Annotated in this window: 58 protein-coding genes and 1 pseudogene; 35 read left to right on the top strand and 24 right to left on the bottom strand. The window is 57.1% G+C overall.

Features of this window, described 5'->3' with window-relative positions; genetic code table 11:
• Positions 1 to 478 precede the first annotated feature (478 nt).
• From MPRO_RS19425 to MPRO_RS19465, 10 genes and pseudogenes are all read right to left on the bottom strand, one after another.
• Entirely contained in the window at positions 479 to 1,000 is a 522-nt protein-coding gene (locus MPRO_RS19425; RefSeq protein ID WP_216821334.1) for a hypothetical protein, read from the bottom strand.
• Positions 1,001 to 1,150: 150 nt separating this feature from the next.
• Entirely contained in the window at positions 1,151 to 4,156 is a 3,006-nt protein-coding gene (locus MPRO_RS19430; protein ID WP_067296981.1) for a Tn3 family transposase, read from the bottom strand.
• Positions 4,157 to 4,455: 299 nt separating this feature from the next.
• Positions 4,456 to 4,605, bottom strand: a complete 150-nt coding sequence (locus MPRO_RS25225) for a cbb3-type cytochrome oxidase subunit 3 (RefSeq protein WP_082708986.1) — start codon at positions 4,603 to 4,605, stop codon at positions 4,456 to 4,458.
• Between the two features lie 155 nt (positions 4,606 to 4,760).
• A pseudogene (locus tag MPRO_RS19435) lies at positions 4,761 to 5,365 on the bottom strand (cbb3-type cytochrome c oxidase subunit I); the annotation flags it as partial.
• A gap of 86 nt (positions 5,366 to 5,451) precedes the next feature.
• Positions 5,452 to 6,546, bottom strand: a complete 1,095-nt coding sequence (locus MPRO_RS19440; RefSeq protein ID WP_158651883.1) for a M23 family metallopeptidase — start codon at positions 6,544 to 6,546, stop codon at positions 5,452 to 5,454.
• 262 nt (positions 6,547 to 6,808) lie between these two features.
• The gene (locus MPRO_RS19445; protein WP_067296987.1) at positions 6,809 to 7,453 is read right to left on the bottom strand and encodes a DsbA family protein; all 645 of its coding nucleotides are present in this window, start codon (positions 7,451 to 7,453) and stop codon (positions 6,809 to 6,811) included.
• Positions 7,450 to 7,890 (bottom strand): disulfide bond formation protein B, encoded by a 441-nt coding sequence (locus MPRO_RS19450; protein ID WP_067296990.1) that lies wholly within the window; start codon positions 7,888 to 7,890, stop codon positions 7,450 to 7,452. Before MPRO_RS19450 ends, MPRO_RS19445 begins: the two co-directional genes overlap by 4 nt.
• A complete protein-coding gene (lspA, locus tag MPRO_RS19455; RefSeq protein ID WP_067296994.1) occupies positions 7,890 to 8,372 on the bottom strand; it encodes a signal peptidase II in 483 nt (160 codons plus the stop codon). The genes MPRO_RS19450 and lspA overlap by 1 nt, the downstream gene beginning before the upstream one ends.
• A gap of 19 nt (positions 8,373 to 8,391) precedes the next feature.
• A complete protein-coding gene (locus tag MPRO_RS19460) occupies positions 8,392 to 8,610 on the bottom strand; it encodes a TFIIB-type zinc ribbon-containing protein (RefSeq protein WP_067296999.1) in 219 nt (72 codons plus the stop codon).
• A 115-nt stretch (positions 8,611 to 8,725) separates the two neighbouring features.
• Positions 8,726 to 11,029 carry a heavy metal translocating P-type ATPase gene (locus MPRO_RS19465; protein WP_067297002.1) on the bottom strand — a complete coding sequence of 768 codons (2,304 nt, stop codon included), beginning with the start codon at positions 11,027 to 11,029 and terminating at the stop codon, positions 8,726 to 8,728.
• A 107-nt stretch (positions 11,030 to 11,136) separates the two neighbouring features.
• Here MPRO_RS19465 and MPRO_RS19470 point away from each other — a divergent pair, with 107 nt between their 5' ends.
• The 5 genes from MPRO_RS19470 (at position 11,137) to MPRO_RS19490 (ending at position 15,267) form a co-directional block, all read left to right on the top strand.
• Complete coding sequence (locus MPRO_RS19470) at positions 11,137 to 11,586, top strand: MerR family transcriptional regulator (RefSeq protein ID WP_067297007.1); 450 nt, start codon at positions 11,137 to 11,139, stop codon at positions 11,584 to 11,586.
• An 87-nt stretch (positions 11,587 to 11,673) separates the two neighbouring features.
• Positions 11,674 to 13,092 carry a M16 family metallopeptidase gene (locus MPRO_RS19475; protein ID WP_158651884.1) on the top strand — a complete coding sequence of 473 codons (1,419 nt, stop codon included), beginning with the start codon at positions 11,674 to 11,676 and terminating at the stop codon, positions 13,090 to 13,092.
• A 228-nt stretch (positions 13,093 to 13,320) separates the two neighbouring features.
• On the top strand, positions 13,321 to 14,184 hold the full coding sequence (locus MPRO_RS19480; RefSeq protein ID WP_067297014.1) for a cytochrome c oxidase assembly protein: 864 nt from the start codon (positions 13,321 to 13,323) through the stop codon (positions 14,182 to 14,184).
• 68 nt (positions 14,185 to 14,252) lie between these two features.
• A complete protein-coding gene (locus MPRO_RS19485) occupies positions 14,253 to 14,681 on the top strand; it encodes a copper chaperone PCu(A)C (protein WP_067297017.1) in 429 nt (142 codons plus the stop codon).
• A 4-nt stretch (positions 14,682 to 14,685) separates the two neighbouring features.
• Positions 14,686 to 15,267, top strand: coding sequence for an SCO family protein (locus tag MPRO_RS19490; RefSeq protein ID WP_067297021.1), 582 nt, complete (start codon positions 14,686 to 14,688; stop codon positions 15,265 to 15,267).
• A gap of 525 nt (positions 15,268 to 15,792) precedes the next feature.
• On the opposite strand, the gene MPRO_RS25975 is transcribed toward MPRO_RS19490, so the two are convergent.
• Positions 15,793 to 16,185, bottom strand: a complete 393-nt coding sequence (locus MPRO_RS25975; RefSeq protein WP_158651885.1) for a hypothetical protein — start codon at positions 16,183 to 16,185, stop codon at positions 15,793 to 15,795.
• Positions 16,186 to 17,021: 836 nt separating this feature from the next.
• On the opposite strand from MPRO_RS25975, the gene MPRO_RS19495 reads away from it, so the two are divergent.
• The 9 genes from MPRO_RS19495 (at position 17,022) to MPRO_RS19535 (ending at position 24,217) form a co-directional block, all read left to right on the top strand.
• Positions 17,022 to 17,456, top strand: coding sequence for a DUF411 domain-containing protein (locus MPRO_RS19495; protein ID WP_067297153.1), 435 nt, complete (start codon positions 17,022 to 17,024; stop codon positions 17,454 to 17,456).
• A gap of 79 nt (positions 17,457 to 17,535) precedes the next feature.
• The gene (locus MPRO_RS19500) at positions 17,536 to 18,240 is read left to right on the top strand and encodes a DsbA family protein (RefSeq protein WP_082708988.1); all 705 of its coding nucleotides are present in this window, start codon (positions 17,536 to 17,538) and stop codon (positions 18,238 to 18,240) included.
• 95 nt (positions 18,241 to 18,335) lie between these two features.
• Positions 18,336 to 19,061, top strand: coding sequence for a cytochrome c biogenesis CcdA family protein (locus MPRO_RS19505; protein ID WP_067297024.1), 726 nt, complete (start codon positions 18,336 to 18,338; stop codon positions 19,059 to 19,061).
• Positions 19,062 to 19,101: 40 nt separating this feature from the next.
• Entirely contained in the window at positions 19,102 to 19,632 is a 531-nt protein-coding gene (locus tag MPRO_RS19510) for a DsbE family thiol:disulfide interchange protein (RefSeq protein ID WP_067297158.1), read from the top strand.
• A gap of 373 nt (positions 19,633 to 20,005) precedes the next feature.
• Positions 20,006 to 20,803 carry a prolipoprotein diacylglyceryl transferase gene (gene lgt, locus MPRO_RS19515; protein ID WP_067297028.1) on the top strand — a complete coding sequence of 266 codons (798 nt, stop codon included), beginning with the start codon at positions 20,006 to 20,008 and terminating at the stop codon, positions 20,801 to 20,803.
• Positions 20,804 to 21,274: 471 nt separating this feature from the next.
• A complete protein-coding gene (locus MPRO_RS19520; RefSeq protein WP_067297032.1) occupies positions 21,275 to 22,624 on the top strand; it encodes a DegQ family serine endoprotease in 1,350 nt (449 codons plus the stop codon).
• A 395-nt stretch (positions 22,625 to 23,019) separates the two neighbouring features.
• Positions 23,020 to 23,574, top strand: coding sequence for a recombinase family protein (locus tag MPRO_RS19525; protein ID WP_067297036.1), 555 nt, complete (start codon positions 23,020 to 23,022; stop codon positions 23,572 to 23,574).
• A gap of 75 nt (positions 23,575 to 23,649) precedes the next feature.
• The gene (gene relB, locus MPRO_RS19530) at positions 23,650 to 23,940 is read left to right on the top strand and encodes a type II toxin-antitoxin system RelB family antitoxin (RefSeq protein WP_245635146.1); all 291 of its coding nucleotides are present in this window, start codon (positions 23,650 to 23,652) and stop codon (positions 23,938 to 23,940) included.
• The gene (locus tag MPRO_RS19535; RefSeq protein WP_067297039.1) at positions 23,933 to 24,217 is read left to right on the top strand and encodes a type II toxin-antitoxin system RelE/ParE family toxin; all 285 of its coding nucleotides are present in this window, start codon (positions 23,933 to 23,935) and stop codon (positions 24,215 to 24,217) included. Before relB ends, MPRO_RS19535 begins: the two co-directional genes overlap by 8 nt.
• Positions 24,218 to 24,261: 44 nt before the next feature.
• Here the strand turns inward: MPRO_RS19535 and MPRO_RS19540 are convergent, their stop codons facing one another.
• The 4 genes from MPRO_RS19540 to MPRO_RS19550 form a co-directional block, all read right to left on the bottom strand.
• Positions 24,262 to 24,723, bottom strand: a complete 462-nt coding sequence (locus MPRO_RS19540; protein WP_216821335.1) for a hypothetical protein — start codon at positions 24,721 to 24,723, stop codon at positions 24,262 to 24,264.
• 9 nt (positions 24,724 to 24,732) lie between these two features.
• The gene (locus MPRO_RS19545; protein WP_067297043.1) at positions 24,733 to 25,056 is read right to left on the bottom strand and encodes a hypothetical protein; all 324 of its coding nucleotides are present in this window, start codon (positions 25,054 to 25,056) and stop codon (positions 24,733 to 24,735) included.
• Between the two features lie 105 nt (positions 25,057 to 25,161).
• On the bottom strand, positions 25,162 to 25,299 hold the full coding sequence (locus tag MPRO_RS26105; RefSeq protein WP_173645528.1) for a hypothetical protein: 138 nt from the start codon (positions 25,297 to 25,299) through the stop codon (positions 25,162 to 25,164).
• 19 nt (positions 25,300 to 25,318) lie between these two features.
• On the bottom strand, positions 25,319 to 25,576 hold the full coding sequence (locus MPRO_RS19550) for a hypothetical protein (protein ID WP_067297046.1): 258 nt from the start codon (positions 25,574 to 25,576) through the stop codon (positions 25,319 to 25,321).
• Between the two features lie 402 nt (positions 25,577 to 25,978).
• On the opposite strand from MPRO_RS19550, the gene MPRO_RS25980 reads away from it, so the two are divergent.
• From MPRO_RS25980 to MPRO_RS19650, 19 genes are all read left to right on the top strand, one after another.
• Positions 25,979 to 26,461 carry a conjugal transfer protein TraL gene (locus tag MPRO_RS25980; protein ID WP_067297049.1) on the top strand — a complete coding sequence of 161 codons (483 nt, stop codon included), beginning with the start codon at positions 25,979 to 25,981 and terminating at the stop codon, positions 26,459 to 26,461.
• 11 nt (positions 26,462 to 26,472) lie between these two features.
• Complete coding sequence (locus MPRO_RS19560) at positions 26,473 to 27,210, top strand: cell wall hydrolase (protein WP_067297051.1); 738 nt, start codon at positions 26,473 to 26,475, stop codon at positions 27,208 to 27,210.
• Positions 27,210 to 29,183, top strand: a complete 1,974-nt coding sequence (topA, locus tag MPRO_RS19565; protein ID WP_067297054.1) for a type I DNA topoisomerase — start codon at positions 27,210 to 27,212, stop codon at positions 29,181 to 29,183. Before MPRO_RS19560 ends, topA begins: the two co-directional genes overlap by 1 nt.
• 400 nt (positions 29,184 to 29,583) lie before the next feature.
• Positions 29,584 to 29,919 (top strand): TrbC/VirB2 family protein, encoded by a 336-nt coding sequence (locus tag MPRO_RS19575; protein WP_245635147.1) that lies wholly within the window; start codon positions 29,584 to 29,586, stop codon positions 29,917 to 29,919.
• Positions 29,920 to 29,934: 15 nt separating this feature from the next.
• On the top strand, positions 29,935 to 30,252 hold the full coding sequence (locus MPRO_RS19580) for a VirB3 family type IV secretion system protein (protein WP_067297062.1): 318 nt from the start codon (positions 29,935 to 29,937) through the stop codon (positions 30,250 to 30,252).
• Entirely contained in the window at positions 30,249 to 32,708 is a 2,460-nt protein-coding gene (locus MPRO_RS19585) for a VirB4 family type IV secretion/conjugal transfer ATPase (RefSeq protein WP_067297065.1), read from the top strand. The genes MPRO_RS19580 and MPRO_RS19585 overlap by 4 nt, the downstream gene beginning before the upstream one ends.
• Positions 32,705 to 33,325, top strand: coding sequence for a type IV secretion system protein (locus tag MPRO_RS19590; RefSeq protein ID WP_067297068.1), 621 nt, complete (start codon positions 32,705 to 32,707; stop codon positions 33,323 to 33,325). Before MPRO_RS19585 ends, MPRO_RS19590 begins: the two co-directional genes overlap by 4 nt.
• Positions 33,325 to 33,570 (top strand): EexN family lipoprotein, encoded by a 246-nt coding sequence (locus MPRO_RS19595; RefSeq protein WP_245635148.1) that lies wholly within the window; start codon positions 33,325 to 33,327, stop codon positions 33,568 to 33,570. Before MPRO_RS19590 ends, MPRO_RS19595 begins: the two co-directional genes overlap by 1 nt.
• Before the next feature lie 10 nt (positions 33,571 to 33,580).
• Positions 33,581 to 34,585, top strand: a complete 1,005-nt coding sequence (locus MPRO_RS19600) for a TrbL/VirB6 family protein (RefSeq protein WP_067297071.1) — start codon at positions 33,581 to 33,583, stop codon at positions 34,583 to 34,585.
• A 164-nt stretch (positions 34,586 to 34,749) separates the two neighbouring features.
• Positions 34,750 to 34,965 carry a hypothetical protein gene (locus MPRO_RS19605; protein ID WP_067297073.1) on the top strand — a complete coding sequence of 72 codons (216 nt, stop codon included), beginning with the start codon at positions 34,750 to 34,752 and terminating at the stop codon, positions 34,963 to 34,965.
• Positions 34,962 to 35,702 (top strand): VirB8 family type IV secretion system protein, encoded by a 741-nt coding sequence (locus tag MPRO_RS19610; RefSeq protein ID WP_067297076.1) that lies wholly within the window; start codon positions 34,962 to 34,964, stop codon positions 35,700 to 35,702. The genes MPRO_RS19605 and MPRO_RS19610 overlap by 4 nt, the downstream gene beginning before the upstream one ends.
• A 1-nt stretch (position 35,703) precedes the next feature.
• The gene (gene virB9, locus MPRO_RS19615; RefSeq protein WP_173645529.1) at positions 35,704 to 36,531 is read left to right on the top strand and encodes a P-type conjugative transfer protein VirB9; all 828 of its coding nucleotides are present in this window, start codon (positions 35,704 to 35,706) and stop codon (positions 36,529 to 36,531) included.
• A 2-nt stretch (positions 36,532 to 36,533) separates the two neighbouring features.
• Entirely contained in the window at positions 36,534 to 37,724 is a 1,191-nt protein-coding gene (gene virB10, locus MPRO_RS19620) for a type IV secretion system protein VirB10 (protein WP_245635149.1), read from the top strand.
• Positions 37,705 to 38,736 (top strand): P-type DNA transfer ATPase VirB11, encoded by a 1,032-nt coding sequence (gene virB11 / locus MPRO_RS19625; RefSeq protein WP_067297082.1) that lies wholly within the window; start codon positions 37,705 to 37,707, stop codon positions 38,734 to 38,736. Before virB10 ends, virB11 begins: the two co-directional genes overlap by 20 nt.
• A complete protein-coding gene (locus tag MPRO_RS19630; RefSeq protein WP_067297085.1) occupies positions 38,702 to 40,615 on the top strand; it encodes a type IV secretory system conjugative DNA transfer family protein in 1,914 nt (637 codons plus the stop codon). Before virB11 ends, MPRO_RS19630 begins: the two co-directional genes overlap by 35 nt.
• 12 nt (positions 40,616 to 40,627) lie before the next feature.
• Entirely contained in the window at positions 40,628 to 43,363 is a 2,736-nt protein-coding gene (locus MPRO_RS19635) for an LPD7 domain-containing protein (RefSeq protein ID WP_067297088.1), read from the top strand.
• Positions 43,353 to 43,508, top strand: coding sequence for a conjugal transfer protein TraD (locus MPRO_RS19640; RefSeq protein WP_245635150.1), 156 nt, complete (start codon positions 43,353 to 43,355; stop codon positions 43,506 to 43,508). The genes MPRO_RS19635 and MPRO_RS19640 overlap by 11 nt, the downstream gene beginning before the upstream one ends.
• Before the next feature lie 3 nt (positions 43,509 to 43,511).
• A complete protein-coding gene (locus MPRO_RS25230) occupies positions 43,512 to 45,035 on the top strand; it encodes an ArdC family protein (protein ID WP_082708991.1) in 1,524 nt (507 codons plus the stop codon).
• Positions 45,036 to 45,095: 60 nt separating this feature from the next.
• Positions 45,096 to 45,299 carry a hypothetical protein gene (locus tag MPRO_RS19650; protein ID WP_067297091.1) on the top strand — a complete coding sequence of 68 codons (204 nt, stop codon included), beginning with the start codon at positions 45,096 to 45,098 and terminating at the stop codon, positions 45,297 to 45,299.
• 99 nt (positions 45,300 to 45,398) lie between these two features.
• On the opposite strand, the gene MPRO_RS19655 is transcribed toward MPRO_RS19650, so the two are convergent.
• The 4 genes from MPRO_RS19655 to MPRO_RS19670 form a co-directional block, all read right to left on the bottom strand.
• Positions 45,399 to 45,941 carry a hypothetical protein gene (locus MPRO_RS19655; RefSeq protein ID WP_067297095.1) on the bottom strand — a complete coding sequence of 181 codons (543 nt, stop codon included), beginning with the start codon at positions 45,939 to 45,941 and terminating at the stop codon, positions 45,399 to 45,401.
• 69 nt (positions 45,942 to 46,010) lie between these two features.
• Positions 46,011 to 47,009, bottom strand: coding sequence for a relaxase/mobilization nuclease domain-containing protein (locus tag MPRO_RS19660; RefSeq protein WP_245635151.1), 999 nt, complete (start codon positions 47,007 to 47,009; stop codon positions 46,011 to 46,013).
• Complete coding sequence (locus MPRO_RS19665) at positions 46,999 to 47,520, bottom strand: MobC domain-containing protein (RefSeq protein ID WP_067297098.1); 522 nt, start codon at positions 47,518 to 47,520, stop codon at positions 46,999 to 47,001. Before MPRO_RS19665 ends, MPRO_RS19660 begins: the two co-directional genes overlap by 11 nt.
• A gap of 4 nt (positions 47,521 to 47,524) precedes the next feature.
• A complete protein-coding gene (locus MPRO_RS19670) occupies positions 47,525 to 48,022 on the bottom strand; it encodes a hypothetical protein (protein ID WP_067297101.1) in 498 nt (165 codons plus the stop codon).
• Between the two features lie 326 nt (positions 48,023 to 48,348).
• On the opposite strand from MPRO_RS19670, the gene MPRO_RS19675 reads away from it, so the two are divergent.
• On the top strand, positions 48,349 to 49,062 hold the full coding sequence (locus MPRO_RS19675; RefSeq protein ID WP_067297103.1) for a SprT-like domain-containing protein: 714 nt from the start codon (positions 48,349 to 48,351) through the stop codon (positions 49,060 to 49,062).
• A 153-nt stretch (positions 49,063 to 49,215) separates the two neighbouring features.
• Here the strand turns inward: MPRO_RS19675 and MPRO_RS19680 are convergent, their stop codons facing one another.
• The 5 genes from MPRO_RS19680 to MPRO_RS19705 all read right to left on the bottom strand — a co-directional run bounded on the left by MPRO_RS19680 (position 49,216) and on the right by MPRO_RS19705 (position 53,836).
• On the bottom strand, positions 49,216 to 49,608 hold the full coding sequence (locus tag MPRO_RS19680; RefSeq protein WP_369406748.1) for a restriction endonuclease: 393 nt from the start codon (positions 49,606 to 49,608) through the stop codon (positions 49,216 to 49,218).
• 222 nt (positions 49,609 to 49,830) lie between these two features.
• Positions 49,831 to 50,958 carry a ParB/RepB/Spo0J family partition protein gene (locus MPRO_RS19685; RefSeq protein WP_067297109.1) on the bottom strand — a complete coding sequence of 376 codons (1,128 nt, stop codon included), beginning with the start codon at positions 50,956 to 50,958 and terminating at the stop codon, positions 49,831 to 49,833.
• Entirely contained in the window at positions 50,958 to 51,716 is a 759-nt protein-coding gene (locus MPRO_RS19690) for a ParA family protein (protein ID WP_245635152.1), read from the bottom strand. The genes MPRO_RS19685 and MPRO_RS19690 overlap by 1 nt, the downstream gene beginning before the upstream one ends.
• A 590-nt stretch (positions 51,717 to 52,306) precedes the next feature.
• Positions 52,307 to 53,299 (bottom strand): DNA-binding protein, encoded by a 993-nt coding sequence (locus MPRO_RS19700; protein WP_067297115.1) that lies wholly within the window; start codon positions 53,297 to 53,299, stop codon positions 52,307 to 52,309.
• A 111-nt stretch (positions 53,300 to 53,410) separates the two neighbouring features.
• A complete protein-coding gene (locus tag MPRO_RS19705) occupies positions 53,411 to 53,836 on the bottom strand; it encodes an antirestriction protein (protein WP_067297117.1) in 426 nt (141 codons plus the stop codon).
• A 977-nt stretch (positions 53,837 to 54,813) separates the two neighbouring features.
• On the opposite strand from MPRO_RS19705, the gene MPRO_RS19710 reads away from it, so the two are divergent.
• Positions 54,814 to 55,572 carry a replication initiation protein gene (locus tag MPRO_RS19710; protein ID WP_067297120.1) on the top strand — a complete coding sequence of 253 codons (759 nt, stop codon included), beginning with the start codon at positions 54,814 to 54,816 and terminating at the stop codon, positions 55,570 to 55,572.
• The last annotated feature ends 494 nt before the right edge of the window (positions 55,573 to 56,066 follow it).

The raw sequence follows: 56,066 nt of genomic DNA on the forward strand, positions 1-56,066 counted from the left end.
GTCTTAAGGAAGCCAAGGCGGCTACTGAATCAGCGTATGAGTTTTACAAAGAGGCTGGAGGCGCTAAGTGCGGTGAGTATTTTGAAGAACGGCTACAGAGGCTTGATCAACTGATCGCTCAGTCCGCTTGAAATGCTGCCGGCGACGGCGGGCGGTACTCCGTCCGGAACAAGGTTTTTGCCTAGGCCATAATCCCTGTTACGTTAAATCCCGCCGCCCAGCCCAGCCCAGCCCAGGCAGGGTGGGTGGGTGGGTGGGTGGGTGGGTGGGGGCCAGGTCAGCGTTCTAACCCTGCCTACTCGTTATATCTAACCCAAGTAGTGCTATCGGCTACTGATATTCCGTGCAGCTGTCTTCTGAAAACGACATCCGGGGTGAATCGGTAGCCGATACGGCGCACCTTGCGGGGTGCAGTAAATCGACTGTGAAAAGAGTATGGGCGGCACACAAGGCTGCGGAGGCATCGAAAGGGGAGTAATCAGCGTTCCAGGTCGTTGTCCTGGTCCCGACTCTCTAAAATGCGTGGAGCGGTGTTCTCGCGGCCATGCTCCAGGTTGTCGGCTATTCGGTCGCGGACGTTCTCCAGGAAGCGGGCGCGACTGTCAGGATCGGGGATCTGCTCCAGGGCAAATTTACCGGCAACAGCTTGGACGGCCGCCGCCTCCTCGATGGCCTTATCGTTGGGGTACTGCTCCAATAGATCCTTGCTCGAAAACTGCTTGAAGGCTTCGGCCTTCTCCTGGTGAGGACCGCGTTTCACGCCTGGGCTTTCTGCCGCCGCTTCGCCAGCTGTTCTTTCATCCACTGTCCAGCCTGCCGACTCTCTTGCCGCAGTGATTCGATCTCGGATTGCGTCAACCGTTGGTGCTGCTCTGAGGTGTCCAGCTTCGCCTTGGGTGAGCTGTTCGATTGGGTAGCCAAATTCATTCCTCCAATAGTCGTTCATCGCCTGGCCGTGCTTGCGCTCAATGTCAGCCAGCATTTTAGATTTTATCGCCATGTCCAGGGCGCCGGGGTGAGCTGTCATAACAGCAGCACATAACACTTGGCCGCCTCTGTTCTCGATGTAACCGCGCAAGCTGGCAATGGTCCCGCCCATGGTTAGAGTGTCGTCTACGGGGTTTGAAGTCCAGCGGAACGAAAACGTACGCTAAGGCCATTCGTCCAGGTCCGATAGCTGCTTCAACGGTCTGAGCTGCCCATTCAGCACCTGTTCTGCCAGGGTGAATGAGTAGTGGCCCAGCATATTCACGTGTTTATGGCTGAGTGGCGACAATCTGGCCTCGTCCTCTTCTTTCGCGTCCTTGCCCTGTCGTCTCAGGTGATCCAGGGCGGCCTGCATGTAAATCGTGTTCCACAGCACCAGAGCGTTGGTCACCAAGCCCAACGTGCCAAGTTGATCTTCCTGACCCTCCCGGTACCGTTTCCGGATTTCACCACGCTGGCCGTGGCAGATGGCCCGTGCGACTGCGTGACGGCTTTCCCCGCGATTCAACTGGGTCAGAATCCGACGGCGGTAGTCTTCATCATCCACGTAGTTCAGCAGGTAAAGGGTCTTATTGATTCGGCCCGCTTCAATGATGGCTTGTGCCAGGCTGGAAGGCCGATCACTTTTCAGTAGCGAGCGGATCAGCTCGGAGGCCTGCACGGTACCCAGTTTGAGCGAACCGGCAATGCGCATCATGTCATCCCAGTGCTGTTCGATCTTGTGGGTACTGACGCAACTGCGGGCCAGCTCATCTAATGCGCCATAGTTGGCGGCCTTGTCCACGCGCCAGAATACAGATTCACCGGCGTCAGCCAGGCGCGGTGAAAACTGGTACCCCAGCAGCCAGAACAAGCCAAACACCATGTCGCTGGCTCCGGCGGTATCGGTCATGATCTCCACCGGGTTGAGGCCGGTTTGCTGCTCCAGCAGACCCTCCAGCACAAAGATGGAATCACGCAGTGTTCCAGGGACGACAATGCCATGAAAGCCGGAGAACTGGTCCGAGACAAAGTTGTACCAGGTAATGCCGCGGCTGGGACCAAAGTACTTCCGGTTCGGCCCAGCATTGATGGTGCGGACGGGTGTGACAAACCGCATACCGTCGGCGGAAGCCACCTCGCCGCCGCCCCACTTCCCGGCCAGGGATAGAGTGGATTGGTAGTCGACCAATTTGACGTTGGCCTTCACTAGAGTTTCAGCCCGCAGGTAATTTTGCTTGACCCAGTTCAAGCGGTGTCGGGTTAATGCGGGCACCTGGTGCTTGATCAGCGGTTCCAAACCGATGTTGCAGGCCTCCGCCAATAACACCGCGCAGATGCTGACAGTCAGGTCCTCGGCACGGGCATTGGATTCGCTGACATGGGTAAATTCGTCGGCGAAGCTGGTATGAGCGTCTATTTCAAGCAACAGCTCCGTGAGATCCACGCTGGGCAGCAAGGCTTCGACCTGCTGAGAGAGCTGCGTCAGGCTGGGCGGTTCATCCAGCTTATCAAAGTTCGTGATGGTCAATGTGGGCCGCTTGCCGGACAGATCCAATTCAACGGCCTTGTTGTCATCGAAGTTGGCGGCCACCCGGCTGTAGCTGGCATCCAGTTGCCGCACCAGAGCATCAATCGCTTCTTGGGGGTTCAGTGGATGACCGAGTGACCGGCAGACCTGAATACGGTTGGCCTGCCATTCCTGGCCCTGCAACAGCTTGGCCCTTGGGTCACCCCAGCGATCGCTGTTCTCTACATAGACATCGCGGCGGCGCAGGCTGTCTTGCAGTTTATCAAGAAAGCACAGTGTGTAGCCTCGCTTGGTGACTCGTCCCTCTTTGTCAAACACCAGGCGTTTCCAGGGATTGGAAACAATGTCCAGTGGCGCCTCTTCCAGTAGCTGCTTGCGCGATTCCAGCAGACCGGCCAGATATTGATGAGCGTCCAGGGTCGCCTTGCCCGCCGGAGCTGCTTTGAACTCGATATCACACAGTAATTTCGGCAAGAAGCGTCTGACCCTGCCATACTGCTCCACCATTTCATCTTGAAAGTTATCGTCGTAGGGGCGAGCCAGTTCATGGACGGTGGCAATGGATGCCGCCAGTTTTTCACGCGGTATTCTGGCAAAGATGGCCGACCTCAGCAGTTCATCCTGCGTACTTTCGTTGAGGATCAGGGCACAAACCTCCGCCAGGGCCAGCGCGGATTTATCCAGATCCTTCAGTGTCCGTAACCGCTTTTTCTGGCCCAGCTTTTTGGCCTCACTTGCAATATAGGTAATCAGTAAATCCAGCACGTCCAGGGCTTCATCGAGGGCGATGGTCTCATATGCTCTGGCGAAGGCCGCCAGGATGGCCGTGCGCTTTCTCTCCGGCATGCGAGCTATCTTGTGCATAGAAATCATTCCAGCGTGACGGGCGATGTTTTTAAAGCGCACGGGCGGGATGCCGGTAAAATCCAGCTCATGCATGCCGAAGGCCTTCAACTCCTGATAACGGCCAACCGCCTCATTGAAGGCGGGACCACTGATCGTCACTGGCCCCTTGCGGCAGCGGTCAAAGTGGGAAGTTCGTGTTCCCTCCGGAACCTGAAGCAACGTCTCAAGCTTTGCGGTCTGCTCCGATGTCGGCAACGCCGACAGCCGTTGCCACAAGCGACTGGTAGCCCGCTCGCGCACTTCGGAAATCAAGCGCGTCAGTGTTGTGGCTCCAGGTAGCAGGATCTTATGTTGTATCAGCCAACCGGTGGCCAGATCGAAAAGCAGGCTGGGCCGTTCGTTGCTGATCCAACTGCGTGTGTAGAGCAAGCGGTTCAGCCGGAAGGACCACGGCCACGTGAACTCCCGGTACTGATACTGGGTACGGATCTGGGCCGTGTGCTCCCGCCGCGTGGTCTCACGCTGTGCATAGGTGGACAGGATTGATATATCGGTGATGCCAAGCTGTCGCGCGACAAACCATTGGGCATTGGCCGGCACTCGTGATAGATCGGCGAGGAAGGTTCCCAGGAATCGAACGCTGCCCAACTGTAAGGCGACACCGAAACGGTTCTGATCACCACGCCTTTGAAGGATGAAAGCAAGGTCGGCTTCATCCAGATGAAAGTAGCGGGCCAGCTGCACTTCATTCGGTTCGCCAGAAAATTGCCCATAGCTGGCTTTCTGTTCCGAGGTTAAAAAATCGACGGGCATGTATCCCCCCCCAACCAATAAGGGGTCAGCTCACGAAACGGATCGGATGTGACTGTTACCAGCCATAGCCTATCCGATCCGAATTCTGTGTTCTCCCCTTCGTGCAGACACTCATGCCCGAAGGCAGCGCGATCTCGGAGGGCGTCGGAACGGCGGCACCTGGTGGTGGCCCCGGAGTATCGATTCCGGGGCTTAACCAATGCAGGAAACTCTTTTGGGCCGGTATCAGGGACGACTCGTTGAAGCAGTGCCCCGGTCTTCAGTCAGGTACCGTTGCAACGGCAGCGGTAGCTCTACAGTCAATGATTTTTCTCTTCGTCGGCAAAGGGAAGTTTGGCTGCATCCTCAAACTTTTTTTTGTGCCCTGGAAGCAGCACCCAAATGAACAAAGCGATAAAGGTGATGAGCATGATGACAGGCAGATAGGGACCGTACACTTCGTAGTTCATGGTTGATTACCGCTTGTTGGTGTATTGGGAATGGGTTTTCCGAGCGACTGGAGGTAGGCGACCAGCGCATCAATCTCGTATTTGCCGTTCATCTCGTCGGCAGCCATATCGATCTGCTCGTCGGTGTAAGACACGACCATCTTGCTCTTCTTGGTGGCATCGGCGCCGCCCAGCCAGCGAACGAAGTAGCCCAGATAGACGGAGTAGGACTTGAACGCCGAGACCGGAATCGCCAGGCTGTTGACGATGTGCAGCACGCCGACGGTGATGATGAAGACCATGGAAAACCAGTTGCCCACATAGATGTGGTAGGTCTTGCGGATCTTCACGGTGCCGAGGAAGACGATACCGTAACTGACCCAGACCAGCGCGAGCAGGATATCGATCGGCCACTCGAGTTCGGCATATTCCTTGGAGGTGGTCAGGCCCATCGGCAGCGTGACGATGACCGCCTGCCCCAGAAGGTGAAGGCCGACAGGGTGTCGGAGAACAGCCGTACCTGACAGATACGTTGCACGATGTAATAGGACGTCGCGAACAGGGCACATCCGCCGAAGGCGAAGATGACCGCATTGGTGTGCAACGGACGGATGCGCCCGTAGGTCAACCAAGGCGTATCGAAGTTCAGTGCCGGCCAGACCAGCTGGGCGGCGATCAGCACACCAACGGCCATGCCGACGGTGCCCCATACCACCGTCATGATGGCGAACTGGCGGACCACCCGGTAGTTGTAGGTGGGATGTTCGGCTGCATTATTCATGTCAGTCCCCCTTTGACGAGATTGATGAGTCCAAACGTGTGCAGGTGTTTATCGCACGCTTGCTGGGCGCTGTATTGTCGAGTCGGTCATCCGGTCTCGTTTTCGGCGAGCAGCGTCGGGAACAGAAAGCGATAATCCTGCAGCTTGTCACGGTCATCGCTGGTCGGTTCCCGGTCCTGGAAGGCGACGGCTTTGGGACGGGCGCTTAGCGGGTCGACCGGTCGACCCTCGAGGCGGACTTCGTAGTGGAGGTTGGGGCCTGTCGCCGTACCGCTGGCACCCACCTCGCCGATAACAGCGCCCGTGACAACCTGGCGTCCGGTGGCAAGATCGGTGGCAAACTGCGACAAGTGAGCATAACGCGTGACGGTGCCATTGCCGTGGTCGACGTCGATGACACGCCCGTAGCCGCGTAGCCGCCCCTTAAAGGCAATGCGTCCAGAAGCTGTGGCCCTAACGGGCGTGCCGCGCGGTGCCGCGTAGTCGACCCCCGTGTGCATGCGCATATTGCCGAACACCGGATGCCAGCGCTTGCCGAACACCGATGACAGCCGTGCGCCGGTCACGGGTTTGGTCAGGCGCCGAACCGGTTTGCCGTCCTGATAAATGAGCGCCGCAGTCGCTTCGTCGGCATCGAGCATGATCTCCAGTACCCGGTCGGACAGCTCGAGTTGGACATATCGCAACACCTGATCACCCACGCGCACGCCGTCTGTATTCTGCTGTTCGCGCCACAGCAGTGCGATCGACTCACCGCCACGCAGCTCCCTGTCAAAATCGACGAGACTGCCAAACATTTCCGGCAGGTCGACAGCAAAACGTTGCGGAGCCTCCAGCTTCACCAGGGTGTCGTAGAGCGATCCGACAATGTGCCCGCCAGCCGTTCTGTCATAAGTTTCCAGTTCCGGTACCAGCCGGCGCGCGGTAACGGTATCGCTGAAGTCAATCTCGATTGTCGCACCCTCCTCGACCCTCATCTCGATGCGCTCGAGGTGCCGGCTGGGGAGGGGGCGCCAATAAAACGTCAGTGTTTGCCCGGGGCGCAGTCTCGTCACGTCATACTGCGTGGTGATGGCGAGTATGGCCTCTTGTCGGAGCGCCGGGGACAGTCCCGCCTGATCGAGTAGACGGTCGAGGGTATCGCCGGCGCGAACGGTGAGGCTGCTGGTCGCCAGAGACACGTGGGCTTTCGAGGCTAAGTCCCCTGGCGCTGCCGGTTGAGAGGCCTGTACCCCTTTTGTTGCCAATGAGGCTGCAAACAGCAGTGGTAGCAGACGCATTGCGCAGGGTTTCGTCCTGATTTTCACCATGTTGTTGCCATGTCGTCTGAAACTTGATTCTTTCGATTGAGCCACCCGGTACCCAAGTACCGGGTGAATGAGGTGATGCTTGGATGCACCTAGCCGAAGGCCAATGACGGATGAATGGCCGCTTGTACGGCCATCAGGACTTTTCGATCTCGTTCTGGACCAGCTCGAGCAGCCCCTGGGGGCCGAAGTCGACAAGGGGCTGGCCATTGACAAAGAAGGTCGGGGTCTTGCTGATGCCGAGCGCCTGCAGATCCGCGGTGTCCTGATTGAGGGCGTCCAGAATAGCGGGGCTGTTCAGATCGCCTTTGGCTTTTTCGATATCGAGACCGGCGCTGGCGGCTGCGTCCCATGCCTTGGCCAGGTCCGGTCCTTCATGCTTGGCCCAGGTAGGCTGGGCATCCAGTAACGCTTCCAGGACTGGCTCGAATACATTCTGCAGGCGCGCCGCCTCAATGATCTTGACCGCTTCATCCGAGCCTTTATGCAAAGCGGCATAGCGCAGCACCACGCGGACCTGACCGGGGAAGCGCCACATGATCTGCTTGACCAAAGGGTAAAAGGCACGACAGGCCTCGCAGGAGGGGTCGAAGAACTCGACAATGGTCACAGGCGCCCCCGCTGGCCCCAGTGTCGGAGAGTGCGGACGTACGAGCAAGTCGCCAGCGGCGGCTGCCGTCGCCAATTTTGACTGCTGTTGGTTGTTCAGGATATAGGTGCCGCCAGCGAAAGCGGCGACTGCAAGCGCCGCGGTACCGGCGACAAGGGTGCGTCTTTTCATAAAGGTGTCTTGTGTCTAATGTTGAATAACAGGAAAAAGATGACTGCGAACGCCACAACCGACAAAACGGGCAAGGGCAGTCCGCCCAGAACGGTCATATCCGCGCTGCTGCAGGAGGGGCCCTGCCCGCAGGGCTGAATGGTTTCGGGGATGACCTCGAAAAACAGCAGGTTGTGCCAGAGTGCGATGAGGCCGCCAATGCCGGCCAGCGGCAGGGCGTAGCGGTGCACCGAGGAGTCATCCCTCTGGCAGGCAATGCCCAGTATCGGCACCAATGGGAACATGGCAATGCGCTGATACCAGCACAGTTGGCAGGGCGCCTGCCCCATGACCTCGCCGATGAAGAGCGCGCCGAATGTCGCGACAAGCGCCACTAGCCAGGCGGTGAAGAGCACATTCCAGGTATCGCGCAAGAAGGGTAGCCTGTAAGCGATCATCAGACTTGACCCTCCCGCACCTGGCAACTTGTTTTTCGAATACAGCTTAGGAACATCAGCACGAACCCCACAAAGATGAAAACGTCGGCGCCATTGAATGCAGGCCAGTGCCAGCCGGCCCAATGAAAATCGAGGAAGTCGGTTACGGCGCCCTGTCGCCAACGATCGACGATGTTGCCCAGCGCGCCACCGGCAATAACGGCGATGCCGAGACGTTCGGTCAAGACAGGGGTTCGCTGAGCCCAGGCAAGCAGTCCGATGACGATCAGCAGGTTAGCTACAATCAGGACCTGAGGCTGTGCTGCCAGGGTCTCACTGAAGAGCCCGAAGCTGACACCCGTATTGAAGCCAAGCGTTAGGTTAAAGAACGGCAGGACCTCTATCAGCCGCGGGGGTTGCATCACATGCTCGAGGATGAGCCACTTCGTCAACTGATCGACGATAAAGGCAATGCCTGCTGGAAAGATGATGTGGGCAATCACTAGACGCTATTTTCCTTGCTTAGTCGAACAATTCCTCGAACCATGACTTGCGGCGATGGCCGTGATGGGCTTTTCCAGCACTGCGCACCGACTCCTGCGTCGTGCTTCGTTCGATGATCTTGTCAAGTTCGCCCCGGTCGAGCCAGACGCCCCGGCACTGGGGGCAGTAGTCTATCTCGATGTGCTGACGTTCCGTCATGACCAGTTCGACTTTACATACCGGGCAAAGCATAGCCATCGTCCTGTTCCTCGCTCATTGTGTACCCACGGTGCTTCACGGAGAAGACGGCCGTCGTCGTCTCTTGAAATCTCTTCGAACGAAGGGAGACAGCCGGACTTCCCAATAGTTTCATTCACCGCATCTCATGGGACGCCAGGCGCTGGGCCGCATCTTTCGTGCGCGACTTTCTCGGCATCGATGGCGGCAGCTCTGTCGGGTTGAAGCGCAGCAGCCGAAGCGCATTTAACGTGACTAGGACGGTCGCCCCTGTATCGGCGAGCACAGCGATCCAAAGGCCGGTGAACCCGAGTACCGTTGTGATCAGAAAAACGGCCTTGAGGCCGAGGGCCAGCGTCACGTTCTGACGGATATTGGTCATGGTGGTGCGGGCCAGCCGGATCTTGATGGCCACATCGCCGACGTCATTGCGCAGCAGCGCACCGTCCGCCGTCTCCAGCGCCACGTCGGTACCCGAGCCCATGGCGATGCCGACATGCGCCGCCGCCAGGGCGGGGGCATCGTTGATGCCGTCGCCCACCATCATGATGGGCCCCTGGGCCGCCAGTTCCCGCACCGCCGCGACCTTGTCGTCCGGCATCAGGCTGGCGCGGTATTCCAGTCCCAACTGGTCCGCGATGGCCGCGGCGGTGCGCGGATTGTCACCGGTCAGCATCAGCGGTTGAACACCGATTGACTTGAGCTCGGTGATCGCGGCGGCGGCGTCCGGTCGAGGCTCGTCCCGCAGGGCGATGAGCCCGAGCGGCGCACCTTGGCGGAAGACGACCACCACCGTTTTGCCGGCATTCTCCAGCGCGGCGATCGCGGACTCGGCCGCTGTATTCATGGCGCCCTGCTGGGTCGCGAATCGGGGCGAGCCCACGCCGACCCGTTCGCCCTCAATCTCGGCCTCCATGCCAAGGCCCGCCAGCGCCCGGGCGCCGGTCGCGGCCGGGACCGGGATGCCCTCTGTTTCGACATGCGCGAGCAGCGCCTCAGCCAGCGGATGGCTGGAGCCCACCTCGACACCCGCGGCCAGGCGCAGCACCTCCGCGTCCCCGGCGGCGAGGGCGACGACATCGGTGACCGCGGGGCGGCCCTGCGTCAGGGTTCCGGTCTTGTCGAAGGCAACCCAGCGGGTTTTCGCGGCCGCTTCGATGACGGCGCCCCCCTTCATCAGCAGTCCGCGCCGGGTACCGGCGTACAGCGCCGAGGCAATGGAGGCCGGTACCGAGATCACCAGCGCACAGGGGCAACCGATCAGCAGCAGGGCCAGGGCGCGGTAGGTCCAAGTGTCCCAGGGCTGGCCATAGAGGAGCGGTGGCACGAGCGCGACCAGAACCGCTACGCCAACGATCGCCGGCATGTAGTAGCGACTGAAACGGTCGATAAACCGTTCGGTTGGCGCCCGGCTGGCTTCCGCTTCCTCGACCAGGCGGATAATCCGGGCAATGGTGTTGTCGGCGGCCGCCCGGGTGACGCGTATTCGCAGTGCGCCCTCGGTATTGATCGAGGCGGCGAAAACCGCGTCCCCGGTTTCCTTGGTCACCGGTACCGACTCGCCGGTGACCGGGCTTTCGTCGATGCCCGAGGTGCCTTCGATGATCTCGCCGTCGGCGGGGATGCGATCACCCGGTCGTACCAGCACCACCTGGCCTACCTTCAGGCTGTCGGCATTCACCTTGACGATGCCACCGTCGCTTTCCAGACGAGCGGTTTTCGGCACCAGTGCCGTCAGCGCCCGGATACCGGCGCGTGCGCGGTTGGCTGCAAGACCTTCCAGCGCTTCACCGACGGCAAAGAGGAACACGACCAGCGAGGCCTCTTCCGCCGCGCCAATCAACAACGCTCCGGTGGCAGCGACGGTCATTAACATCTCGATGGTGAAGGGCATGCCGGCACGCAGGGCGGCGACGGCGCGTCGGGCGATCGGCGCGACACCGATCACCGTGGCCAGCGCAAAAGCCCAGAAGGCGATGGCATCGGAAACGGCCAGCTTTGTTGTCCAGGCCAGCGCCAGCAGCAGGCCGGTACCCAGTACGAAGCGCCCCTTCGCTGTCCGGTACCAGCGCTGCTTGCCCTCGGCGGAGGCGTGTCCGTGCTTGTGCGCAGCGGAAGCGCTTGCTGATCCCGACGTCGGCTGGGCATCCGCCGAGCAGCAAGCGTGCTCCTGGCTCGCCGCATCCGGTTGGGCCCGATCGGCCGCGGCTGGGGTCAGGTCGTACCCCAGTTTCCTGACCGAGGCTTCGACCTTATCGCGCGAGGTGCGTGATTCCTCCAGCTGCAGGTTCAACGTTTCCGAGATGATCGATACCCTGACCTCGCCGACCCCTGGCATGCGTTCCAGAGCATTGCGAATCTTGGCCGCACAGCCGGCACAGTCCATACCGCTGACGATCCAGCAGAGTTCCGTGGTTGAGATCGTCTTGGTGTCATTCATTCGATGTGCCCTCCCAGCATGTAGGCGGCGGTCATTCCGACGCGCCCTTGTCACAGCCTTTCGGTTCATCCTAATATCTATAGCGACTATAGGTTCAAGGGCTTTTTATGCTTTCAATCGGACAACTCGCCCGGCAAACGGGCGTCAAGGTACCGACCGTCCGTTACTACGAGAAGATCGGCCTGCTGCCGGCGCCGGCACGCAGCGTAGGTAATCAGCGGTTGTACCCCGCGCCCATGGTTGAGCGACTGACCTTTATCCATCACGCTCGCGCGCTGGGGTTTTCGCTCGATGCCATCCGCGATCTGCTCAGCATGGCCGACGATCCGGATCAGTCGTGTGAAGCCGCCGATACGATCGCCCGCGCCCAGCTGATGGCGGTCGAGCGCAGGATCGAGCAACTGCAATCGCTACGGCAGGAGTTGCAGCGCATGGTGGCGCAGTGCCAGAGCGGACGCATCGGCGATTGCCGCGTGATCGAGGTGCTGAGTGATCATTCGCAATGTCTGAACGATCATCTAAAAGTGCAGTCAGGTGACATGATCGACACAAGCTGACGCCTGGGCACAGGCGGGGATTTTCGAGGCTCGCTTGAGCGAACGTAGCCTAGGTCGGGTGAAGAGGAGAGGCCGGTGGTGAAGATAATGACTTCCAGACGTTCAAAGGGCGCCTGCCAACACAGGATGAAGAGCTCGCAGCCTCGTGCGAAAGGGGCGAAAGTGTTGGCCCTGTTAATCGCGCTCTCGGCCAGCGCACTGTCAACGGCCAAGTCGGATCCGGCTATTGAACGGTCGGAGGAGCTGAAATCTCCTGAGCAGCTCTTGGGCGTTGCGGACACTTTTGTACTGAAAAATGGACTCCGAGTTGTGGTCATCCCCCGTTTCGACACTGAAAGCGTCCTTCACATGGTCTGGTACAGGACCGGTGCGGCCGATGACCCGCCGGGTAAATCGGGCCTCGCCCATTTCGTCGAGCACTTGACGTTTGGCAGCATGGAAATGAACGACCGGTATTCGGACTTTCATGCGCTGGAGCGACAGGCGGTTCAGTTGGAGGCTTACACCGCCTACGACCAGACCGTTTACTATCAGGAAGTGCCGCTGGAAGCCTTGCCATTAGCCATGAGCGTTGAGGCCAAGCGCATGCGTGAACTGAGCATTACGGCAAAGGCGATGATCTTCGAACGTAAGGCGATTCGGCAAGAACGCGCTGACGAGCGGTTTGAAGGCGAAGGCGATCAGCACCGGCAGCTTCACTCCGCGCTGTATAGAGGCCATCCGTATAGCCAGTCCGTGCTGGGGAAAACCCAGGAGCTCGCCAGCATTACAGCGGAAGATGCTAAGGCGTACCACCGACAATGGTATACGCCAAACAATGCTGTTTTGATTATCGCTGGACCGGTGCGGACACAGACGCTTCGGCCCGTCATACAAGAGCATTACGTCGGCATTCCGGCCCGCCCTCTTGCTGATCGACGAGCGGCGACTGCGAGCCTGCCGCAACCGCGTCTACCGGTTACCCGCCTGCATCAGAATTGGGGCCAGACGGTCGGCATACGTGAATACCTCGCCCCGAGCTACGTCACGGGGGCGGCCGAGCATACGTACGCGCTTCAAGTATTGGCGGCACTGCTGGGCGGCGATCTGGAAGGTCGCCTGTATCGAAGGGTTGTCCGTGAACTGGGGATTGCCCGAGATATTACAGTGACATATGAGCCTGACAGTGTGGGCTTGGCCCCCTTTACAATTGAGGTGACAGCGTCATCGCGAGAGAAGGTGGAGCAAGCGCTGGCAACCATCGATCTGGAGCTGAATAGTATTCGCTTAAAGGGACCCCTCGAAACAGAGTTGGATCACGCCAAAAGCATGTTGCTGGCGCAAACAGCACAGTTGCAACGGGACCGTGACGCCTGGGCTGAGCGGATCGGAACGGCCCTGACATCAGGGCGTACGCACGAGGACCTGCAGGCCTGGCCAGAGCGTATCAACGAGGTCACGGCAGATGATGTACGCCGGTCTGTACATGCCATTCTTCAGTCGCGCTTGGTCGTAACGGTTCGGTGACCCGGTTGAAGATACGCTGATTCACGGCCGGCACCGGCCGCCGACAGTCTTCTGTCAACTTACGCTCATGCATAGGAGTGGAGAGGGCCACTTTTCCGGCGGTTCGTACGCTACAAGCGAAACCGGCTCTGAACCTGATTCGCGATAGCCGGCCGTTGAGACTAAAGTGGGTACAGGCAGACGGGCCGGGAACAGTCCCAGTCCACTTGTAAAGTGCATGGAGGGCTGATGCAGGCGGTCGACTGGTTGTACTTGCTGTTACCGTACCAATTTTCGCCCGTCATCGCCGGCACAGCCGTCGTGGTACTGACCGTCTACTTCAGGGGCGCCCGCGCGGCGGCAGAGCGGCAGCTGCAGGTCGGTTTCGGTCGTCATCTGGCATTTTTCGCAGGCGTTGCGCTGTGCTACCTCGTGTTGCATACCCGCTTCGATTATTACGCCCAGTACATGTTCTTCATGCATCGGCTGCAGCATCTGGTCTTGCATCACATCGGTGCCTTTCTGATCGCGTTGTCCGCCCCCTGGTCGGTACTCGCGCTTGGCTTGCCGGTCGGCATTCGCGAACGGCTGTTGCGGCCGCTGGTTCGCAACCGGCTGGTTCGGGGGCTCTACCGGGCATTGCAGCATCCCGCCGTTGCACCGACCCTCTTTGTTGGTTTGATTTTCTTCTGGTTGATTCCCGAAGTGCACTTCGATGCCATGCTGAATCTAAAGCTCTACCACCTGATGAATGCCAGCATGTTGATCGACGGCATCTTGTTCTGGTGGCTGATGTTGAATCCGAGCGTCCAGCATGCGTCGGTGCGCATCGGCTATGGTCTGCGCATCCTGATTATGGTGCTGATCACGGTACCGCAGGTGGTACTGGGGGCCTATATTGCGCTGTCGAGACAGGAGTTGTTCGAAATCTATGCGATTTGCGGGCGGGCCTGGCCAATATCGCCTGAAGTTGATCAGCAACTGGGTGGGATCCTGACCTGGATTCCGGCCGCCATGATGAGTGTTCTGGGGGTACTGCTGGTGCTTAGAATGCTGTTGCGAGCTGAACAGACCCGGAGCGAGGCGCCGAACCCGTCAGCCGATATCGCCTGAGGCTGATGTCGATGAGAATCACCCGGCTTGTATTCACTCAAATCCATGGTTAGGGAGGGCGAGACATTATGATCAGAACAGTCACTGCAGGCGCACTGGTGCTGTTGGCGACCTTGACCCAGGCGGGCCATGGAGTGGCCATTCGGGATGCCTGGATCGGCTTTCTGCCGGGCGATCGCCCGATGGGGGGCTTTTTCGTGCTGGACAACCGCAGCGGCCGCGAACAGACCGTCGTGTCGGTGTCGAGCACAGCCTTCGAAGACGTGAGTATGCACAGGACCATCGACCAGGGGGACGCCGTGACCATGAAGCCGGTGGCGTCCTTGAGCATACCTTCGCCAGGACAGGTGGAATTCGCGCCCGGGGGCTACCACTTGATGCTCATGGGGCCGCAGCGGCCGTTGCAAATGGGCGACCAGGTCCCGGTGCAGCTTCGCTTCGAAAGTGGCGAAGTGGCGACCGCCCAGTTCAGTATCAAGCCGCTTTGGCAGGAGTAAGACGATGAAAGCTTTTGTTCTGGCTTGGGCGCTGGTACTGCTGATGGCCGGTTGCAGCGATCAAACCGATTGGCAAACCCGCTACATTGGCGGTCTGATGCCGGAACTGCAATTCACCCTCACCGACGAGAACGGCAAAACGGTCACCGAAGCGCAATATGCCAATAATACCGTCAACTTACTGTTTTTCGGCTATACCAGCTGTCCCGATGTCTGTCCCGTTACCCTCGCCCAGATGAGGCAGGTCTTGGACCGTTTGCCCGAGGGCATGGTGGGCAAGGTCCGGGTACTGTTCGTCAGCGTGGATCCGCAGCGGGACGACCTCGAATCGCTGCGCCGTTACACCGACTTTTTTGGCGACCGCTTCGTTGGGCTGACCGGCAGCCGGGAACAGCTCGATACTCTCACCAGCCGCTACCGCACCACCTACGGCTACGGCGAGCCGGATGCCAAAGGCAACTATGTGGTCACGCATGGCAGCGCCGTATACGGTTTCGATGCTGCTGGCCGAGCGCAGTTGCTGATTCGCAATGACGACAGCCCCGACGCGATCGTCGCCGATATCGTTCAGCTCGTGCAGGGCTGACTGTTGTCTTGCCCGGCAGTAGTGGCCGTATTAGATCTGAATGACAGGGAAGTGGCCGATTCGCCGTCATCCGAAGGTTGACCGTTGTCTTGACGGCATTGGAGCAGCACCGGTCACGGTGCTGCTCCAATGACGATCACGGGCCTACTATCTAAGCCAACCACGTCTCTGTTGCAAAGAAGAGCGGTGGTGGCATTATGGTTTAACCGAGAGCGCCTAAGGCACCGCCAAGGAGGAATGGGGATCGCGATCTTAGGCACAAGGCGTAACCCCGACCCCAGACACAGCGTACAGAACCGCGAGCAGTTTGACCTGTACTTGTCTTCAAGTGGCCCGGACAAGGACCCAACAACCTCCGGCAGTACTGCAATTGCGTCTAATCGCAATGCTTAGTTTCAAAGATGGTTTTACGAATGAAATCGTTCTGAGGATGTACGCTGTCGCCCTGGTTTGACCTCGAGTATTGGACGGCGTGAAGCTGGCCGCGCTGGACTGGGCGGGCCGGATTGCACTACTTGCCGCGTATCATTGAGCCGAGCAGGGATGATGAGGCCTAACGTACGATTTTTTGTTCGATTCGTTTCGTGAACTGGCCCCATACAGGTCTGTGTATCCAGTTTCAGAAGGTGACAGCACCGGTTTATTGGGTTGACCGCCATGTGTGCAGAGAACTTCTGAGCGGTGCCGGTCAGGCGCCCCCAGCAATAGCGCGATCAAAAAGCGGCGGTCGCGAAAAGCGTCCGTCGGATGTATCAAAGGCACCGAGGTAGAGGTGGTGTAGAGGAGCAGGCCCAGAACGGGCCAGAGTAATATCTCCCAATGAGCGGTCCGCTCTGGTGCGGCCCAGCCGATCGCCATTCCGGTCAGGATGGCAATGAGATAGAGCCAGACCTTATGCTGCTCCCGTTTTTCACGCATTGCACGCTTAGTCCGTTGTCATCGGCTTGAGTTGCCGATGATTATTTCTAGCGCGCTGGTACCACTATCGTCATACGAAAGCCCAAGTTCAGCGGGAGCGAGCTTGAAGGTCTCCAGGCCCCATGCTTTAATCCGCCCATGAATACCGCCATCCTGTATCGTCGACTATATGCCTGCTTGGCATTGTGCGCCCTGCTTATCAGTCTTGTCTGGCAGACCCAGGGGGCCGGCATCGATGGTGCTGCGTCCAGGGCGCCGGATACTGCGATGGAGATGGCCAAGACCTGCACCGGGTGCAGCACGCTTACCGTGCTGGACGGGGACTGTGTCGATATGGACTTGTTCTGTGTGCATATTCCACCTGGGGCGATAGGGGGTGGCGAACTGACCCCCTGGCCTGCTGCCACTGTGCAAACTGTACTGCAACACCCCCTTCACAAGGGCCGGTTCCCGAGCCCTGAACCCCGACCTCCACGCGGCCCACGTCAAGCTTGAAGGTTTGCTGGCCAGAGGTTGAGGCCAGCAAGATATTGCGAGCTGCCGTTGTTACCCGGTGAATCCGACGTGGACCGAACAGACTTGCTACCCGACTGATATTCGCGCTTGTCGGTGACAGGCAGACTGGGCTATCTCTTGGCTTTCCCCAGACACCCGATATGCGGGGTGCTATCCGCTGCCTGAACTTGCCGCCAAATTGGGTGATATAGGAATGCCAGCGGGGCATGCCTCGATACATCCAAGTACGCCGGACTTCCAGCTGGAGGGCGGTAGTGCCGCGACCCGATTTAGAGTCGATTGAAATCACTTTTAACCGCAATCGAGACGAGAAATACATCATGAAACGACTGAATGTTCTGGCACTGCTGTTTGGCCTGATACTGCCAGGGCTTAGCTGGGCCGATGAGCCCATCAAAGGCAAGCTGTACAAGAACCCGCAGTGCGGCTGCTGTCAGGGGCATGCCGACTATCTGAGTGAGAAGGGCTTCGAACTCGAGGTCATACCGACGAACGATCTTCAGTCTCTCAGACGTCAACTGGGCGTACCGAAAAAGCTGGAGGGGTGCCATACCATTCTGATCGGTGATTATGTAGTCGAGGGACATGTCTCAGCCGCTTCAATCAAGCGCCTGCTGGCTGAGCGCCCCGATATTAAGGGTATTTCAATGCCGGGTATGCCGGCCGGCTCGCCGGGAATGGGCGGTACCAAGACCGAACCCTTCACGATATACGAGATATCCGAAGGCATGCCGAGAGTTTTCGCCGTCGAGTAAGACAGCGTTTCGTCTCAAGACCACTCCCGGCCCGAGCATTTGTTGCGCCGCTGGCTGGGACTGTACCTAGGAGTACCGAATGAAATCGGAAAATTCACGCATCGTGCAGCCACTGATAGCCACTATGGTGGCGATTGTCATTTCCCTGGTGGCGGGCCTTGCCTTGGCCGATAGCCATGCCACGACCTCGACCTCGACCGCGCCCGCTGCATCGGCCCCGCTCGAGGAGACATTCGAGCAGCGGGTGCGGGACTATATCCTGAGCCATCCTGAAGTGGTGGTCGAAGCCTTTGGTCTGTGGCAGGCACAGCAGCAAGCGCAGAAGCAGGGCCAGATCAAGGCGACCATTGCCGAGCGTCGGGCGGAAATCTTCGAAGACCCGGACGCCCCGGTGGGCGGCAATCCCGAGGGTGACGTGACCCTCGTCGAGTTTTTCGATTACAACTGTCCCTACTGCAAGAAGGTGGCGCCGGTGATGGCCGCACTCGCAGAGGCCGATTCGAAACTGCGCTTCGTCTACAAGGAGTTCCCGATCCTCGGGCCAGCGTCGGACTTCGCCGCCCGGGCCGCACTGGCCGCGCGTGAGCAAGGGAAATACCTCGAGCTGCACCATGCATTGATGACCTCGGACACGCGCCTGACCGAGACCAAGGTACTCGAGTTGGCCCGCGCACTCAATATCACCGGTACCCCGGGCTTTGTCATCGGGTCGGAAGTGCTGGGCGGTGCGGCGGACCGACGCACCTTCGAGACGCTGATCGAGCGGGCGCGGCAAGCCCAATGACGGCAAGGATACTATTGTGAGTGCGTTTGCTTGTCGTGCCCGCCAGCCGGCCTCGGGCCGGAACTGGGCGCTGTACACGCTATTGGAGGCCTGCCGTGCTTGATCCTGCCAATCTCGGTCTGCTGGGCGCCTTCGCCGGCGGGCTGATCTCCTTTCTGTCGCCCTGTACCCTGCCGCTGGTGCCGGGGTATCTGTCGTTCGTCGCCGGCCAGGGCGGTTCGGTGCCGGAACAGCAGCGCTGGCCGCACCTCGTCCTGAGCCTGTTCTTTGTGCTGGGCTTTTCGATCATCTTCATCTCCCTGGGGGCCGGGGCCACCCTGCTGGGCAATCTGTTGCTGGCCTACCGCTACGAGGCGACTCTCATCGGCGGCAGCCTGGTGATACTGTTCGGCATCTTCATGACCGGCCTGCTCAGGATCGGCTGGTTGCAACGAGAGTTTCGGCTGCAGCTGTCGCTGCCGTCCGGCAATCCGACCACGGCCTTCCTGCTGGGCATCTCCTTCGCCCTGGGCTGGACGCCCTGTATCGGCCCGATCCTGGCGGCGATCCTGGCCATGAGTTCGCTCAGCGCCGATCCCCGGATGGCCGTGGCCCTGCTGTCGGTCTATGCCCTCGGGCTGGCGATTCCGTTCCTGTTGGTCTCGCTGTTCATGGAGACCTTCAAGCGGCGCCTGCGCGCGCTGGGACGCTTCAGCCGCTACCTGCACCTGATCGCCGGGCTGATCATGATCCTGATGGGCCTCGCCATGATCACGGGCAAGCTGACGCTGTTCGCCATCTGGATGCTGGAGCTATTCCCAGCCATGGGGGCGATCGGATGAAGGGGTACACATACGGATCAATGGAGGCTGTTACATGGGGATGAGGAAAGTGCTGTTGTTCGTGCCGTTACTGGTAGCGTTCGGCTTGGGTTTTTTTCTTTGGCGCGGGCTTTCGTTGAATCCGCAGGAGTTGCCTTCGGCGCTGGTCGGGCACCCGCTGCCCGCATTCGAATTGCCGTCGTTGCAACAGCCGGACCAGATGCTGACGCAGGATAGCCTGAAAGGACAGGTCAGTTTGCTCAATGTCTGGGCCACCTGGTGTCCGGCTTGCCGCGACGAGCACCCCTTTCTGATGGAGCTGGCCGAGAAGCGGCGGGTTCCGATCATCGGCCTGGATTACAAGGATCAGCGCGACGCGGCGCTGAAATGGCTAACGGACTTGGGTAACCCGTACCAACTGACGCTGTTCGACGGCGACGGCCGGCTGGGTCTGGACCTCGGGGTCTACGGCGCACCGGAGACCTTTCTGATCGACAAGGAGGGCATTATCCGGCTGCGCCACGCCGGCATCGTCAATGAACAGGTGTGGCAGGACAAGTTCCGCCCGCTCTTCGAACAGTATCAGCAATAGACCCAGTGAGTGGAGCGCTTGATCGATTCGCACATGGAAAAGGCTGCAGGCCGGCGTTGCAATTGGAGACTACGATGTCCCGTAATGTCTGCCAAAGGAATGATACAGGTATGTCGCCCCCCGCTGAATGACCGGCGTTACCGGCACCTTTTTCTGGCGCAGATCGTCCCCCTGTTGGGCACCGGCCTCACGACCGTCCGTCGCCCTTGCGTTGCTGACTCACAAATAGACCGAGGTGCTAAGTGGCGCCCTCAGCCGTCAATCGCGCGGATGGGCGCCTGCGCCAACGTGGTCGAGGGCGGGCGACGGCCTTTCTGGCACCGGTGGAGTTGCGACTCTCGCTGGGTAACCTGTTGTGAACGAGGAGTCCCTGATGTGGGTGCATGATATAAATCCGGTGGCCCTGAACCTTGGCGTTATTCAGATTCACTGGTACGGCCTGATGTACTTGGTGGGTTTTGCCGCGGCCTGGGGACTCGGTACCCTCCGTGCCCGCCTGCCTGGCTCGGGTTGGACTGTCCAGCAGATATCCGACCTGGTGTTCTGGGGCGCAGTGGGAGTGGTGGTCGGTGGCCGTGCCGGCTATGTGCTCTTCTATAATTTCGATTATTTTCTCGATAACCCGCTCTGGCTGTTCCAAGTCTGGGAGGGCGGCATGTCCTTCCATGGTGGCCTGGCCGGCGTGCTGCTGGTTCTCTGGCTGTTCGGGCGTCACCACCGTAAGCGGTTCTTCGAAATGGCCGACTTTGTCGCCCCGCTGATCCCCATCGGCCTCGGCGCGGGCCGTCTGGGCAACTTCATCGGCGGCGAGCTCTGGGGCCGGGTGACTGAGCAGCCCTGGGGGGTGATCTTTCCGCGGGCCGGCGATGGGGTGCCGCGGCATCCGTCGCAGCTCTACGAGTTCGCCCTCGAAGGTGTGGTGCTGTTCGTCGTGCTCTGGTGGTTCTCGTCGCACCTCAGGCCGCGCATGGCGGTATCGGGGCTCTTCCTGCTTCTATATGGCGTTTTCCGTTCGCTGGTCGAGCTGGTGCGCGAACCGGACGAACACTTGGGATTCATCGCCTTCGACTGGCTGTCGATGGGGCAGCTGCTGTCGCTACCGATGATACTGGCCGGCGCGGTGCTGCTCGCTCTGGCTTACCGGCGGCGGGTGGATTGCCAGACACCTTGAGCGAACCGTGCCGCTTTTTACAAAGCGGGCAGTGTTGTTGAAGCCAGTCGGATTTTCAACAGCCTGCTGGAGATCTTTTTTGCTGCATCACTGGCGTTTCGTACGGCCCAGGTCTTGCCATTCGAGGTATCTTCATTCTCGTGGGGTTCCAACGATCGCAGCATTCGTTTAAATCAGGATAGCCATGGGTGAGTACGGTGAATTCGTCCAGCAGCCGCCGGAATGAGCTGATGAGGTCCCATCGTTCGATGTACCAGCTGCAGCAGCAGGCGCGCTGGATCGAGGAGATAGGAGATAGAGTGCTGAGGTCATTGCCGAACTATTTCTGATTTCCGCAATCTATTGATGCCCATGGGGTTTTCGATTCGATTTGCCCGTCAGACTTTTTATTATCAATCCTTGTATCAGGATCCGGCCGAGTCTCACCACTTCGGGTACCAAGGACTCGGCCGGCGATTAGGAGAACGTAAAATGAGACGAAAGGCGCGCTTTCTGGCGCTACTGATGCTGACCACGCTGTCCTTCGGCGCGCTTGCCGCCCTGCCGATGATCGATCCCAAGGGTCGAGAACTACCGTCGCTGGCGCCGATACTCGAACAGGTCAATCCGGCGGTGGTCAATATCGCCACCTATGCCCGACAGCCGGAGCAGAACCCGCTGCTCAGTGATCCCTTTTTCCGGCGCTTCTTCAATATTCCGGACGAACAGGCGCGACCGCGATCGGAGCGGCGCCAGGCCAGTGCCGGATCCGGCGTGATACTCGATGCCGATGACGGCACCATTGTCACTAATTTCCACGTTATCAAGGGAGCCGACGAGATCCAGGTGTCCCTGATCGACGGCCGCACCTTCGAGGCGGAGTTGGTGGGGGGCGATCCGGAGGTCGACATCGCGGTGCTGAAAATCGACGCCGACAACCTGCAGGAGGTGAAACTGGCGGACTCCGACACCCTGAGGGTCGGCGACTTCGTAGTTGCGATCGGTAACCCCTTCGGCCTCGGCCAGACCATCACCACCGGCGTCGTCAGCGCCCTGGGGCGCACCGGCCTCGGCATCGAGGGCTATGAGGACTTCATCCAAACCGATGCCTCGATCAACCCCGGCAACTCAGGCGGCGCTCTCGTGAATTTGCGCGGCGAGTTGGTCGGGATTAATACCGCCATCATTGCCCCAGGCGGTGGCAATGTCGGTATCGGCTTCGCGATTCCGATGAATATGGCGCGTGCCAGCGTCGAGCAGATCGTCGAGCACGGCGAGGTGAAGCGCGGTCAGATCGGCGTTGCCATCCAGGATATGAACCCAGCACTGCGCAAGGCCTTCAAGCTCGACAACGGTCTGCGCGGCGTACTGGTGACCGATATACACAAGGGCTCCGAGGCCGAAAAGGCCGGGCTCCAGGCCGGCGACCTCATTACCGCGGTCAATGGCGATCCGACCCCGACCACCGGCGAGCTGCGCAACAGCATCGCCTTTAGCGATATCGGCGAAACCGTGACTTTGTCGCTGCTGCGAGACGGCAAGGAGGTGACGGTCAAGGTCAAGGTCGGGGAGCCCGAACGTCCGGCCGGTAGTGGCATGCATCCGCTGCTCACGGGCGTGAACCTGGCGCCGAATGCGGAAGGCGGTGTCAAGATCGTCGAAATGGCACGCGATTCCCAGGCCGCGATCAGCGGGCTGCGCCCGGGCGATATCCTGCTCAGCGTCAACCGCATAGAAGTGGCGACGGTGGAGGATGTCGAGCAGGCACTGATACAGGAGCAGGATCAGGTGCTGCTGCAGGTACAGCGCGGCCCCGGGGTCTTCTTCGTGGTACTACGCTGAGGCGATGGCCGGCACCTGGTCTCCCAAGGGAGCCGGACGTCGGCCTATTTCGGCGACTCTACTGCCGGATGTAGTCGAGCACGCCGGCATCCAACGGCCGTAGTTGACCGTAATCTTGGGGCAGCCGACCGCTGTGGTGCCTGAAACCGGCTGCGGTGCGACGGATGCCGTAAAGAAAGTGCCGGAGAAATGTTGATGTACAGTATTTTCCATTTCGTGAGCTGACCCCAATAACTGACCCCAATAACTGTAAGAATCGCGAGCGTTCTAACTGTCTATTAATTTATAACTTTGTGGACATCATAAAGTGACCGGCATAAACTGTCTATTAAATCGTTTAGTCATCACTTAATAGACGAAAGGTCTATAAATCGATTTAGGAGACAGATTTCGCCATGAGACTCTTTGGATATGCCCGCGTCTCGACCAGTCAGCAGTCACTGGATGTGCAGGTGAAGGCGCTCAAGGCTGAAGGTGTCCGAGCGAACCGGATTTTTACCGACAAGGAGTCCGGCAGCCATGTGAACCGTGAAGGCCTCCAGATGCTCCGGCTCAAGGTGGAGGAAGGCGATGTCATCCTGGTGAAGAAGCTGGACCGGCTTGGCCGCGACACGGCGGACATGATCCAGCTCATCAAGGAGTTCGACAACATGGGTGTGGCCATTCGGTTCCTGGATGATGGTATCAGTACCGAGGGAACGATGGGCAAGATGGTGGTCACCATCCTGTCAGCCGTGGCCCAGGCCGAGCGTCAGCGCATACTGGAGCGCACCAACGAGGGTCGCCTGGAAGCCAAGGCCAAGGGGATCAAGTTTGGCCGTAAACCCACAGTAAACAGAGCTAAAGTATGGGATTTACGTGGTCAAGGGATGGGCGCTACAGAGATCGCCAAGCAACTCAAAATAGGCCGCTCTACGGTATATAAAATACTGGAATCTGACCAGCCTTAGTGATTTGGGCACAGCTTGACGGTATCTCATTTGAGATACATAATAGGGTCATGCATGACAATCGGAGAATTCATTATGGCTCACACTTCAATGCTACACGTTCGTGTGGATGACGAGCTGAAGGCTGATGCGGCGGAAAAGCTCGCCAGCTTCGGCCTGACGGTATCAGATGCCGTCCGCATCCTTCTGACTCGCATAACCAAAGAGGGAGGGTTGCCCGTTGGGCTAACGGCTGATCCGGAAGCCCATGACGCCTGGTTTCGCGCAAAAGTTCAAGAAGCACTGGCCGACACTCGACCAACCGTATCCCATCAGCAGGTAATGGATGAGGCACAAGCTTTGATCGATAGGAAGCGCCGTGCCTGAACTAGAATGGCTGGAATTAGCTCGTGCCGACCTACTGGGGATTATCGATTACATCTCTGATGACAATCCAGATGCAGCACAGCGCGTAAAGGATGATATAGAGGCGAAGGCCGAAAAACTGCCAGACTTTCCAAGAATGGGCCGCCCTGGCCGGGTCGAAGGAACTAGAGAGCTGGTCGCTTGGGCGAATTACGTTATCGTGTACCAGGAGGACGCTTTTACGGTACGAATACTGCGTGTGTTGCATGCAGCGCAGCAGTGGCCTCCAACCGATTAACTGCCCATATTGCCATTTTCGGGGGCTTTCATGCCCCCTCGTTCTTAACGTACGTTTCCGTACCGTTGGACTTCAAACCCCTCTACCAGGACATAAGGCTGGCCCTGCTCCACTTCACCGTCAAAGGTTGGATTCATCGCCAGGCGGTGGTCCGCCCCTTTATTGGTTCGTCCTACTTTCTCTGCCTGTACGATATTATATTCCACATCCAGCCCCAGGCGGTCCCCCAGGACTTCGGCAGCAGCTAGCGGAATTTTATTATTGCCTGCCGACTCTCGGGCCAGCACCGGCACAATCTTGGCCGGATGGTCGCCCACCATAGACCGGATGGCGTCCACAGTCCCAGGGCGCACCAGGCGTTCGGCCATGGCCAGCGCCCCGCCCCAGTCACCGCCCTTGGCGGCCTGATACTCCGGTCCCTTCTCCAGTTCCTTAAGGTCGCCGTTCCGGATGACTGGGGGAAAGTCATTCCATGGAGCCCGTTCCGCTCGTTTGCTCTCACTCATGCCGCCACCTTACACGCCAGGAACGCGGACTTTGCCCGCAAGCTCTAGGGCCTTAGCCTCGCTTATTCCTTGCTCCAGGAGTAGGGCAGGAACGACAGTGGCCAGCATGTAATTGACGACACGGGCGCTCGGGGCCTTCCCTTCTCGTTCCCATTCCGTGATCCGGGAGTGGGTCAGCTTCATATCCAGAGCGGCGTTCAACGTCTCCAGGGCCTCGGTCAGCGAGTCCGAACGGGTAACGATCGCTCGCCAGGTACTGACCAGGTTAGGAGCTTCCGGCTTGACCGTGGGGGGCTTGCCCACACGTCGTTTTGTCTGCTCTTCTGCTTTCAATAGATTCACCTCTATGTCAGTGGCATAATAATTAAAGCCGTAGTCCTCTTAGTCGAAGGGACGGCCGGCCCCGGCAAGGCGTGGTGGCCGACCGGGGCCAACCCTTTACGCTACTTCCTTACGTTTTCTGATCGCTCGAAGCTCGCCCATCAGCCTACCAAAATCCTTCCCTGACATGCTGCCCAGTTTGACGCACTGGCCGCTCTGGAAGGCCCCCAATACCTGCATTGTCTGATTGCTCATCGGTTATTCCTCCAGGTGGTTACGCTTTACCAATGAAGTGCAGGCAAAGACAAGCGAACAGCTCCGCGTAAGACTCCGATTGGAGATCCGCGACGGGGAACTGGCGCCCCTGGATGCCTTCCGATTTTTCTTCCCTCAAGGTTCCAATAACACACCAAAACTTGGGCGCCTCACCCTCGGCCATGGTCCGGGAATGGCAGTCGGAAACCGGCTGAACCTCGAATGTTTCAAAGTCGGTCAACTGCGATACGTCATTGAAATAAAACAAACTTTTCATGGTGTAATCCTCTTAGTCGAAGGGACAAAACCCGCACCGGACTAAGTGGTGGTGTCCGCTGCGGGTAGAGTCAATATAATACCGCCACAGTATTAAATCAACAAATTTCGTGCACACGAAAAAATAACCTGCCGTCAATGCCTCCTGGTAGCGCCACCTTGAAATCGCCCCATCATTCAAAGAGCGCCATTAAAGGCGCATAAAATACGGATTTTTCAGAAAAATCAGCACTCCAATGTTTTACATAAGTTTTCTCGTTGCGTTAGACCAAAGTATGGATTTAAACAGGAATTTGCCTTGACTGAATTAATCATAATTGTGTGTTTTGATTTTCAATATTAGGCATATCAAGGTATAATCTGTGCCTGTCTGATACGAACTGAATCAATAAGGATATTGAACATGGAATTCAAACAGATGTTTGCCGCTTCCGCCGTTACACTGGCGTCTATCGGCGGTCTTGCCGTCCCCTCAACAGCCCTTGCCGCTTCACAAGATGAGTGCGCTATCTGGATCTGTTTGCCTGGTGGTTTTCCTTCCGGTTGCGGCGCTGCGCATTCGGCCATGATGGACCGAATCAAGGACAGAAAAAGCCCGCTGCCGTCCTTTGGCTCCTGCGCCGTCAAGGAAGAAGGGCACAGCGAAATGTCCTACAACTACAGCGTTGCGGCGTACATTCCTGCCCGCCAGGTCTGCACTAAGCAGCATTGGTGGGGAGACTCCGATAACTGCTCTCAGTGGGAAACGGCCCCCTCGCACTACGTGAAAGGCACCCGTTGCCAGAACGATGATAACGGGTGGTATCCCGAGGGCTGCACTCGTACTTATCGCTTTGTCGATGTTTTCGTGGATGGCGTCTTGGCCGGTGATACCTATTACTGGTAAGGGAAGCCGACATGGAATTGTTCGCCATTCTCGCCACCTGTGCGGCCCTATCAGGAGCCGCAACCCAAACAGAGCAGCCCGTTAGCTCATCGGACTGTCAAGCCGCTGCGTCTGAATACCAGGCCAGCTTGCAGTCTGTGGAACTATCCAATGAAGACAGGGACGCCATTGCCCGTGTCGCGTTTGCAGAGGCTGCTAATCAAGGGGACAGTGGTCTAGCTGGTGTTACCTACACAATCATAAACCGACTGATTAGCGACCAGTGGGGCCACAGCGTGACGGCTGTCGTTAACGCTCCGCGTCAGTTCGAGCCCGTCCACCGTGCCGGTGGTTGGCGTCAGCTTCCGGCTTTGTCACCGACCCAGCGGACCCGCGTCGATACCATCATCAATTTGGCGCTAGATGGCAGACTGCCAGACTTAACCAACGGCGCTCTGTTCTTCCAAAACCCCGATGTGGTAAGAGACCGCGAAGCGGCCGGGACCGTCTCCAAGGGCCTAACCCACTTTGGCGGTTCCACTCCGTCAGCAGTGATCCAGGACCACACCTTTTACGCCTCGATCAACAATGCCCGGGGCGCTGGAAGCGCCGTGCCTGTGCGAGTGAAGGCCGAGCGCATACCCGAACCGCAAGCCTGGGACGCCTACGGTCAAGCACGGGACAAGGAGCTGAAACAAGCGCAAGCCTGGGACGTATTCACCACGGGCGGCGCCGGGAACACCGTCATTATTGGCGGCAAGGAGGAATAATGAACCTAGTTATTGTTGAGTCACCAGGGAAGATTAAGAAGATCCGCGAGATCCTGGGGCAAGGCTGGGACGTTCAAGCCAGTGTTGGCCATGTGCGTGACCTGCCGGAACGCGAAATGGGCGTGGAAGCGCCGGACTTCAAACCCAAGTATGTACCGACCGAGCGAGGCAAGGACGTATTGGCCAGACTTCGCAAGGCCGTGGATCGCGCCAACGCCGTTTATCTGGCTACCGACTTGGATAGGGAAGGGGAGGCCATTGCCTGGCACCTTAAACAGGCTCTGAGGCTCGAAAACCCGCAACGTATCCGCTTTGCTGAGATCACGCCGAAAGCCATCAAAGCAGCCATAGCGACCCCCTCTGGCATCGATGTTAAAAAGGTCGCAGCCCAGGAAGGCCGCCGCGTCCTGGATCGATTGGTGGGCTATATGGTGTCTCCTAAGCTGGGCGACATGGCCGGACGGCGTGGCCTTTCTGCCGGTCGTGTTCAATCACCGGCCGTTCGTATCGTCCTGGAGCGGGAGCGCGCAATTCAGGCGTTCAAGCCGACCAACCACTTTGGCGCCCAGCTAGGCTTTGGCTCCTGGACGGCTGATTGGGAAACAGGCCCATTTCTCCCGGAAGGGCAAAAGTATCTGCTCGATAGCTCCCTGGCTACACGTGTTGCAGCGGTTCGCCAGCTTCACGTCCTGGAGTGCGAAGAAAAGACCGAAAGCAAGGCACCGCCCGCGCCGTTCATTACGTCAACCCTTCAACAGGCGGCATCCAACAAGCTGCGGATGAAACCTAAGGCGACTATGGAAGCCGCGCAAAAGCTCTATGAACAGGGCCATATAACGTACATGCGAACGGACAACCCGAACCTGTCCGATGATGCGCTGATTGAGATTTACCAGGTATGCCAGGCCAAAGGGCTTCCGATGGTGGAACAGCCCCGCACCTGGAAAGCGAAAGGGGACGCCCAAGAGGCGCACGAAGCCATCCGGCCAACCCATTTCGAGATTGAGGAGGCAGGGGAAACCCCGGAGCAAAAAGCCCTATACAAACTGATTTGGCAACGCGCCCTTGGCTGCCAACTTGCTGCCGCTCGCTATGCGGTGCGCACCGTTCGCCTTCGCGCCGTCGATACCCTGGACGGCAAGCCAGTGGACTTCACCGGCAAAGGCCGCGCCCTTGTCTATGAAGGGTGGCGAGCACTCTACGACGACGACACCGAAAGCGACGACGACAAACAGAAAGACAAGGACGACGCCAACAACCCAGTACCGCACCTGGAAGCCGGTCAAAGCCTGGACGCCGAAACAGGTAAGGTTCTGTCGAAAAAGACCCGAGCCCCGTCCCGTTTTACGGAAGCCGAGCTGATCAAGGAGCTGGAGCGCCTGGGGATCGGTCGCCCCTCCACCTATGCGGCGATCATGGAAAACATTATGTCCAGGGGCTACGTCGAGAACGACAAGGCCGGAAAGTACCTGGTGCCGACTGAAACCGGCGCCCTGGTGATCGATGCCCTGGTGAACAGCCGGTTTAGCTTCATTGAGTACGCCTTTACCCGTGACATGGAAGCCCGTCTGGATCTGGTGGCCGAAGGCCGATCCTCTTACCGCGAAGTGGTGAGCGTGGTCCATGAGAGCCTGGAACAAGAGCTGGGCCACATGAAAGTCGATGCAGCGCCGCAACACCCTTGCCCGGACTGCGGTAAGGCAATGTTTCGCCGGAAGGGAAGCAAAGGCTTTTTTTGGGGGTGTAGTGGCCACCCGGATTGCAGTACGACACTACCCGACGCCGGGGGCAAGCCTGGTAAACATCAGCCGCGAGAGGTTGCCGAAACCCCTTGCCCGAAGTGCGGAAAGGAGCTGATCCGGCGTAAGAAAGCAGCCGTTGGCAAAAAGAAAGGGTACGACTTCTGGGGCTGTAGCGGATTCCCGTCCTGTGATGCCAAGTTTGATAGCGTTGGCGGAAAGCCAAAGTTATAAACCTTGAATATCAAAGTTGTGCATTTTGATTATCAAAAAGCTATACTTTGAAACAGGGATGGGGAATCAATGAGGAAAACAACGACAACGCGTCGAAGATCGTTAAAATGTGCCGCATCGTCCAACAAAAGCGGGCACATTGATATGACCACCGACGCAATCAGCGAAACAGAGCTGGTAGACAACCTGGAGAGCAAGGCCGTAAAGAACATGGCACTCGTCCAGGATGAAGATGACAAATTCCGAATCTACGTGACCCTGACATGGAAGGAGGGACGCCAACTTTTAGAAACGCAACGAAAAACCCCCCGGACGTGGGCCAGCCTGGATCGGCTGGTACGCCACATAAACACCAAATATGGAAAAGTGCCTGCTATACAGTTGGAACTAAGGAGTCAAAATGAAGATGGAAATCAGCAACGCAGACGCAGTAGAAGGAACCCAAAAACCTAACACCCTTCGCAAAATCATGGCCAACATTTGGTTGTTGGCCTGTATTACCCTCCTGCCCGAAGTCGCCATGGCTAACCCCATCGAGGACGGTGTGGACTGGGTTCTGGACCTCCTCACTAACGGCATTGCCCGAAGCGTCGCCATTATCGGTATCGTCTTCCTTGGCTACCTGGCCTGGATGGGACGCATCACCGGCGAAGCCTGCGGCAAGTTCGTCGCAGGTATCGTGCTGGTCTTCGGCGGTGCAAGCATCGTGGATCTGATTATCGCGGCAGTTTCCTAATAGTAGGAGGCTGTCATGGCAGCAAGTAAAGATCCGTTAGTTGTTGCCGTCACGCGCCCCGCTATGAAGTGGGGCGTGACTCTGGACGGCATAATACTCGGTGGCGCACTGGTCGGGATCATAATGATCGGGACCAAAAACCCGTTCACCCTTCTTCTTTATTTTCCCATTCATGGATTGATGTATTTGGCATGCATGCGCGACCCACGGACTTTTCGGTTTTTGCTCCTGGGGCTGTTTACCAAAGGAAAATCCCTTGGTAGGCGTTTTTGGGGGGCCTCAACTGCAAGCCCGATGGTAAACACCCGCGCTTCAAGGAGGTTGCCCAAATGACCGCTGAAAAACGCAAGGTTCAGGAAGTACCTTGGCACCGCGAAAACTCGGTGGCCGAGTTCATTCCATACCAGGCCCAAATCAACGAAAACACCGTTAAGACGCAGGGCGGGGACCTGCTGCAGGTGATCAAGCTCGAAGGTATCGCGCACGAATCGGCGGACCCGGAAGACGTGGAAATCTGGAAGGAACAGCTTAACCTGCTGCTCCGCAATATCTCATCGCCCCAGGTGGCGCTGTGGACCAATACCGTTCGCCGGGAAAGTACTGTTTATCCCCGTGGGGAGTTCTCCGGCGACTTCGATAAAGGACTGAACGACAAGTATTCAGCCTTTATCACTCGGGACAAGATGATGGTCAACGAACTGTACCTGACCATTATCTATCGCCCATCTGCGAACAAGGCCCTTGGCTTCTTCTCCAGCTTGGAAAAGAACAAGGAGGTTCTGAATTACCAGCAGGCGGAAGCTATCGAAAAGCTGGACGAGATCGTATCAAATGCCGTCAGCTCCCTTAGCCGCTACCACCCCCGCATTTTGAGCACGTACATGCGCCACAACCGGCTCCACTCTGAAATCCTGGAGTTCCTGGACTTCCTGGTAAACGGTGACTGGATGCCTCGCGCACTTCCTCGCAAGCCGCTGGCCGACTGCATGGCCCGAGTTAGGCCTTTCTTCGGGGCTGACGCTTTCGAGTTGCGCGGCGTTGTGGATTCCAAGATGGGCGCCATCTTGGGTATATCGGAATACCCAGAAGGAACCGAACCGGGATTGTTGAATGCCTTGCTGTCGGCCCCGTTCCCGCTGGTAATCACGCAGAGTTTCAATTTTCTGTCGAAGCCCGTAGCCATAGAGTTGCTGAGTCGTCAGAAAAAGCGCCTGGAGACAACCGGCGATCTGGCCGTGTCCCAGATTCAGGCCATCGATGACGGCCTGGACGATTTGGCTTCTAGCCGTATTGTCTATGGCGAACACCACCTGTCACTGACGGTTTTCGGTAACGAGCCGCGCAGCCTGCGGGCCAACTTGTCAGCCGCAAGCACCGAGCTGGCCGACTGTTCCATGGTTGTTGCCCGCGAAGACTGGGCACTGGCTGCCGCGTATTGGGCGCAACTGCCTGGCAATGCCAAGTATCGCCCCCGCCCCGCGCCGATCTCATCACGCAATTTTGCGGGCTTCTCCAGTTTCCACAACTACCCGACTGGAGAGCGTAGCGGGAACCAGTGGGGGCCTGCTGTGACGATGTTTAAAACCAGTTCTGGCGCCCCGTTTTACTTCAATTTCCATGAACCCCTGGATAACGCCAAGGCCAAGAAAAAGGCCGAATTGATGCGCGAAAAGGGGATGGAAGCCGTCCAGGAAATGGACGACAAAGAAGAACAGAAGGCACTTGGTAACACGCTGATTATCGGGCCGTCCGGCTCCGGTAAAACCGTGGTGCAGGGCTTTTTGATGTCGCAGAGCAAGAAGTTCAATCCAACCCAGGTGATTTTCGATAAGGACCGAGGGCTGGAGATTTACGTTCGAGCCAGCGGCGGCGGTTATCTTCCACTCAAGAACGGCGTCACCACCGGCTTCAATCCGTTCCAGATGGAACCGACCGAAGCCAACCTGCTTTTCCTTAGCGACCTGGTTAAAAAGGTCTGCGGTGGTGAATTCAACAACCAGGAGGAAAAGGAGATTGATAAGGCCGTGCGCGGTGTTATGGGCCTGCCGAAGGACAAGCGCCGGATTGGTCGCTGCATGGACTTCCTGGACCCTGTAGAGCCGAACGGCCCCCATGCTCGCCTGGCCAAATGGTGCGAAGGTGGTTCACTGGCGTGGGTTCTGGACAACCAGGAAGACACCCTGGATTTTGATAATGGCACCATGTTCGGCTTTGACGTGACCGACTTCCTGGACAACCCGGAAGTGCGAACGCCGATTGTCATGTATCTCTTTCACCGTATTGAACACCTGATCGACGGCCGCCCGTTCCAGATGTTCATGGATGAGTTCTGGAAACTGCTCATGGATGAGTATTTCCAGGACTTCGCAGAAAACAAGCAGTTCGTGATGAGGAAGCAGAACGGGATAATGATTTACGGTACTCAGTCACCAAAAAGCATCCTGAATTCGCCTATCTCTCATGCCCTGATTGGGCAGTGCGCGACTTATATCCTTATGCCCAACCCGAAGGCCAGGCGCGAAGAATATGTGGACGGGCTCCACCTGTCCGAGCGGGAATTCCAGTTGGTCAAAGAGGAAATGGCTCCCGGCTCTCGCCGCTTCCTGGTGAAGAAAGGCCAAAACAGTATTGTGGCAGAGCTTAACTTGCGCGGCTTTGATGACGAGCTGGCCGTTATTTCCGGGACCACCGAAAACGTAAACCTGGTAACAAAAATCATCGAGCAGCACGGCGACGATCCGGCCGTCTGGCTGCCCATCTTCCACGAGCAACGGAGATTTGCATCATGAGAAAAACAGCTATCGCGGCACTTCTTGCAACTGCCATTGGGGCTTCTCAGTCTGCCATGGCTGGCGGGATTCCTGTCATTGACGTGTCCAACCTGACCCAGCAACTGTTGCAGGTACAGCACATGCTGAGTCAGATCCAGGAGCTGCAAGAGCAGCTCGAAACCGCCAACAAAACCCTGGATGGTATGAGCGGTTCGCGTGGCCTCGCCAGTGTTGTTGATACGGCGTATGACATTGCCGTCAACGTCGATCCAGACGGCGTTCTGGCAAACGCGGGTATCAAGAGCGCCGCCGAACACGGCCTGACTGGTGACGTTGCAGCTCTTTACAACAGCGGCAACCAGAATTCCGCTACCTGGTTGGCTCAGTCTCAAAAGTCCCTGGAACAGTCCCAGGAGCGTTTTGCTGACCTGACCGGACTTGTAGCCAAGGTGAATTCCAGCCCGGACCAGAAAGACATTCTGGACCTCCAAGCCCGCATCAGCGCCGAGGAAGTATTCCTGCAAAACGAGCAAGCCAAGCTGGCCATGCTTCGTTCTCAGGCCGAGGCCAACCAGGCGATGCAGAACCAGCGCGTCCAGCAAATGGCTATCGAATCGGTGGGGAGCTTGAACTAATGACTATGAGATTTTCGTGCGCACGAAAAGCCGCCATAGCTATCAGCCTGTCAGCATTGCTGACGGGCTGCTTTGATGAAGCGACCCCGGCGGCCAAAAGCGTGGATTGGTATAAAGCCCACAACGCCGAAAGGCAGGCGATGATGGAAAAATGCAGTCAAAACCCTGGGGAACTGGGGGATACACCAGACTGTAAAAATGCTATCGCGGCCGAATCAGCGTTAAGTGTCGGCTCCCTGAAGTGAGGGCCTAAAAATGGCGTCTACGATCTTCGAGCGAACTTTCGACATGATAGACCTCGCTCTTGATAACTACGTCGTGAATACATCGGGGGACATTATTGCTCTTGTCACCCCGATATTCTCCAGCCTGTTGATCATTTGGATTGCAATTTGGGGATACATGACGATGACGGGGAGATCCGGCGAATTGATGACCGAGGGGTTATTCAGGATTATCCGTGTGGGTTTTATTTTGACACTGGGCCTAACTGTAGGTACCTACGCTGGCCTGGTGACAAACCTCCTATCTGGTGGCCCTGAAACCATTTCGGGAATTATTACCGGCGCCCCTACTGCGTCTGCATCGGCGTCCCTGGATACTCTTTTCACAAAAATTTTCAACATATCGGCGGAAGCCTGGAAGAAAGGCGGGATAATGAATGGCGACTTTGGCCAGTATTTCATTGCCCTTATCGTCCTTCTTTTTGGTGGTGCCGTTACGCTGATAATGGCGTTCCTGGTCCTGTCGTCAAAGGTGCTTACTGCGGCACTTCTGGCAATAGGCCCGATCTCGATTGCTCTGCTGCTGTTTAATGCAACCCAGCGCTTTTTTGAAAGCTGGCTGGCCATGGTGATGAACCAGGCGTTTGTCCTCATACTGGCTTCCGCTATCGGAAAAATGCTGATCGATATTTGTAACACCTTTATCGACAACGCGGCAGCAAACCCGAGCGCCTTAGCAACCCTTGGCGATGCAGCAATGCTTTGTATTGTTTTGGGGCTTTGTGTCCTAGTACTGAAACAGGTTCCCCCAATCGCTGCCGCTTTGGGTGGCGGTGTCGCTCTGGCGACGCAGGGAGCAATCAGCAGGACCATGAACGCCATGCGTCCGTCCACAATCCGCCGCCAGGTCAAAGGAGTACAGCGCGACTACAACACGGCCAGACATGCCGCAGGCGCTCCCGTGCGTGGAGGCAGGGCCGCTTATGCCGCTTATCAGAAGCGGTTTGGCGCAGGAAATACGATCACCGGCACATAAGGAACAGCGGGAACGGACTCCGCCGCGTCCCCCGACGCGGCCAATTTCCCCCTAAAAATTTCGATGACGCGGGCTAAAGCTCACATCATCTCTTTGTTTTTTGATAATCAAAATGTTATATTTTGATTATCAAAAATACCTATAATGATCAAGGAGAGTTCAAGGTGAAACTGAAATCCCTACCTATTTTTGCAATCGCTCTTTCCCTTGGCGCCTGTGCTTCCGTACCGCCGCCACCTCATTGCGAGGACAACGGCCAGGGCTTGCAACCGATCAACCCGGAAATGATCACCCAGGAGCAAGCAAACGCGATACGTGCACCTGAAAAGGACGCCAGTCAGGGGTACAACTTCGCCGGTCAAGGAGGCAATGACAAATGACAGCCAAGCAAGAAACAACCCCGAGCCATGCGGCTTTGGAAAAGCAGTATTTTGAGGAAGCCCGCGACTGGGACGCCGACAAGACGGCCCTCATTAAGCGTTCGGAAAAACGCGCCTGGACGATGGCGGGAGCCTTGCTGATCGTTGCCGTTCTTGAAGCTGTCGGCCTGGCCAGCCTGGCCCCGCTCAAAACAGTAGAGCCTTTCGTTATCCGGGTAGACAACAATACCGGCGTGGTTGACGTGGTTTCGACGTTGGCCGAAACAGCCGGGGAGGTAGAAGAAAGCGCGCAAGAGGCGCTGGATAAATACTGGCTGGGACAATATATCCGGAACCGCGAGTCATACCAGTGGGGAACACGCGAGTACAGCCGGAACCTGGTTGGCCTCCTGTCCGGTGCGACCGTCCAACAAGCCTATGCCTCGTACACCGACCCGAAGCAGAACCCCCAAGCTCCGGTTGTCGTTTATGGCCAAAACACCGAGGTAGAAACCCGCATCAAGGCTATCAGCATCATCAACAGCGAAACAGTGAACGGTGAGCCTCGCACTACAGCCCTGGTTCGTTACACCAAGCAGGTGAAGCGGGCAGGGGAGCGCAGCCCTTTGACTCACTGGGCCGCCACTGTGACGTTTACTTACCTGAACACGCGCATGAGCGTGGAAGACCGACAGCTTAACCCGCTCGGCTTCCAGGTAGTCAACTACCGCAACGACCAGGAAAGCATCGGAGGCTGACATGGTACGCATGAAAACACTTTCCTGTATCGCGCTGGCTGCTTGCCTTGTTGCCGGTGGGAACGTCTACGCCCTGGAGATCCCGCACGGTGGACCGCTGGATAAACGCGTTCGGTTTATCGACTATAAAGGCGCCGAGGTCGTCCAGTTGGTAGGCCATTATGGCTTTTCTACCCATATTCAATTCAGCCCGTCCGAAGCGGTGCAGCAAATTGCCATGGGTGACCCAGATGCCTGGGAAATTGCCCCGGTAGGAAACCACATATTCATCAAGCCCAAGGGCAAAAAACCCGCTACTAATATGACGGTTATCACGTCGCGCCGAGTGTACAACTTCGAGCTGTCTGCACACTGGTCGCAGAACGGCGCGCACTCTAACGACATGCTGTTCCAGGTTAATTTCCGCTATCCCGAGGAGATTGCAGCCCGAGCAAAAGCCGAAGCGGAAGCACGGGAAATGCAAGCGCGGCTAAACCAGTCTGATAATCCGGTGCCTGCAAACTGGAATTATTGGTCGAAAGGATCGGAAGAAGTCACGCCGAGAAAAGCCTTTGACGATGGCCGGTTTACGTTCCTCACGTTCACCAACAACAGCGAAATGCCCGCCATTTACGTAGTGAACCAGGACGGTTCCGAAAGCCTGGTGAATACCCATATTGACCCGGAAAACCCGGACACGATTGTGGTTCACAAAGTGGCGGCCCAGCTTGTTATGCGCAAGGGCAATTCTGTGGCCTGTATTTTCAATAAGTCGTATGACCCGGAAGGCGTGACGAACAAAAGCGGCACCACTATCCACGGCGTTGAGCGAGTGATTAAAGGGAGTTAATGATGGCTGATAACAGAGACGACTTGGACCAAGAAGACATCGACCGGGGTATGCCTTCGATCAACCAGCGCGGCCCTGGTAAAGGCGGGATCGGGCAGAAAATCATCGTGGGAATAGGAGCCATATTCGTTGTACTGGCCTTGGTGGCCGTCAATGGCGGTTTTAGCTCCGCTGAAGAAGACCAGGCAAGGGCAGCCACCTCTAACGATGAGATCGGCAACCGCCTAGGACCAGCTCCGGCACTTCCTGCGCCTCCGCCTCCACCGGAAGCGCCTAAGAAGCCCGAACAGCCGGACATTATCCGCACGGCCGAGGTAGCGCCGCCTCCGGCTCCTCGATACCCAACCACCACCCAGCGCGACAAGGATGCACCGCCGACACCTGAAGAACGCAAGGTGGGCTCCCAGTTGCTGGCCTTCGGTAGCGTGTCCCGGTCGGGCGATGATCGTCAGGCAATGACCGCCGAGGAGAGAGCCCTGCAAATGGCCAGGGAGCAAACCAGGGGATCGGGCGGTTCCATGATGGGCGGCGGTGAAGCCGAACGAGCAGACGGTTTAGGCGCCAAGCTAGAACCAACTCAGGTAGACGGTGCACGCGCAAGCCTCATTGCTGACCGGAATATGTTTATCACGAAAGGCAAGTTCCTGGATTGTGCCCTGGAAACTGCAATCAGCTCGGACGTGCCAGGCATGACCAGTTGCCGAATGACCCGCGACGTGTACAGCACTAGCGGCAAGGTGCTGCTGCTGGAGCGAGGTTCTCGAATCGTCGGCCAGTATCAAAGCGGATTACAGCGCGGACAGGCGCGGATCTTTGTGCTTTGGATCCGAGTCGAAACACCCACCGGCGTAGTGGTTAACCTGGATTCTCCGGGCACCGATGCCCTGGGACGTTCTGGCCACTCTGGATTTATCGATACCCATTTTTGGGAACGGTTCGGCGGGGCAATCATGCTTAGTCTGATCGATGACGTGGGCACCTGGGTTGCAAATGAGTCCGCCCCGAGCGATGGCGGCAACAACCAGATCCAGTTTGGCAGCACAACCGAAGCAGCCAAAAACTCTGCCGGTATCGCGCTGGAAAATTCCATCAACATTCCGCCGACACTGATTAAACACCAGGGCGAGCATATCAACGTATTTGTGGCCCGTGACCTTGATTTCAGGGGGGTGTATGACCTCAGAGCAGAATAATCGGCGGGGGGTGTCACTGCTGGAGTACCTTCGAGTACTCCGGCCGTTTCTGGACGACCCCGAAAACACCGAAATTGTGGTGAACAGGCCCGGCGAAGTGATTACCGAGAGCCGGAAGGGCTGGACGTACTATGAAGTGCCAGAACTGGACCTGGATTGTTGTGAACGCCTGGCGAAGTTGACCGCGACCTACTCTGGCCAAAGCCTGGATGAAAGGAAACCGCTTCTTTCTGCAACGCTCCCCGATGGGGAGCGTATCCAGATTGCGGTCCCTCCGGCCACACTGAACGGACGAATCAGCTTCACGATCCGCAAGCCGTCAACCATCGACTTTACGCTTTCGGATTACCAGGAGCAGGGGTTTTTCGATGAATGCGAAGACTTCACCAACGACCTGAGCAGCGAGGAAAGCACCCTCCTGGAGTTGAAACAGGCCAGGAAGTACAAAGAGTTCCTGGAGCTGGCCGTGGCCAGCCGAAAGAACATCATTGTTTCGGGCTCTACCGGCTCCGGTAAAACGACGTTTTTTCGGTCGCTCTTGAAGATGGTCCCGGATGATGAGCGCCTGTTGAGTATTGAGAACGTGGACGAGCTGGGCCTTTACAAAACCCACCACAACACGACAAGCCTGTTTTATTCAGCGGGTGGCCAGGGCGTTTCTTCTATTACTCAACAACAGCTTTTGGAAAGCAGTCTGCGAATGAAACCAGACCGCATTTTCGTTGCGGAGCTGATAAGGGGCGACGAAGCCTTTTATTACCTCCGCAACGTCAACAGCGGCCACCCTGGAAGTATTACGACAATGCACGCTAACAGTGCCAGGTTGGCTATTGAACAGCTTGTGCTGTTTCTCAAGGAATCGAGCAGCGGCGCGACAATGACCCGCGAAGACATTAAGCAACTGTTGTTTATGTGCGTGGACATTATCGTGCAAATCAAAAACGTGCGGGGTAAGCGCGTGGTAACGGAGATTTACTATGACCCTGAATTTAAGCGACGCCAAATGGCTTAAAATATCCCTCCTGTTTGCCTTTCTCATTGCCGCCATTGTCGGCTGGGCCTGGCTGGGTGGTTATTTCTACCTAGAGCTCGCGAGCCTCGACGGCGGCAGCTCCACCCCTATGACGCTCTACCAATATTGGTATTTCTATGGCGACGACAAAGCGACCAGATCCTGGTTGATGGTCGCCGCCGCTGGTTCCCTGGCCATCTTCTGCCTGCCGATCCTAGCTATTTTCGCACCGGCCAAACGCAAGCTGTTCGGTGATGCAAAATGGGCCACGTCGAAAGACATAGCCGAAGCGGGGCTGTACTCCGATGACGGGATCATCGTCGGCCAGAAAACATCATTCATGGGCCTGTTCAAGCACTACCTGGTATTCGGTGGCGCTCAACACGTCCTTATGTCGGCCCCGACCCGGAGCGGGAAGGGCGTCAGCGTGGTTGTTCCTAACCTGCTGTCTTGGCAAGGCTCGGTTGTTGTCCTGGACATCAAACAAGAGAACTGGGACATAACTTCGGGCTTTCGCTCGAAGCATGGCCAAGAATGCTTCCTCTTGAACCTGGCGCCCCGAGACTACCGGACGCACCGTTGGAACCCGCTCCACTACATCAGCGACGATCCGGCGTTCCGTATCAATGATATTCAGAAGATCGGCCAGATGCTGTTCCCGAAAATCGAGAATGAGGCACCTATCTGGCAGAGTTCGGCGCGTTCGTTGTGGCTTGGCCTGGTTCTGTATCTCATCGAAACCGAAGAACTGCCCGTGACCATGGGCGAGGCCCTGCGTCAGCTCACTATGGGCGACGAACGCCTGGCCGAAATCCTCGAAGAACGACAGGAAAGCGACAACCCCTTGTCTGGCGAATGCTACCTGGCATTAAAAGAGTACCTGGACACCCCAGACAAAACGCGGGGCTCTGTGCGCAAGGGCTTCACTGCCTCTTTGGAGTTGTTCTATAACCCTGTGATCGATGCCGCCACGGCGGGCAACGACTTCGATTTGCGCGATATTCGCAAAAAGCGCATGTCAGTTTATGTCGGTATCACCCCGGACGACCTGGAGCGCCTGGCGCCGCTGATCAACCTGTTTTTCCAGCAGGTTATCGATCTGAACACCAGGGAATTGCCCGAGCAAAATCCCGAACTGAAACACCAGGTGTTGATGCTGCCGGACGAATTCACCGCCATGGGTAAGGTTGGAATTCTGTCCAAAGGTATCAGCTACATTGCCGGTTACGGCCTGCGAATGCTACCTATCATCCAATCGCCCGCGCAGCTCCGCGAGGTGTACGGCGCGGACGCTGCTGAAACCTTCGTGGAAAACCATGCGTTGCAGGTCATCTTCGCGCCGAAAAACATCAAGGTTGCCAAGGAAATTTCCGAAACGCTGGGCACTACTACGGTCAAGAACAAGTCAAAATCCCGGCAGCTCACCGGCAAGTCCAGCCGGTCGGAAAACGCGAGCGATCACGGCCGTGCGCTGCTGCTACCCCAGGAGGTTAAGCAGATAGGCAAGAACGCGGAGATCCTGATTCTGGAGAACTGCCCGCCGATCCGGTGCGATAAAATCACCTGGTATAAGGACAAGCTATTCATCGAGCGCGGAAACGGTCGCGATGGCGTGAAGTGGCCAAGCCCGGTAGTGCCACTGGTAGACCCGGATAGCCGCCAGATGGGCGAAATAGACTTCAGGCCCAATAGCGTAGACGAAGCCGCCCGAGCAGTAGTTGAGCGGCCAGTAACAGCAGCAGATATTGAGAAAATCGACGAACTGGACCTGGACAACTTCAGTTGCGACTTTTCCAAAATCGACGTTCCCAAGGGTGACATTGATGACGATGCCATGGACGCCCTGGTTAACGACTTTTTCGATGCAATGGCAGCGTAAGGAGGCGGCACCATGGCCCAGAAACAGATCACGGATAGAAGCACTTACCTGGTTATTCCGTTCGATGACAAAGACAACGCGGTCAAGGCGGCCGGAAAGCTGCCTGACGGCTCGAACGCTATTACCTTCGACGGTGACAACAAGCTGTGGTACGCCAAGCCAGGCGCCGATCTCTCCAAGGTTTCGCAATGGCTACCGGACCAGACCAAGGCCAATTCCACGACCGCCGAGAACGATCCTCAAATTGAGTTCACCCGCACTCTTGAGGGTGCCGGCTTTATCATTGACGGCTTGCCCGAAATGGACGGCCGCCGCCATCGAGTGAAGACACAAGACGACAAGAGCGGCCAGAAAACCGGCGTTTATGTCGGATACTTGGATGGTGTCCCGGCTGGATGGTATCAGGACCACCGGACGCACTCCGAGCCGGTAAAGTGGAAAGCGACCGGCCAGAAGCTGGACCAGGAAGCGCAAACGCATCTCCGCGCCCTTGCACTCCAGCGGAAAATGGAACGCCAGGCAAAACAGGAACGATCCTACGATCACAACGCCCGCCGCGTGGGGCAAGCCTATGAACTCATGCCGGACGCTACCGATAATCAAGGCTACCTGGAGAGAAAAGGGGTTAAAGCCTTCCCTGGTGCAAAAATGGACAAACGCGGCCGCTTGGTGCTGCCGCTCCGTAACGAGAATGACGAAATTCGGACCCTCCAGCGGATCGATGCAACCGGCTTTAAATCGCTCAAGAAAAACGGCCAGAAGTCGGGTAATTATTTCGTGGTTGGCGACCGTGACATACAAAACGGTGAACCCGTATTGTATGCCGAAGGCTACTCAACATCGGCCAGCATAGCCGAAGCAACCGGCCGTCCCGTTGTAATGACAGTTGACGCCGGGAACCTGCCGCGAGTCGCGGAAAAACTGAAAGAGAAGTACCCGGACAGCCCCCATTTCATCCTGGGGGATGATGACCGGGACAAGATAGTGAACGGCAAGGAAGTGAACAAAGGCCGGGAAAAAGCCGAGGAAGCGGCGGAGCTGACCAACGGCGTTTTCCGTGTACCTGAGTTCAACGAACAGGAACAGCAAGCCGGACTAACCGACTTCAACGACCTGCATCAGTCTCGCGGGCTTGAGTCTGTCCGGGAGCAAGTCGAGCAGATTGTGGCGCAGTCCGAAAAGGTGGAAAGCATGAGTGAAGGGAAGAACGAAAACACCAACGAGCCGGTGATTACCGAGAATTTCGAGCAGTATGTAAACCAGGGGCTCGGACAGCAGCAGGAAAGCCAGATTGACACCAAACAGGCCCCGGCCATCGAGGAGCCTGTAAACGCCGCCGAAGCGCAGCACGTCGAAGCGATTGCCGACCAGGAGCGCCCCTCTACAGAGCAAGCCGAGCAGATCCAGGACAGTGCCAGCCATCAGGCGGAACACCAGACCGAAGCCGAAGTGGAAAACACCATTGAACCGCACATCGAGCAAAAGCAGGAAACATCAGCAGACGTTGACGCCCGCGCCTGGCTTACAAGCAACCGCCGCCAGTCCGTGACCGAGATCCTGGAAACGAAGGATGACAAGGAAGAATCCCTGGAAACCGCCCGCCGTGAACAGTTCGAGCAACTGAACAACCAGGCTCCAACTGGACAGGCTGGACAGCAGGCCGACCCGTTTGTCGAGCAGACCAGCTTCAAACCGGTGGTGCCGGAACGTGTGGCCAAGAACTATGTTGAGATCGACGGCAAATATTATTTTGGCAATCGCCCCGACTCTCTGGCGTTCGTAGACAAAGGCGCCCGCCTTCAAACCAAACTGAGCAATGCCAAAGTGGCCGGTTCCATGGTTGATATTGCAGAGGCTAGGGGCTGGACCGAGATCCAGGTAAAGGGAACCGCCGACTTTCGCCGGGACGCCTGGCTGGAAGCATCAGCCCGAGGCTTGGCCGTCCAGGGATACAAGCCGAAGGAAGAAGACCTGGCCCGCCTCAAGAAACTGACCGAGGAACGGCAGTCTAACGAGATCGAGGCCCGAGAGCAGGCAGACCAGCCCCGAAGCAACCAGGGACAGCCTAGCCGCCCACGTCAGCAGGCCGAAGCACCCAAACCAAGGGAAGCAGCCAGCCAGGGCGAGAAAGCCCAGCAGGGGGCCGCACAAACCGAGGAAACAAGCCAGGCGAACGACAAGGCCGCCGAGAAGGTCAACCGATTGGCCGGGACCGTGGTAGAGCATGGGAAAGCGCCCTATGAAGACAACCCGGAGAACCGGGACAGCTATTACGTCACCCTGGAAAACTCGGACGGCGAGAAAAGCACCACCTGGGGCGTGGATCTCGAACGTGCAATGGCCGAACGCGAGGTGAAGGAAGGCGATAAGGTCGAACTAGAGAACCTGGGCCGTCAGCCGGTGACAGTCAACCGGCCAGTGAAGGACGACAAGGGCAAAGTAGTAGGTACGGAACAGATCAACTCCCACCGCAACAAATGGGACGTGAAAGCCGAAGCACTCCAGGACAGGGAGCGCGATGCTAAAGAACTGGTGCGGGAGCATCCCGACCTGGTTAACGAAGTTGCCGCTATCAAGGTGGCCGAGAAGTTTAGCCAACAACAATTCAGCAATGCAGCCGACCGCGACCGTTTTATGGACAAGGTACGCACCCAACTTTCCAGCAACGTATCCCGTGGCGAACAGGCCCCGGAAGTGAAGCTGCGCGAAGAAAAAGTGATCGAAAAGGAGAAAGAGAGTGAGCGATAAGCCAAGCGAAAACATCATGGACCTGAACAAGCCTGGCGTGGTTGTCGAGGTCAGCAAAGAAGAAGCCGCCGACCTCGGTGCGTTTGAAGAAGACGCCATGAGCGAGGAAGACGCCCTGCAGGCGACCGAGGAACAGGAGGACTAACCCATGGCTGGGAGCAAGGACGATAAAAAGCCCTATTACGAAATGATCAGCGAACGGCTGATCAAGCAGTTGGAAGAAGGCACGGCACCATGGCAAAAGCCATGGGAGGCGGGCACTCAACGAATGCCCCACAACCCAGTCAGCGGAACCAGGTACAAAGGTGCCAACGCTCTTTGGCTGTCGATGCAAGGCCGCTCTGATCCGCGCTGGATGACCTACAAACAGGCCAAGAGTGTGAACGCCCAGGTTATGAAGGGCGAAAAAGGGACGATGGTCCAATACTGGAAATTCCGCGACCGCGTACCCAAAAAGGAGAATGGTAAACCCGTCCTCGATGCCGAGGGCAAAAAGGTAATGATCAACGTCGAGCTGGATAAGCCGAAGGTGTTTAGTGCGGTGGTGTTCAACGCCGAGCAGATCCAGGGACTGCCGCCGCTCGAAGCCAAACAAACAATACCTGAGTGGGAACGTCACGAGCGGGCCGAAGCCATCCTGGCAGCCTCCGGTGCCAATATCAACCACGACCAGGGCGACCGAGCGTTTTACAGCCCTGTCCGCGACTCGATCCACCTGCCGGAAAAAGGTCAGTTTGAAAGTGCCGATCGCTACTATGCAACGGCACTGCATGAGCTGGGACACTGGACCGGACACCCTTCCCGCCTGGATCGTGACCTATCACACCCTTTCGGAAGTGAAGGGTACGCAATTGAAGAACTGCGTAGTGAGGTCGCGTCGCTATCCGTGGGTGAAGAACTGGAGATCGGCCACGATCCTGGCCAACACGCTTCCTATGTCAAAAGCTGGATTAAAGTCCTCAAGGATGACCCCAAGGAAATTTTGAGGGCCGCCCGCGATGCAGAGAAGATCCACGACATGGTTATGGGTTTCGAGCGGGACCGTAACCAGAAGCAGGACAACCAGGCAATGGTTTCGCCTGCTGCTGCTGAGAGACTGCATAAGCTCGACCGGGACGCCATTGAAGGTTACTCCCCAATGGAAAGCTGGAAGATGATGCAGGCGGAAGCGGCCAGCAATGGCTATACAGCCCGCATCGATCTGAACAAGGACCGCGACGATTTTGCCAGCGAGTTTGTTATCGACTACCAGGACAAGAAAGGAGCCGACACTGGTATCCAAACGAACCTGTACGCCGATAGCAAGATGGAAACATCGATCCACGGCCGGCGCCTTTCTAAGTTCACTTCCAACGACTCCGAAAGCCAGCCTAGACACCTGCGTGAAGCGTTCCAGGAGCATGAGACAGCCAAGGGCGCCCAACCCTCCAGCGAAGGCGAGAAAGCCCCTCAGAGGCCGCAGGCGGCTGAAACAGGTCAGCAGATAGGCAAGGACAGCACCTTACCCTTAAAACTGGCTGAGAAGTACGCTCAGAACTTCGCCAGCGAAGCCGACCGCGACCGATTCCTGGAGCGCGTCCAGGATCGGTTGAACAAGGAAACAGAACAGGCCGCCGATATTCGTATTCGGGAATCGGTAGCCGTAAATAACGACTCTGACATGGAACGGTGAACATGAAAGGCGTCTGGTGACTGGGCGCCTTTTCGTGCACACGAACAGAAGGAAGGAAATATGCTTGAACCGAATTTGAACTGGGAAACCGGTCGCCTCCTCTCCAACCTGGAAGGGTTTGAAGCCCTTGGGTTGTCCATACAGCGGCTAGACCTAAAAGCCATAGAGCGCGAATGCGAGCGGCTGTTAAAGGATCTTGAGAAAGGACCGCGACGCGCAGCACTGACCGAACTCAGGGACAAGGCCAGGACGTGGCAATCATAACCATAACCCCGAGCGGTCTTAAAAAGGCCGCTTTTTTGCTTTCGCGTGGGGTGCCCTGCGTTTCAAATGGCTAATATATATATTAAGTATAAATCAGCATCAAACCCCGCCGTATGCCTTTGCGGATCGGGATAGCATTTCGTAGGCTTCCCCTTTTTGGTTCTGCTCCCGCTTAACCTGGTCCCGGATCTCCCGCGCCACCTCCAGCTTTGCTTCCAACTCCGCCACTGACTCGACAAATGCCTGAGTGTTGACGATCTCAGCCATACGGCGGAAGTCTGCCGACTTATCGGCGGCTGTTCGCTGTTCGGTTCCGTATCGGCTTAACAATAGTTTTCGGTCGATGGCTCTGCCTAACAGCTTTTCGGTGATACGAACGGCAAGGGTCGCGGTCAAATCGAACTCGCCCTGGAGCTGATCAAGTAGGCGAAGCGCAACACCGGCACGAAGGCGTTTCCCTGCTGCACTTAGTACCTGATTTTTGCACCCCATCGCCTTTGCCTTTGCCTGGTAGATCCCCTGGTCATCCAACGGGACCGGGGCGCCCTGGTTCTCGCACTGCTCCCTGATTGCTGCGGTGTACCTAGACTGTGCCCGCTTCACGTCTTCCAGGTAGTCGTCCAGATCATAACTAGCGGCCATAATGCCCTCTTTTCTTTAGCTATCACATATATATATTAGCTATTATTAACGACGAAGCAAGGCCGAAGCCTAACGCTCGTCCCCCTGCTCCTGGCCCGATTCCATTCCACCCCCGCGATTGCCTCCGTTTCGATGCTGTAGCTGCTCGGCAACCTTCTCCTGGAGTTCGTGGCGCTCGGTCTTCATGGGTGGCATACCCTTGACGAAAGTAGCTATTTCCTTACCCAGCTCCCGATCCTCGGCGCTGTCGCTCTGGTGCAGATCCTTGGCTGCTGTCAGCCAGGCTTTACGGACATGGGTCTGACGTTCCTTGATTCGATCCTCCCAGGGGCGCGGCTCTGGCTCCTTCCCTGCCCTCTCGTCAGCAAAGCCCTGAACAATCTCGCGGATCTTGGCCTGGTCTACTGCCGGAGTCATACCCTTGTCACGCATGTGCTTGATTGCCTGGCTAATGCCTTTTTTGATAACGCCTCGCGTGGCTCGCGGGGTCGCTTCTGCCTCAACGCCTCGCCGTTCCAGCTCAGCAGCAAAACGCTCTCGCCACTTCTGCGGATCGCCTTTTTTAATATGAAGACGGCGGCCATCAAACCCCAGGTTTTTGACCGTCAAGTGAACGTGTGGGCTGTCGGTATCGGTATGCAACGCCATGACATACTGGTGATTCTTACTAAACTGGCCTTTCGCAAAAGCCCGCGCCGCATTCTTAACGTCGTTAGGATCGGTGCCTTCCGGCATGGAAAGCACGATGTTAGTTGTCTCTCGGGTGTTCTTCCGCCGCTTACCATGGTCCTGGGACCAGTCTTTGGCCATCGACCGAACGGCTGTTTTCCCTTTCAGGACTTCGCCCCGCTCGTCCTCGATCTCAATTTTCCCGTTACGGCTGATATAGTCCAGGTGCGCTTTAACATGATCCGCCCCCTTGGTGTTGCCGCTGATTTTCACCATCACTTCCGGGGAGTGATTGGCAATCCTCTTGGCTCTCTGCCGATTCCGGTCCTTGTTGGATTTGTGCTTTACGTCACCGTCTAACAGATCGGCAATCGTATCGCCTGCCAAGCTACCCATCATCACCCCACCGGCTCATGTTACGGGTAAGCAAGTCGGCCACCAGATCCTTGTGCTGCTCGATCCGTTCGGCCAGCTTCTCGATACCTTCCAGCTTTAGCTTGTCGCTATCCCTAAACTCGATATTCAACGCCCTGGCTACCTGGTTAAGGTTTCGGCCTATAGCTGAAAGCTCGCGATTTGACTCCCTCAAAGCGGCCACCTCAGCATCAGTTAAGACCGGCTCATGGTGCAACGCTGAACGAACAACAGCGGTAGTCCAACTGGTAGGGTTGCTGTAGCCCTCTTTTCTGGCGATATCCAGGAGGCTGACCCGCTCAGGCTCTGTTAGGCGTACTGTGAACTTTCCCGTCTTGGGTTCCCCTCGACTGGAAAACTCATCCGGCACGGTTCCCGTGACCACTTTCAGGATCATGTGACGCAGCATTACAGCTTCGCTTTTGTCGGTGGCCTTGCAGAAGTTAGTCCAAGCGGCCTTCTCGTCCCCTGATAGCGTGGTCTTGGCTTGTGCCATAGGCTTACTGAACTCCCTCGTTACTCCGTAAGTATTCACTGTGCAGGCCGTTGATCTGTTCCACTGCCTGGTTGCCGTTCTTCACCGCCCGCAGAATAATTTCGCTGCCACGGGTGAAGCGGTGCCCTATCCGAATGGTATAAGCCTTTAACACCCAGCCCAGGAAGCCGGGAACATAACTGGCGTCGTCTACATCACGCCACCGGACACCACCGGCCCCCTTGTCCCAGGGAAAGACGCCGCTATACACCCAAACCCCTTCCTCGTTCATAAATAGAAGCACGCTCCGAAGGAACAGAAGCTGATACACCAGGTGGATAAAGACAAGCGCGGAACCGCCAGCCAAAAAAACCCAATGAATGGCGCTCAAGCTAAACAGGTACACCACTGCCGAGAGAAACCCGGCAACAAGTAGCGGCCGAAAACAGGCCACCCAAGAGAGCTTATATTGATTGAAAGCGTCGCCTTCAATCACCGCTGTTTCCATACTGGCGTCGTTCATAGTCGCTCCTTGCTCTACGGCCGAATATGGGAGGTATGGGGGGCAGTCTAATGCAATCTGGTACGAAGTGCCAGCACTTTGCGAATCCTGCCCTAGTCATTAACCCCCCTATTCTTTTCGTACGCACGAAAACCGGCCAGATCGTCAGAGCTGCCGCGCCCCTGCGGTGCTTGCCTGCCCGCTGGTTTCGCCAGTCGGGGGTTGGACGGCTCGACCGCTCCGCTTCGCCCTCCGGGCTCGCGGCGCCCGACTCTCCAAAAATTGGATTGTACAATCCAATTACGTGGATATACTGGAACCAGGACAACCAGGAACAGGGACGAATAATGAAGCCGACCGAAACCACCTATGAGGAACTACAGAGCGCCTTCGAGCATTTCAACAATGCTCTATTCGATGTTGAACTGCCGTTCTGTCTGATCACCCTCCAGCGCGAAAAACAGACCTACGGCTATTTTTCCGCTGAACGGTTCGTGAGTCGTGACGGCGCCACCACCGACGAAATCGCCATGAATCCAGCTTACTTCGCAGTCTGCCCCCCGGAAGAAATCATGCAGACCCTGGTTCACGAAATGGCGCACCTATGGCAGCATCATTTTGGGAAGCCTGGGCGGCGCGGATACCACAACAGGCAGTGGGCGGGAAAAATGGAAGGTATAGGGCTTATGCCTTCTTCCACAGGCAAGCCAGGCGGGGCCAGAACTGGCGATAAGATGGCGGATTACATCATCGAGGGCGGCCCCTTTGAATCCGCTTGCGCGGATCTGCTGACCCGAAATTTCCGCATTTCCTGGGCTGACAGATTCCCGGCCCGCGAACGCATCCAGATGGCCATGGCCGAAGGCACAATGGTAGAGGTCAGCGAGGAGCTGGCCGCCTGGGGCGTCCAGATCGGGGAGGGCGGCGAGCTGCTACTGGAACAGGATAAAAAACAGACCAGGGCAAAATTCACGTGTCCAGACTGCGGGGCCAGCGCCTGGGGAAAACCTTCGCTGAACCTTATTTGCGGGGATTGTGACGTGGCCCTGGAAGCCTACTGAAAGCCTGCCGAGCCCTTCGGGCTTGGCGGCCCGCCAAGGCGGGCAATGCCTTCCTGGACGCTACCGCACCCCTTCGGGGTTTGGTGGCCACCGCCCCAACACAAACTGTCTTCGCTTCGCTCCGCTTAGTTTGCGCCGGTTCGGTGGCTCTGGTTAAACACGCCGGTCGGGGTCGAGTAGATCCAGCAGCTTGCCACCGCTGATTATCCAAACGTTGCTCTGGCTATTAGCTAAAAGGCGGCTGGAGCCACCTGTTTTTCCCGTGTGGATGAAAAAGCCCTTGCAGCCCTTGGAATCCACCAGGTTGCAAAACTCTTGAACGTGGGCCGCGCTGATATGTCCTGCGTACCGCTTCGCCTGGATCAGGAACAGTTTCCCGTCCAGCCATACGCGCCCATCGATACCGCCATCACCTGTATAGCGACTGTTGCGCTTCACCTTGTATCCGCATTGCTGGAACGTCTCCAAAATCATTTCCTCGAACGTGAACGGGTCAATACGCCGAAGGTAAGCAAGTTTGTGTCCAGGTTCGGGGATCTCGGCCAGATTGAGGAGGTTCTACCGTGCTTGATGCCCTCGGCGTCGATGGGCTGGCTTCTGCCACCCCAATAGCCGAAGGATTGGCCAGGAAAATCGGGTGAGTAACGCCAGGATGGTTAAGCCGGTGCCCAGCACCGGTAAAGGAATGTCATAGAGAAAATCGACCATGATTTACCACCAGGGGAGGGGACGGCCCCCAGGTGAGGGCGGGCAGCCGTCCATGCTGCATTAGGCTTCAATGATCGCCACCAACTGAACCTGGTTCAGATCCACTTCGACTTCGTGGCCGTCATCGTCGTGCTTGATCCATGCCAGACCATAGGCTGCACGGCGGTCGGTCAGCAGACGCGCTTCCCGCTCGTCATACTTAACCTGGATGATTGCTTTCTTGATCTTGTCGGCTTTCGTGTCGTCCTCCAGGTACTGGTCGGCCTGTTCCTCCAGCTCGTCCAGGTGGCCACCGCTCAACGGTTCGCCGTCCAGGGTCAAGGGCTGCTGCTCCTCGTCACGATTAGGAGGGGCGGGGCGTTCCTCGTCCTGGTTGCCGATGCCGCCCTGCGGCTCCTGGTCGTTACCGGCAGGGGCGGCCGGTTTCGGCTCTTGCGGCTTCGGTTTGGCTGGCTCTTTGAGGCTGTCCAGGACAGCCCGAACCTGTGACGTGGTTAGCTCCTGCTTGTTTGCACTGGTTTCCTGACAAAACGCATCTATCTCCTCGCCGTGCTTCTTATAGCCACGGTGCAGCAGTGCCAGCGCCTGCATTGACCGGCAAAGCTCGCTGTCGTACAGATCCCGGATACTGGGCGCCATATCAAAGAAAATTTTGTGGTCGGAAACGTAGGACGGGGGGCGGCCCAGCGCCTTAGCTATCTCCCCAGCCTTGTGACCATCCTCCAGCCGCGACTTGATGAACAACGCGATTTCAAGGGGGCTCAGGTTCTCGCGCTGGTCGTTCAATACGAACTTATCGAAGTCGTCCAGCTCGTCCTTGATGATATACGGGACTTGCTCCAAACCGGCCAGGGCAGCGGCGCGATAACGGCGGTTCCCTCCATTGATGATGAAGTGCCCCGGTTGCTCCAGGTGGTGCTTCACGCTCAACGGCTCCATGATGCCCCGAGGCTTCCCCGTGGTCGGGTTGACCTGCTGCATTGAATCGGCCAGCTCCTGGAGCTTACCTTGATTGAACTCCTTACGGGCGTTCTCCGGGTCTTCGTGGAAGTTATCCAGGGGCGCGTAAGCAATCGCACCCGCCTGGTCCCCACTGTCTTGCGGGGGCGAGTCCTTCTTGCTGCCGGTATGCAGGAATGACGACAAATTGAAATTGTCCAGGCCGGACAGATCAGCTCCCTTTGCCATTACTTGAGCCCTCCCATTTTCTCGTAAACGATGGCGAACGCTTCCTTGAACTCGCGGCCCGCTTCACGGGCGGCGGTCTTCTTGAGCTCCCAGACCGGAATCCCCTCGGCCAGCGCCTCCGGTATCGAGGAACGGATGCCGATTTTCGCCTTAATCAGCAGGTGCGAGTAATTTTTAACTAGGTTGGTCAGCGTCTCTTTTTGAGCCAGGGACCGGGGATTAAAGCGGTTCGGAAGCATCCCCAGGAAATTAAGGTCCGGGTTCCACTTCTCTTTCACGCCAAAGATGGTTTGCAGCATCTTGGTAATACCGTCGATGCTGTATTCTTCCAGCTCGATAGGTGCCAGAACGTGATCGGCAACCAAAAGGGCGGCCGTCATTCGCAAGCCTAGGGTGGGCGGGGTATCGATGATGCAATAATCGAAGGACTCTCCCAGGCTCTCCAGGTTGCGGCGAAAGGTCGACAAAACAGCCGGATCGGCCCGTTCAATATCAGCCATCGCGCCATCGGCATGAATCAGGGTGATCCCTTCGGCTGCCTCGATGCCGACCACCTCCCCATTGAAAAGCTGGCTGGCCGCAACAGGGGACGCCTCTCCGATGCGCTCCAGGGTTTTAGTTGCGTTCGCCTGCGGGTCGAGATCCACAAACAAAACGCTGTTTCCCTGTTCCCGGATCGACATTGCCAGGTGGACCGCGATAGTTGACTTTCCAACGCCGCCCTTCTGGTTCGATACCGTGATCTTCTGCATACCCATAATTCACTATCCCCTTGAATTCCTAGTGATCAGCTCAAAATATACCATATTGATTATCAAAATAATATAAAATGATTTCGTGCGCACGAAAAAACCCGGCAAACGCCGGGCTTATTTCATCATCGATCAAGCGAAAACTTATATTTTTTAGACAGCGTTCCACACTTAACAAATTCCACCAACCCATCGGCCTTTAGATCATGTAGGGCACAGTGCCACTCTGCAACCTCATCAGGCGGCGCCAAAGTCATAACACCAAAATGGGTGAACAACTGATCCGGCTCCGAAAACTTCCTGGTTAGTACGTCCAACACGTCCTGTTTCACTTGTTCCTGGTTCGGATCGCAAGCGTTCCGGCAAATTCCATTATCACAATTAATGCAAGGCATAGTCCTGTCCTGTCCTCATGGTCGAAGGGTTGAGCCCGCGCCGGGCTAAGTGGTGGTGCCCGCTGCGGATATGATTAATATAATACAGTAACGGTATTATATCAAGCATTTTCTAATTCGATCTGAGGCAGAAAACCACAACATATTGTGTCGTTCACCAGCTGGTGAACCACCATATATTGTGGCTTGTGCGTTCTTGGCTTATTTCTTCTTGGTGTCGTTTTTAACCTGCTGCTTCAGCTCTGCCAACTGCTCCCGGACAGCCCCAAGCTCCCCAGTTATGGTTGCGTTTCGCTCGCGGGAGTCTGCCATCTCCTGGCGTACCTGGTCGCGCTCTCCCTGGGCTGCTGTGAGCCTGTCGGCGGTCCTCTGAATCTCCAGGGCGGCCTGCTTGCGCTGCTCCTGGTGCTGCTGCTCCTGCGCTTCAGCCTTAGCTCTGACCTGGGCAAATTCGCCGGATACGGCATCGAGACGCTGGCGAAGGTCGGCGGCGGCCGCTTCGGCCTTTTCCAGCTCCAGGCGGTGGCGCTCATCCTGGACGCGGGTCTGCTCCTGGTACTGCCGCTCCAAAGCCTTACGCTCCTGCTCGGCGTCTCTCCTCTGCTCCTTGGCTTCGGCCCGAGTCTCTGCCAGCTCCGCTTTCAGCTCCTCCACTCGTTCGGCCCGGTCTGCCGCCTGACGCTCGACGGTTGCCAGTGCCGTTTTAAGCTCCTGGATCTCGCTCCCCAGTGCGGCGATTTGTTCGGCCGACTCCTGGACCTTCTGCTGGCTTTCCTGGTGCTCCTGTTGCTCGGTGACGAGATGCTGAGTCAGCTCCTCCAGCTCAAGCCCTTGGGACTCGAAAGCGTCCGCCATTTCGCCGCGTAGCTGATCGGCCTCGGTCCGCTCCTCATCCCAGCCTTTTTGTGCGGCGGTCAGTGCTTCATTGGCCAACCCCTGTGCCTCAGTCCACGCGGTCGCCAACGCAGCCTGGAAAGCCTCCTGGACAGCAGCAGGGACAGCAACGGGCGCGGCCTGGCTGGTCTGCATCTTCCGCCATTCGCGCATAACGGCGCTGGTCGTGTTCATGTCCGCCTTTGCAGCGCGGCGCACCTCGTCAACGGTCGGCATCTTCTCGCGGCTGTTCTGCTCGTAAAGCTCGGTCGCCACCTGCACGATGCGGTCGTATGTCTCTGTCGGGATTCCCTGGGCCATGGTGTCGCCTCCTGGTCTGGCTGTCTATTTAATAATAATAATATTCTTATTATTATTATTATTATGCAAGATAAGAAAAACCCCAGCATTTACCGGGGTCGCTGGGTTGGCTTAGTCGATGGCCGCCAGGATCTGGCCCGCCTCGGGGTGGTCCAGGGCGTATTCCCTCAGCGCGTGGTAATGGTCTGTCATGGCCTCCGATCCGGTGGAGTTGGCCAGGTAGCCATAAGCGAACAGGCAAGCCACGATACCGGCCGCGTCTTTGCTCATCGAGCCCTCGAAGTAGTTGCCAGCCACTACCAGGCGCAATTCCCCCTCGCCCCTGGGGGCCATGTAAAAGCCACCGTTGGACAGGTTGTAAAACTCCCAGTAAGCCCCTTTGTAGTTCTGGACCAGCTCCTCCAGGTAGGCATACACCATAGTTTCAACGTGGCCCATCAAGCTCGCGAAATTACGGGGCAGGGCCTTTAGGCGGTCAGCCATCGGCACCAGGCGAGCGGTTACGGTGGATTCGATCTGTTCGGCGTTGTCGGTCATGTTTAAGTCCTCATGTCGAAGGGTGAAGCGCAACGGACTAAGTGGTGGTGCCCGCTGCAGACATGGCTAATATAATACAGTAGAGGTATTATATCAAACCTTATTACGAGGGATTCCGACTGGTGTATCGATGGGAACTATTCGAGAATTTATTACGAGGAATTCCGACAAGGACCAAAGTTGGTAGTTATTACGAGGAATTCCGACAGCGTGACCGAGCCGCGTAAGCGGCTGTTAAGCGCACGGAGCGGGTTTTGATCATGTGTTGTGGTATCTGCGCGAACCTCCCGAAGGGAGCCCCAAGCTGTTAGGGCAGCGGGACCAGCTACCACAAATATTGACGAACTAAGGTTGCTGGTTCGCGTCCGTGGTTCCTTGTGTTCGCACAAGCGCTGATCCGCGCCCTATTGAACCAAAAGGCCGCGATTTCCAAGGTGGTTCAGGGTGAGCTGTTGGCAGAGGGATAGCAGGCATATAGAGAGAGTGTCGACTTGTCGACGCATTTTTTACGGGCCTTTAGGCCCGTCTTAGGCCGACGCGAAGCGGCGGGGCGGAGAGAGCGAAGCGAACGAAGGGTAGGAGAGCGCTTGCGCGATATTTTAAAAGTCTTTTAATGATGTTTTAAAGATATTATAGGGAAGTATAGGGTGGCCTGTATCCCTTGCCATTCCTGGCTTTCAGCCACTCGGGGCTCTGTGAAAAACGAGGGATTCCGACTCCGCTACGAGGGATTCCGATTTGGTACGAGCAAATCCGACTCCATTACGAGAGATTCCGCCTGGTTCTGCGGCCCGTGGCTACCCTGAAGCCCATTACGAGGGATTCCGACAAGGCAGGGGGAGGAGTATCTATTACGAGGGATTCCGACTCCGCTCCGCTGTGGTCAGCCCGCTCCAGCGCTTGACGCACAGCCCACTTTACGAGTAAAAAATAAAAGCCTCGTAATTAGCAAGCATACAACGCCACGGGAGGGCAGTATGGGTCGAGTTCTACATTTTAACTTTCCTGGTGATCCAGCCATCATAGATACAAACATTGTTTCTATTGATAACGCCCTAGTAAACAGTGCCTATTCGATGACAACAAACGCCAAACGCCTCCTCGTGCTGGCGTTCGCACAACAGGACCCAAACCGATGCGTGAAAAAAGGGGAGCAACTAACCGCCAACATTACCGCTCGCCAATGGTCCGAACTATACAGATCTGGACGCCGCCCGTATGACGAACTCGAATCAGCGGCCCATGAGCTGCAAAGGGCTATCCTCCGCGTATATCCAACTGAAGAATACTACGAACAGTGGAATTTCACGGAAATGGCCAGATACTACGCAGCCGACAACCTGGACGATGCTCGCGTTGAAATCTCCTTTACTTCAAAGGTGAGCAATTTTCTCGGTGATTTGTTTGAACGATACACCAGTTATGACTTGCGGATGGTGGCTGAACTAAGCAGCTTCTACGCCACTCGCATGTATGAATTGATAGCTCAGTATCGTGACGTTCGACTAGGGACAGGATGGGTTAAAAAGTCAATTGATGACCTAAAGGTCATTTTCGACGCGACAGAAAAATACAAGCGTAACAATGACTTTGTTAAAAACTGCATCGTGAACGCTATCGCGGAACTCAACCAAAAAACAGATATGGAAGTGACTTACGAGCTGACCAGGAAGGGACGCAGGTATGACATGCTCCACATGAACTTCAAGCCAAAGAAACAGATGCAGCTCCTCTAGGCTCATTTAACTGGCGCATAATCACTAGGCTCATTTAGGTGTGGTATTGATGTCATTTTCAGAAGACGACTGCACCAGTTGAATGGGCGTAACGCCCGGTGTGCACTCGGCTTCTGACAGCCTAATATCAGGAGTCGCCTGCGCGAATCTCCATGATGCTCAGTACTCCTATGCACGAAAGCGAGATCAGGAACAGCCGCCAAGTTGGTGACGCCGCATTGGTGCCAGGTTGCAGTGCACGTTCGAGTAGTGCTATCAGCTTTTGATATTCCGTGCAGTCACCTTCTGAAATGACAGTCAGATTGATGTATACCCTAACTTGACGTCAGGCAAACGTGTCATTTTCAGAAGACGACTGCACCAACCGACTGGGCGGAACGCCCGGTGTGCACACGGCTTCTGACAGCCTACTATCAGGAGTTGCCTGCGCGAATCTCCACTATGCTCAGTACTCCTGTGCACGAAAGTGAGGTCGGGTACAGCCGCCAAGTTGG

The organism is Marinobacterium profundum, from assembly GCF_001528745.1.
GTDB classification, from domain to species: Bacteria; Pseudomonadota; Gammaproteobacteria; order Pseudomonadales; family Balneatricaceae; genus Marinobacterium_A; species Marinobacterium_A profundum.

What these genes read in the sequence shown, in the direction of transcription:
- virB9 (WP_173645529.1), top strand. Translation starts at nt 35,704, where the DNA reads ATGGTACGCATGAAAACACTTTCCTGTATCGCGCTGGCTGCTTGCCTT.
- MPRO_RS19685 (WP_067297109.1), bottom strand. Translation starts at nt 50,958, where the DNA reads ATGGCAAAGGGAGCTGATCTGTCCGGCCTGGACAATTTCAATTTGTCG.
- MPRO_RS19450 (WP_067296990.1), bottom strand. Translation starts at nt 7,890, where the DNA reads ATGATCGCTTACAGGCTACCCTTCTTGCGCGATACCTGGAATGTGCTC.
- MPRO_RS19490 (WP_067297021.1), top strand. Translation starts at nt 14,686, where the DNA reads ATGAAAGCTTTTGTTCTGGCTTGGGCGCTGGTACTGCTGATGGCCGGT.
- MPRO_RS19705 (WP_067297117.1), bottom strand. Translation starts at nt 53,836, where the DNA reads ATGACCGACAACGCCGAACAGATCGAATCCACCGTAACCGCTCGCCTG.
- virB10 (WP_245635149.1), top strand. Translation starts at nt 36,534, where the DNA reads ATGGCTGATAACAGAGACGACTTGGACCAAGAAGACATCGACCGGGGT.
- MPRO_RS19430 (WP_067296981.1), bottom strand. Translation starts at nt 4,156, where the DNA reads ATGCCCGTCGATTTTTTAACCTCGGAACAGAAAGCCAGCTATGGGCAA.
- MPRO_RS25225 (WP_082708986.1), bottom strand. Translation starts at nt 4,605, where the DNA reads ATGAACTACGAAGTGTACGGTCCCTATCTGCCTGTCATCATGCTCATC.
- MPRO_RS19470 (WP_067297007.1), top strand. Translation starts at nt 11,137, where the DNA reads ATGCTTTCAATCGGACAACTCGCCCGGCAAACGGGCGTCAAGGTACCG.
- MPRO_RS19710 (WP_067297120.1), top strand. Translation starts at nt 54,814, where the DNA reads ATGGGTCGAGTTCTACATTTTAACTTTCCTGGTGATCCAGCCATCATA.
- MPRO_RS19585 (WP_067297065.1), top strand. Translation starts at nt 30,249, where the DNA reads ATGACCGCTGAAAAACGCAAGGTTCAGGAAGTACCTTGGCACCGCGAA.
- MPRO_RS25975 (WP_158651885.1), bottom strand. Translation starts at nt 16,185, where the DNA reads ATGCGTGAAAAACGGGAGCAGCATAAGGTCTGGCTCTATCTCATTGCC.
- MPRO_RS19600 (WP_067297071.1), top strand. Translation starts at nt 33,581, where the DNA reads ATGGCGTCTACGATCTTCGAGCGAACTTTCGACATGATAGACCTCGCT.
- MPRO_RS19690 (WP_245635152.1), bottom strand. Translation starts at nt 51,716, where the DNA reads ATGGGTATGCAGAAGATCACGGTATCGAACCAGAAGGGCGGCGTTGGA.
- virB11 (WP_067297082.1), top strand. Translation starts at nt 37,705, where the DNA reads ATGACCTCAGAGCAGAATAATCGGCGGGGGGTGTCACTGCTGGAGTAC.
- MPRO_RS19580 (WP_067297062.1), top strand. Translation starts at nt 29,935, where the DNA reads ATGGCAGCAAGTAAAGATCCGTTAGTTGTTGCCGTCACGCGCCCCGCT.
- MPRO_RS19495 (WP_067297153.1), top strand. Translation starts at nt 17,022, where the DNA reads ATGAAACGACTGAATGTTCTGGCACTGCTGTTTGGCCTGATACTGCCA.
- MPRO_RS19665 (WP_067297098.1), bottom strand. Translation starts at nt 47,520, where the DNA reads ATGGCACAAGCCAAGACCACGCTATCAGGGGACGAGAAGGCCGCTTGG.
- MPRO_RS19560 (WP_067297051.1), top strand. Translation starts at nt 26,473, where the DNA reads ATGGAATTGTTCGCCATTCTCGCCACCTGTGCGGCCCTATCAGGAGCC.
- MPRO_RS19510 (WP_067297158.1), top strand. Translation starts at nt 19,102, where the DNA reads ATGAGGAAAGTGCTGTTGTTCGTGCCGTTACTGGTAGCGTTCGGCTTG.
- MPRO_RS19595 (WP_245635148.1), top strand. Translation starts at nt 33,325, where the DNA reads ATGACTATGAGATTTTCGTGCGCACGAAAAGCCGCCATAGCTATCAGC.
- MPRO_RS19670 (WP_067297101.1), bottom strand. Translation starts at nt 48,022, where the DNA reads ATGAACGACGCCAGTATGGAAACAGCGGTGATTGAAGGCGACGCTTTC.
- MPRO_RS19445 (WP_067296987.1), bottom strand. Translation starts at nt 7,453, where the DNA reads ATGAAAAGACGCACCCTTGTCGCCGGTACCGCGGCGCTTGCAGTCGCC.
- MPRO_RS19425 (WP_216821334.1), bottom strand. Translation starts at nt 1,000, where the DNA reads ATGGCGATAAAATCTAAAATGCTGGCTGACATTGAGCGCAAGCACGGC.
- MPRO_RS19465 (WP_067297002.1), bottom strand. Translation starts at nt 11,029, where the DNA reads ATGAATGACACCAAGACGATCTCAACCACGGAACTCTGCTGGATCGTC.
- MPRO_RS19525 (WP_067297036.1), top strand. Translation starts at nt 23,020, where the DNA reads ATGAGACTCTTTGGATATGCCCGCGTCTCGACCAGTCAGCAGTCACTG.
- MPRO_RS19485 (WP_067297017.1), top strand. Translation starts at nt 14,253, where the DNA reads ATGATCAGAACAGTCACTGCAGGCGCACTGGTGCTGTTGGCGACCTTG.
- MPRO_RS25230 (WP_082708991.1), top strand. Translation starts at nt 43,512, where the DNA reads ATGGCTGGGAGCAAGGACGATAAAAAGCCCTATTACGAAATGATCAGC.
- MPRO_RS26105 (WP_173645528.1), bottom strand. Translation starts at nt 25,299, where the DNA reads ATGAGCAATCAGACAATGCAGGTATTGGGGGCCTTCCAGAGCGGCCAG.
- MPRO_RS19660 (WP_245635151.1), bottom strand. Translation starts at nt 47,009, where the DNA reads ATGATGGGTAGCTTGGCAGGCGATACGATTGCCGATCTGTTAGACGGT.
- MPRO_RS19635 (WP_067297088.1), top strand. Translation starts at nt 40,628, where the DNA reads ATGGCCCAGAAACAGATCACGGATAGAAGCACTTACCTGGTTATTCCG.
- MPRO_RS19575 (WP_245635147.1), top strand. Translation starts at nt 29,584, where the DNA reads ATGAAGATGGAAATCAGCAACGCAGACGCAGTAGAAGGAACCCAAAAA.
- MPRO_RS19500 (WP_082708988.1), top strand. Translation starts at nt 17,536, where the DNA reads ATGAAATCGGAAAATTCACGCATCGTGCAGCCACTGATAGCCACTATG.
- MPRO_RS19540 (WP_216821335.1), bottom strand. Translation starts at nt 24,723, where the DNA reads ATGAGTGAGAGCAAACGAGCGGAACGGGCTCCATGGAATGACTTTCCC.
- MPRO_RS19675 (WP_067297103.1), top strand. Translation starts at nt 48,349, where the DNA reads ATGAAGCCGACCGAAACCACCTATGAGGAACTACAGAGCGCCTTCGAG.
- MPRO_RS25980 (WP_067297049.1), top strand. Translation starts at nt 25,979, where the DNA reads ATGGAATTCAAACAGATGTTTGCCGCTTCCGCCGTTACACTGGCGTCT.
- relB (WP_245635146.1), top strand. Translation starts at nt 23,650, where the DNA reads ATGGCTCACACTTCAATGCTACACGTTCGTGTGGATGACGAGCTGAAG.
- MPRO_RS19610 (WP_067297076.1), top strand. Translation starts at nt 34,962, where the DNA reads ATGACAGCCAAGCAAGAAACAACCCCGAGCCATGCGGCTTTGGAAAAG.
- topA (WP_067297054.1), top strand. Translation starts at nt 27,210, where the DNA reads ATGAACCTAGTTATTGTTGAGTCACCAGGGAAGATTAAGAAGATCCGC.
- lgt (WP_067297028.1), top strand. Translation starts at nt 20,006, where the DNA reads ATGTGGGTGCATGATATAAATCCGGTGGCCCTGAACCTTGGCGTTATT.
- MPRO_RS19655 (WP_067297095.1), bottom strand. Translation starts at nt 45,941, where the DNA reads ATGGCCGCTAGTTATGATCTGGACGACTACCTGGAAGACGTGAAGCGG.
- MPRO_RS19700 (WP_067297115.1), bottom strand. Translation starts at nt 53,299, where the DNA reads ATGGCCCAGGGAATCCCGACAGAGACATACGACCGCATCGTGCAGGTG.
- MPRO_RS19475 (WP_158651884.1), top strand. Translation starts at nt 11,674, where the DNA reads ATGACTTCCAGACGTTCAAAGGGCGCCTGCCAACACAGGATGAAGAGC.
- MPRO_RS19590 (WP_067297068.1), top strand. Translation starts at nt 32,705, where the DNA reads ATGAGAAAAACAGCTATCGCGGCACTTCTTGCAACTGCCATTGGGGCT.
- MPRO_RS19630 (WP_067297085.1), top strand. Translation starts at nt 38,702, where the DNA reads ATGACCCTGAATTTAAGCGACGCCAAATGGCTTAAAATATCCCTCCTG.
- MPRO_RS19550 (WP_067297046.1), bottom strand. Translation starts at nt 25,576, where the DNA reads ATGAAAAGTTTGTTTTATTTCAATGACGTATCGCAGTTGACCGACTTT.
- MPRO_RS19650 (WP_067297091.1), top strand. Translation starts at nt 45,096, where the DNA reads ATGCTTGAACCGAATTTGAACTGGGAAACCGGTCGCCTCCTCTCCAAC.
- MPRO_RS19480 (WP_067297014.1), top strand. Translation starts at nt 13,321, where the DNA reads ATGCAGGCGGTCGACTGGTTGTACTTGCTGTTACCGTACCAATTTTCG.
- MPRO_RS19520 (WP_067297032.1), top strand. Translation starts at nt 21,275, where the DNA reads ATGAGACGAAAGGCGCGCTTTCTGGCGCTACTGATGCTGACCACGCTG.
- MPRO_RS19460 (WP_067296999.1), bottom strand. Translation starts at nt 8,610, where the DNA reads ATGGCTATGCTTTGCCCGGTATGTAAAGTCGAACTGGTCATGACGGAA.